The 53,563-nt window shown below is 61.9% G+C and carries 68 protein-coding genes and 2 pseudogenes (2 of these 70 running past the window's edge); 56 read left to right on the forward strand and 14 right to left on the reverse strand.

The features are described 5' to 3' along the window. Positions 1-272, reverse strand: the start of a protein-coding gene (locus NKI16_RS00315; RefSeq protein ID WP_023675707.1) for an RBBP9/YdeN family alpha/beta hydrolase. Its footprint begins 295 nt before the window's first position; the window shows 272 of its 567 coding nt (coding positions 1-272); the start codon lies at positions 270-272; the stop codon falls past the left edge of the window. A gap of 111 nt (positions 273-383) precedes the next feature. Here NKI16_RS00315 and NKI16_RS00320 point away from each other — a divergent pair, with 111 nt between their 5' ends. Continuing rightward, complete coding sequence (locus NKI16_RS00320) at positions 384-857, forward strand: Lrp/AsnC family transcriptional regulator (RefSeq protein ID WP_023675708.1); 474 nt, start codon at positions 384-386, stop codon at positions 855-857. A gap of 5 nt (positions 858-862) precedes the next feature. On the opposite strand, the gene NKI16_RS00325 is transcribed toward NKI16_RS00320, so the two are convergent. Continuing rightward, on the reverse strand, positions 863-1,339 hold the full coding sequence (locus NKI16_RS00325; protein ID WP_245274655.1) for an Lrp/AsnC family transcriptional regulator: 477 nt from the start codon (positions 1,337-1,339) through the stop codon (positions 863-865). A 154-nt stretch (positions 1,340-1,493) separates the two neighbouring features. Between NKI16_RS00325 and NKI16_RS00330 the strand changes: the two genes are divergently transcribed. From NKI16_RS00330 to NKI16_RS00345, 4 genes are all read left to right on the forward strand, one after another. Next, positions 1,494-2,246, forward strand: coding sequence for a tryptophan 2,3-dioxygenase family protein (locus tag NKI16_RS00330; protein ID WP_352621294.1), 753 nt, complete (start codon positions 1,494-1,496; stop codon positions 2,244-2,246). Positions 2,247-2,516: 270 nt separating this feature from the next. Then, the gene (locus NKI16_RS00335; RefSeq protein WP_023675711.1) at positions 2,517-2,948 is read left to right on the forward strand and encodes a DoxX family protein; all 432 of its coding nucleotides are present in this window, start codon (positions 2,517-2,519) and stop codon (positions 2,946-2,948) included. Then, complete coding sequence (locus NKI16_RS00340) at positions 2,935-3,123, forward strand: hypothetical protein (RefSeq protein WP_031211496.1); 189 nt, start codon at positions 2,935-2,937, stop codon at positions 3,121-3,123. The genes NKI16_RS00335 and NKI16_RS00340 overlap by 14 nt, the downstream gene beginning before the upstream one ends. 123 nt (positions 3,124-3,246) lie before the next feature. Further along, entirely contained in the window at positions 3,247-3,600 is a 354-nt protein-coding gene (locus tag NKI16_RS00345; RefSeq protein ID WP_023675712.1) for a hypothetical protein, read from the forward strand. Positions 3,601-3,671: 71 nt separating this feature from the next. On the opposite strand, the gene NKI16_RS00350 is transcribed toward NKI16_RS00345, so the two are convergent. After that, positions 3,672-3,977 carry a hypothetical protein gene (locus NKI16_RS00350; RefSeq protein WP_023675713.1) on the reverse strand — a complete coding sequence of 102 codons (306 nt, stop codon included), beginning with the start codon at positions 3,975-3,977 and terminating at the stop codon, positions 3,672-3,674. 712 nt (positions 3,978-4,689) lie between these two features. Beyond that, complete coding sequence (locus NKI16_RS00355) at positions 4,690-5,508, reverse strand: class I SAM-dependent methyltransferase (protein ID WP_023675715.1); 819 nt, start codon at positions 5,506-5,508, stop codon at positions 4,690-4,692. Positions 5,509-5,879: 371 nt separating this feature from the next. Here NKI16_RS00355 and NKI16_RS00360 point away from each other — a divergent pair, with 371 nt between their 5' ends. The 15 genes and pseudogenes from NKI16_RS00360 to NKI16_RS00430 all read left to right on the forward strand — a co-directional run bounded on the left by NKI16_RS00360 (position 5,880) and on the right by NKI16_RS00430 (position 19,293). Beyond that, positions 5,880-6,287, forward strand: a complete 408-nt coding sequence (locus NKI16_RS00360) for a hypothetical protein (protein WP_023675716.1) — start codon at positions 5,880-5,882, stop codon at positions 6,285-6,287. A gap of 3 nt (positions 6,288-6,290) precedes the next feature. Next, complete coding sequence (locus tag NKI16_RS00365; protein ID WP_245274656.1) at positions 6,291-6,689, forward strand: hypothetical protein; 399 nt, start codon at positions 6,291-6,293, stop codon at positions 6,687-6,689. After that, positions 6,667-7,281 (forward strand): annotated as a pseudogene (locus tag NKI16_RS00370) (terminase large subunit domain-containing protein); the annotation flags it as partial. The gene NKI16_RS00365 and the pseudogene NKI16_RS00370, both read left to right, overlap by 23 nt. Positions 7,282-7,952: 671 nt before the next feature. Then, on the forward strand, positions 7,953-8,510 hold the full coding sequence (locus NKI16_RS00375; RefSeq protein WP_352922180.1) for a hypothetical protein: 558 nt from the start codon (positions 7,953-7,955) through the stop codon (positions 8,508-8,510). A gap of 121 nt (positions 8,511-8,631) precedes the next feature. Beyond that, positions 8,632-9,381, forward strand: a pseudogene (locus tag NKI16_RS00380) (phage terminase large subunit family protein); the annotation flags it as partial. Between the two features lie 82 nt (positions 9,382-9,463). Further along, positions 9,464-10,555 carry a methyltransferase gene (locus NKI16_RS00385; RefSeq protein ID WP_245274658.1) on the forward strand — a complete coding sequence of 364 codons (1,092 nt, stop codon included), beginning with the start codon at positions 9,464-9,466 and terminating at the stop codon, positions 10,553-10,555. A 36-nt stretch (positions 10,556-10,591) separates the two neighbouring features. Further along, complete coding sequence (locus tag NKI16_RS00390) at positions 10,592-10,843, forward strand: hypothetical protein (RefSeq protein ID WP_031211505.1); 252 nt, start codon at positions 10,592-10,594, stop codon at positions 10,841-10,843. Positions 10,844-10,913: 70 nt separating this feature from the next. Continuing rightward, entirely contained in the window at positions 10,914-11,117 is a 204-nt protein-coding gene (locus tag NKI16_RS00395) for a hypothetical protein (RefSeq protein ID WP_023675723.1), read from the forward strand. A gap of 460 nt (positions 11,118-11,577) precedes the next feature. Then, positions 11,578-12,171 (forward strand): hypothetical protein, encoded by a 594-nt coding sequence (locus NKI16_RS00400; RefSeq protein ID WP_023675725.1) that lies wholly within the window; start codon positions 11,578-11,580, stop codon positions 12,169-12,171. 488 nt (positions 12,172-12,659) lie between these two features. Next, positions 12,660-13,823: an acyltransferase family protein gene (locus NKI16_RS00405; protein ID WP_023675727.1), complete on the forward strand. Its 1,164-nt coding sequence runs from the start codon at positions 12,660-12,662 to the stop codon at positions 13,821-13,823. A 182-nt stretch (positions 13,824-14,005) separates the two neighbouring features. Further along, positions 14,006-15,748 (forward strand): portal protein, encoded by a 1,743-nt coding sequence (locus NKI16_RS00410; protein WP_023675728.1) that lies wholly within the window; start codon positions 14,006-14,008, stop codon positions 15,746-15,748. Beyond that, positions 15,745-16,065, forward strand: a complete 321-nt coding sequence (locus tag NKI16_RS00415; RefSeq protein ID WP_023675729.1) for a Bbp19 family protein — start codon at positions 15,745-15,747, stop codon at positions 16,063-16,065. Before NKI16_RS00410 ends, NKI16_RS00415 begins: the two co-directional genes overlap by 4 nt. A 293-nt stretch (positions 16,066-16,358) precedes the next feature. Next, complete coding sequence (locus tag NKI16_RS00420) at positions 16,359-18,695, forward strand: HNH endonuclease (RefSeq protein ID WP_023675730.1); 2,337 nt, start codon at positions 16,359-16,361, stop codon at positions 18,693-18,695. A gap of 2 nt (positions 18,696-18,697) precedes the next feature. Beyond that, entirely contained in the window at positions 18,698-18,970 is a 273-nt protein-coding gene (locus NKI16_RS00425) for a hypothetical protein (RefSeq protein WP_023675731.1), read from the forward strand. Between the two features lie 8 nt (positions 18,971-18,978). Beyond that, positions 18,979-19,293 carry a hypothetical protein gene (locus NKI16_RS00430; protein WP_031211512.1) on the forward strand — a complete coding sequence of 105 codons (315 nt, stop codon included), beginning with the start codon at positions 18,979-18,981 and terminating at the stop codon, positions 19,291-19,293. A gap of 223 nt (positions 19,294-19,516) precedes the next feature. Here the strand turns inward: NKI16_RS00430 and NKI16_RS00435 are convergent, their stop codons facing one another. Further along, on the reverse strand, positions 19,517-19,834 hold the full coding sequence (locus NKI16_RS00435; RefSeq protein WP_023675733.1) for a YMGG-like glycine zipper-containing protein: 318 nt from the start codon (positions 19,832-19,834) through the stop codon (positions 19,517-19,519). A gap of 251 nt (positions 19,835-20,085) precedes the next feature. Between NKI16_RS00435 and NKI16_RS00440 the strand changes: the two genes are divergently transcribed. The 15 genes from NKI16_RS00440 (at position 20,086) to NKI16_RS00510 (ending at position 36,561) form a co-directional block, all read left to right on the forward strand. Next, a complete protein-coding gene (locus NKI16_RS00440) occupies positions 20,086-20,658 on the forward strand; it encodes a hypothetical protein (RefSeq protein ID WP_023675734.1) in 573 nt (190 codons plus the stop codon). 217 nt (positions 20,659-20,875) lie between these two features. Beyond that, positions 20,876-21,784: a hypothetical protein gene (locus tag NKI16_RS00445; protein ID WP_023675735.1), complete on the forward strand. Its 909-nt coding sequence runs from the start codon at positions 20,876-20,878 to the stop codon at positions 21,782-21,784. Positions 21,785-21,807: 23 nt separating this feature from the next. After that, a complete protein-coding gene (locus NKI16_RS00450; protein WP_023675736.1) occupies positions 21,808-22,797 on the forward strand; it encodes a hypothetical protein in 990 nt (329 codons plus the stop codon). Positions 22,798-23,011: 214 nt separating this feature from the next. Then, a complete protein-coding gene (locus NKI16_RS00455) occupies positions 23,012-23,257 on the forward strand; it encodes a hypothetical protein (protein WP_031211513.1) in 246 nt (81 codons plus the stop codon). A gap of 281 nt (positions 23,258-23,538) precedes the next feature. Beyond that, positions 23,539-24,141, forward strand: a complete 603-nt coding sequence (locus tag NKI16_RS00460) for a phage connector family protein (protein WP_023675738.1) — start codon at positions 23,539-23,541, stop codon at positions 24,139-24,141. Next, on the forward strand, positions 24,138-26,591 hold the full coding sequence (locus tag NKI16_RS00465) for a phage tail protein (RefSeq protein ID WP_352621278.1): 2,454 nt from the start codon (positions 24,138-24,140) through the stop codon (positions 26,589-26,591). Before NKI16_RS00460 ends, NKI16_RS00465 begins: the two co-directional genes overlap by 4 nt. Before the next feature lie 215 nt (positions 26,592-26,806). Next, positions 26,807-27,469 (forward strand): hypothetical protein, encoded by a 663-nt coding sequence (locus tag NKI16_RS00470; protein ID WP_352721356.1) that lies wholly within the window; start codon positions 26,807-26,809, stop codon positions 27,467-27,469. 2 nt (positions 27,470-27,471) lie between these two features. Continuing rightward, positions 27,472-27,963 carry a hypothetical protein gene (locus NKI16_RS00475; protein WP_023675743.1) on the forward strand — a complete coding sequence of 164 codons (492 nt, stop codon included), beginning with the start codon at positions 27,472-27,474 and terminating at the stop codon, positions 27,961-27,963. A gap of 89 nt (positions 27,964-28,052) precedes the next feature. Further along, positions 28,053-30,215 carry a hypothetical protein gene (locus NKI16_RS00480; protein WP_352922184.1) on the forward strand — a complete coding sequence of 721 codons (2,163 nt, stop codon included), beginning with the start codon at positions 28,053-28,055 and terminating at the stop codon, positions 30,213-30,215. A 276-nt stretch (positions 30,216-30,491) separates the two neighbouring features. Further along, positions 30,492-30,926: a hypothetical protein gene (locus tag NKI16_RS00485; protein WP_023675746.1), complete on the forward strand. Its 435-nt coding sequence runs from the start codon at positions 30,492-30,494 to the stop codon at positions 30,924-30,926. Between the two features lie 44 nt (positions 30,927-30,970). After that, positions 30,971-31,591: a T6SS immunity protein Tdi1 domain-containing protein gene (locus NKI16_RS00490; protein WP_031211521.1), complete on the forward strand. Its 621-nt coding sequence runs from the start codon at positions 30,971-30,973 to the stop codon at positions 31,589-31,591. Between the two features lie 261 nt (positions 31,592-31,852). Further along, positions 31,853-32,227: a hypothetical protein gene (locus NKI16_RS00495; protein ID WP_348625922.1), complete on the forward strand. Its 375-nt coding sequence runs from the start codon at positions 31,853-31,855 to the stop codon at positions 32,225-32,227. Between the two features lie 159 nt (positions 32,228-32,386). Further along, positions 32,387-35,590, forward strand: coding sequence for an SGNH/GDSL hydrolase family protein (locus tag NKI16_RS00500; RefSeq protein WP_031211525.1), 3,204 nt, complete (start codon positions 32,387-32,389; stop codon positions 35,588-35,590). A gap of 3 nt (positions 35,591-35,593) precedes the next feature. Then, positions 35,594-35,776, forward strand: a complete 183-nt coding sequence (locus tag NKI16_RS00505; protein WP_023675750.1) for a hypothetical protein — start codon at positions 35,594-35,596, stop codon at positions 35,774-35,776. Positions 35,777-35,847: 71 nt separating this feature from the next. Continuing rightward, positions 35,848-36,561 carry a class I SAM-dependent methyltransferase gene (locus tag NKI16_RS00510; protein ID WP_023675751.1) on the forward strand — a complete coding sequence of 238 codons (714 nt, stop codon included), beginning with the start codon at positions 35,848-35,850 and terminating at the stop codon, positions 36,559-36,561. Here NKI16_RS00510 and NKI16_RS00515 read toward each other — a convergent pair. The 6 genes from NKI16_RS00515 to NKI16_RS00540 all read right to left on the reverse strand — a co-directional run bounded on the left by NKI16_RS00515 (position 36,550) and on the right by NKI16_RS00540 (position 38,761). Continuing rightward, a complete protein-coding gene (locus NKI16_RS00515; protein WP_352922187.1) occupies positions 36,550-37,101 on the reverse strand; it encodes an acyltransferase in 552 nt (183 codons plus the stop codon). The two genes, NKI16_RS00510 and NKI16_RS00515, sit on opposite strands and share 12 nt — an antisense overlap. A 1-nt stretch (position 37,102) precedes the next feature. Then, complete coding sequence (locus NKI16_RS00520) at positions 37,103-37,324, reverse strand: hypothetical protein (RefSeq protein WP_352922190.1); 222 nt, start codon at positions 37,322-37,324, stop codon at positions 37,103-37,105. A gap of 255 nt (positions 37,325-37,579) precedes the next feature. After that, on the reverse strand, positions 37,580-37,753 hold the full coding sequence (locus NKI16_RS00525) for a hypothetical protein (RefSeq protein WP_023675754.1): 174 nt from the start codon (positions 37,751-37,753) through the stop codon (positions 37,580-37,582). 154 nt (positions 37,754-37,907) lie between these two features. Beyond that, complete coding sequence (locus NKI16_RS00530; RefSeq protein ID WP_023675755.1) at positions 37,908-38,075, reverse strand: hypothetical protein; 168 nt, start codon at positions 38,073-38,075, stop codon at positions 37,908-37,910. Positions 38,076-38,252: 177 nt separating this feature from the next. Further along, positions 38,253-38,435 (reverse strand): hypothetical protein, encoded by a 183-nt coding sequence (locus NKI16_RS00535; RefSeq protein WP_031211529.1) that lies wholly within the window; start codon positions 38,433-38,435, stop codon positions 38,253-38,255. A 140-nt stretch (positions 38,436-38,575) separates the two neighbouring features. After that, positions 38,576-38,761, reverse strand: coding sequence for a hypothetical protein (locus tag NKI16_RS00540; protein ID WP_031211530.1), 186 nt, complete (start codon positions 38,759-38,761; stop codon positions 38,576-38,578). A gap of 152 nt (positions 38,762-38,913) precedes the next feature. Between NKI16_RS00540 and NKI16_RS00545 the strand changes: the two genes are divergently transcribed. The 15 genes from NKI16_RS00545 (at position 38,914) to NKI16_RS00615 (ending at position 45,836) form a co-directional block, all read left to right on the forward strand. Next, positions 38,914-39,717, forward strand: coding sequence for an N-acetylmuramidase family protein (locus NKI16_RS00545; RefSeq protein ID WP_352922193.1), 804 nt, complete (start codon positions 38,914-38,916; stop codon positions 39,715-39,717). A 1-nt stretch (position 39,718) separates the two neighbouring features. Continuing rightward, positions 39,719-39,931 carry a hypothetical protein gene (locus tag NKI16_RS00550; RefSeq protein ID WP_023675759.1) on the forward strand — a complete coding sequence of 71 codons (213 nt, stop codon included), beginning with the start codon at positions 39,719-39,721 and terminating at the stop codon, positions 39,929-39,931. Further along, positions 39,931-40,200, forward strand: coding sequence for a hypothetical protein (locus tag NKI16_RS00555; RefSeq protein ID WP_023675760.1), 270 nt, complete (start codon positions 39,931-39,933; stop codon positions 40,198-40,200). Before NKI16_RS00550 ends, NKI16_RS00555 begins: the two co-directional genes overlap by 1 nt. Then, the gene (locus tag NKI16_RS00560; protein WP_023675761.1) at positions 40,185-40,388 is read left to right on the forward strand and encodes a hypothetical protein; all 204 of its coding nucleotides are present in this window, start codon (positions 40,185-40,187) and stop codon (positions 40,386-40,388) included. Before NKI16_RS00555 ends, NKI16_RS00560 begins: the two co-directional genes overlap by 16 nt. Then, a complete protein-coding gene (locus NKI16_RS00565) occupies positions 40,388-40,711 on the forward strand; it encodes a hypothetical protein (protein WP_023675762.1) in 324 nt (107 codons plus the stop codon). The genes NKI16_RS00560 and NKI16_RS00565 overlap by 1 nt, the downstream gene beginning before the upstream one ends. Positions 40,712-40,882: 171 nt before the next feature. Then, on the forward strand, positions 40,883-41,182 hold the full coding sequence (locus tag NKI16_RS00570) for a hypothetical protein (RefSeq protein ID WP_023675763.1): 300 nt from the start codon (positions 40,883-40,885) through the stop codon (positions 41,180-41,182). A 27-nt stretch (positions 41,183-41,209) separates the two neighbouring features. Next, complete coding sequence (locus tag NKI16_RS00575) at positions 41,210-41,578, forward strand: hypothetical protein (protein ID WP_352922195.1); 369 nt, start codon at positions 41,210-41,212, stop codon at positions 41,576-41,578. Between the two features lie 342 nt (positions 41,579-41,920). Further along, entirely contained in the window at positions 41,921-42,226 is a 306-nt protein-coding gene (locus NKI16_RS00580) for a DUF1236 domain-containing protein (protein WP_023675766.1), read from the forward strand. Between the two features lie 124 nt (positions 42,227-42,350). Then, positions 42,351-42,563, forward strand: coding sequence for a hypothetical protein (locus NKI16_RS00585; RefSeq protein WP_352594171.1), 213 nt, complete (start codon positions 42,351-42,353; stop codon positions 42,561-42,563). 86 nt (positions 42,564-42,649) lie between these two features. Then, a complete protein-coding gene (locus NKI16_RS00590; protein WP_352594170.1) occupies positions 42,650-42,883 on the forward strand; it encodes a DUF2934 domain-containing protein in 234 nt (77 codons plus the stop codon). A gap of 162 nt (positions 42,884-43,045) precedes the next feature. Beyond that, the gene (locus NKI16_RS00595; RefSeq protein WP_352614486.1) at positions 43,046-43,975 is read left to right on the forward strand and encodes an IS1595 family transposase; all 930 of its coding nucleotides are present in this window, start codon (positions 43,046-43,048) and stop codon (positions 43,973-43,975) included. Between the two features lie 8 nt (positions 43,976-43,983). Beyond that, complete coding sequence (locus NKI16_RS00600; protein ID WP_352614488.1) at positions 43,984-44,838, forward strand: hypothetical protein; 855 nt, start codon at positions 43,984-43,986, stop codon at positions 44,836-44,838. Then, a complete protein-coding gene (locus tag NKI16_RS00605) occupies positions 44,831-45,337 on the forward strand; it encodes a type II toxin-antitoxin system VapC family toxin (RefSeq protein ID WP_352614489.1) in 507 nt (168 codons plus the stop codon). Before NKI16_RS00600 ends, NKI16_RS00605 begins: the two co-directional genes overlap by 8 nt. Next, positions 45,334-45,513, forward strand: coding sequence for a hypothetical protein (locus NKI16_RS00610; protein ID WP_352614490.1), 180 nt, complete (start codon positions 45,334-45,336; stop codon positions 45,511-45,513). Before NKI16_RS00605 ends, NKI16_RS00610 begins: the two co-directional genes overlap by 4 nt. Further along, positions 45,510-45,836: a hypothetical protein gene (locus NKI16_RS00615; RefSeq protein ID WP_352614491.1), complete on the forward strand. Its 327-nt coding sequence runs from the start codon at positions 45,510-45,512 to the stop codon at positions 45,834-45,836. The genes NKI16_RS00610 and NKI16_RS00615 overlap by 4 nt, the downstream gene beginning before the upstream one ends. A gap of 211 nt (positions 45,837-46,047) precedes the next feature. Here the strand turns inward: NKI16_RS00615 and NKI16_RS00620 are convergent, their stop codons facing one another. Then, positions 46,048-46,380 (reverse strand): hypothetical protein, encoded by a 333-nt coding sequence (locus tag NKI16_RS00620; protein WP_023675769.1) that lies wholly within the window; start codon positions 46,378-46,380, stop codon positions 46,048-46,050. A 273-nt stretch (positions 46,381-46,653) separates the two neighbouring features. Between NKI16_RS00620 and NKI16_RS00625 the strand changes: the two genes are divergently transcribed. From NKI16_RS00625 to NKI16_RS00635, 3 genes are all read left to right on the forward strand, one after another. Next, entirely contained in the window at positions 46,654-46,905 is a 252-nt protein-coding gene (locus tag NKI16_RS00625) for a hypothetical protein (RefSeq protein WP_023675770.1), read from the forward strand. A 184-nt stretch (positions 46,906-47,089) separates the two neighbouring features. Beyond that, the gene (locus NKI16_RS00630) at positions 47,090-48,340 is read left to right on the forward strand and encodes an aconitase X (RefSeq protein ID WP_352571255.1); all 1,251 of its coding nucleotides are present in this window, start codon (positions 47,090-47,092) and stop codon (positions 48,338-48,340) included. Next, positions 48,337-48,759 (forward strand): aconitase X swivel domain-containing protein, encoded by a 423-nt coding sequence (locus NKI16_RS00635; RefSeq protein ID WP_023675772.1) that lies wholly within the window; start codon positions 48,337-48,339, stop codon positions 48,757-48,759. The genes NKI16_RS00630 and NKI16_RS00635 overlap by 4 nt, the downstream gene beginning before the upstream one ends. Here the strand turns inward: NKI16_RS00635 and NKI16_RS00640 are convergent. Together NKI16_RS00640 and NKI16_RS00645 are read right to left on the reverse strand one after the other, a co-directional pair. Beyond that, entirely contained in the window at positions 48,756-48,974 is a 219-nt protein-coding gene (locus tag NKI16_RS00640) for an SIP domain-containing protein (protein WP_352458312.1), read from the reverse strand. The genes NKI16_RS00635 and NKI16_RS00640 overlap by 4 nt on opposite strands. Positions 48,975-49,146: 172 nt before the next feature. Next, a complete protein-coding gene (locus tag NKI16_RS00645) occupies positions 49,147-50,178 on the reverse strand; it encodes a LacI family DNA-binding transcriptional regulator (protein ID WP_023675775.1) in 1,032 nt (343 codons plus the stop codon). 372 nt (positions 50,179-50,550) lie between these two features. Between NKI16_RS00645 and NKI16_RS00650 the strand changes: the two genes are divergently transcribed. From NKI16_RS00650 to NKI16_RS00660, 3 genes are all read left to right on the forward strand, one after another. Further along, entirely contained in the window at positions 50,551-52,164 is a 1,614-nt protein-coding gene (locus tag NKI16_RS00650) for an extracellular solute-binding protein (RefSeq protein ID WP_352458310.1), read from the forward strand. A gap of 78 nt (positions 52,165-52,242) precedes the next feature. After that, complete coding sequence (locus NKI16_RS00655) at positions 52,243-53,103, forward strand: carbohydrate ABC transporter permease (protein ID WP_254820511.1); 861 nt, start codon at positions 52,243-52,245, stop codon at positions 53,101-53,103. Beyond that, positions 53,100-53,563, forward strand: the beginning of a protein-coding gene (locus tag NKI16_RS00660) for a carbohydrate ABC transporter permease (RefSeq protein WP_352458309.1). It continues 496 nt past the right edge of the window; 464 of the gene's 960 nt are visible here — the first part of the coding sequence; it begins with the start codon at positions 53,100-53,102; its stop codon lies off the right edge, out of view. The genes NKI16_RS00655 and NKI16_RS00660 overlap by 4 nt, the downstream gene beginning before the upstream one ends.

A 53,563-nucleotide genomic window follows, 5' to 3' on the forward strand; every position in this document is an offset into this window, starting at 1 on the left:
ACCGCGACCAGCAACGCGCCGCCGATAGAGCGGGGGGAGATCCGCTGCCAGTGCACGACGAGCAGACAGCCGAGGCTGTGGGCGACGAGCACCGGCGGTGTCCTTGCCTGGCATACAGCGGTTTCCAGCGCAGCCACCCAGTCGTCGAGGTCCGGCGCGTCCCAACTCGCCGGGTTGAACCGCCGCATCGCCGGGTTTGCCTGCTGCCAACGTGTCTGCCAGTGGGCTTTGCCCGATCCGCCGATGCCCGGCACAATGATGACGTCGGTCATGCGAAGCCCTTCTTTCCTGATGCAGCGCGTGCAATTCTAGGTCTTCTCCCAGGTGGCGGAATGAGAGATCATCGGAAAGCAGCGACGAAATCCGATGGATTAGAGGCGATCATGCGGAACGGCGATTATCGGCCAAGGCTCGACCCCACCGATCTGGCGATCATTGAGATCATGCAGGAGGATGGCCGCATCGGCATCTCCGAGCTTGGCCGCCGCGTCGGACTGTCCCAGCCCGCCACCTCGGAACGGGTGAAGCGGCTGGAGGAGCGCGGCGTCATCACCGGTTACAAGGCGGTGATCAATTCGGCAGCGCTCGGGCTCGGCACCATGGCGGTCATCCGCCTGCGCACCACGCATGAGCATATCCAGGCCTGCCTGAAGAAGTTCGCCCAATTGCCGGAGGTGGTCGAGGTGCTGCGGGTGACCGGCGAGGATTGTTTTCTGGTCAAGGTCGTGGTCCCGTCACCGCCCGATCTTGAAAGCATCGTCGACAGCATCGGCCACCACGGCACGGTGACGACAAATGTGGTTCTGCGCGCCGAGCAACCGAAGCGGCTGGGACGCGAATTGATGACCAGGGCCTGACCGGTCTATCGCTTGGTCTGCGTATGCCCGACGGCATTGGCGAACGAGATGCCGCCCTTGATCTCGCGCATCGCCATCGAGGTGATCGTGCGCCGCACGCCGGGCAGCCGGCTGAGCTCCTCGCGCAGCATCCTGTCGAGCGCCATCATGTCGACGGTGACGATCTGCAGGAGATAGTCGGCCTCGCCAGTCGTGGCGTGGCAGCGGCGGATCAGCGGATGCTTTTTGACCGCCGCCTCGAAGGCGTCCGATAGCTCGAAATCGATCGACACCTGGATGAAGGCTTCGATGCCGAAGCCGAGCTTGGCCGGGTCGATCCGGGTCGAGTAGCCGCGGATGACGCCGGCGTCCTCAAGCGCCTTGACCCGCTTCCAGCACGGCGTCTTGCTCAAGCCGACCTCATCGGCGAGCGCGGCAAAGGAGATGCGGGCCTCGCGTTCGAGCGCCGCGACGATCTTCCGGTCGACCGCATCCAGCATCATTCGTTCTTCCAATCTGCTTCAGTGACAATTTTCGTCCTTCGTTTCCCGCCAATCGAATAACAGAAAGGGACAATGTTCGGCAAGAAAGCGATTAGACTCGGGCTGGGATCCAACAAACGCCTGCGGCCCAACGGCCGCGGCAAGGAGCATGGCCATGGACAAGCAGGACTATTATGCCCGCATCGAAACGCCTGAGATGCGCGACTATGGCGTCTACCTCAAATGCGACAGGCTGCTGGCCTGCCAGAAGCCGCTGGCCGAGATTGTGAATGCCGACGAGTTGCAGTTCCAGATCGTGCACCAGGTCGAGGAGCTGTGGATGAAGCTCATCGCCTACACGCTGATCGACGTCGTCGATTTCCTGGAAAAGCAGGACACGCATCGCGTCGTCACGCTGATGGGGCGCGTGCATCGGCTGATGCGGCTGATGACGGCGCAGCTCGACCTGCTCGAAACCATGTCGCCCAAGGAGTACCAGCAGATCCGGCTGCAGCTCGGCAATGGCAGCGGCCAGGAATCGCCGGGCTTCAAGCAGCTGCTGCGCCTGCCGCCCGATCTGTGGCGGGCCTTCAAGGCGTCATACCTCGACGACCGCGGCCTTTCGGTCGAGGATGTCTACGATACCGGCTACGATCACGGCGACAGCTATGTCGTTGCCGAAGCGCTGATCGAGTTCGACGAGCTGTTCCAGAAATTCCGTGCCAACCACCTCTATCTCATCCACCGCACGATCGGCCTCGGCGCGAAATCGCTGAAGGGCCGGCCGGTCGAATTGCTGGAAGCCGGCGCCCGCCACCGCTTCTTCCCGGAACTCTGGGACATACGCTGGGCGATGACCGACCGCTGGGGCAGCCAGTATGGAACGGTACGGGAGCCGATCAGCAAGCCGGGGGTCAAGGTGGGGTAGTACAACCTTCCTTCTCCCCTTGTGGGAGAAGGTGGATCGGCGCGCAGCGCCGAGACGGATGAGGGGTGTTGGACGGAGTGCCGCCGGCGCCAAGCTGGAGCACCCCTCATCCGTCGCCTTCGGCGACACCTTCTCCCACAAGGGGAGAAGGGAAGGCGCCACTTTGGTGTCGCCCGCTTGTATCCTGCAGGTTTTTCGGGGGATGATGTCGGGCTTGCGGTTGGTGGTGCGTCCTTGGGGCACAACCATCGTAACTCTTGGGAGGACATCATGACCTTGGAAACCGCTCAATCAACCGTTCAGTCGCCGTGGCAGACCGCGGCAATCCTTATCGCCCGCCTGATCTTTGCCGCCGTCTTCCTGATGGCCGTGATCTTCAAATTCGTCGATATCGGCGCCACCGCCGGCTATATCGCGGCGGCTGGATTTCCGTTCCCGCTGTTCCTGGCCTGGTGCGCAGCCCTGCTCGAGGTCGTCCTCGTTCTATGCTTCCTGACCGGCGCCTTCTTCTCATGGGCAGCACTCGTCGCCGGCGCCTATGTGCTGTTCCTCGGCTTCGCCTTCCACGGGCCGTCGCACTGGGCCGGCAACCAGGCCGAGTTCGGCTTCTTCGTCGATCACTTCACCTTCCTGGCCGGGCTGCTGTTCGCCGCCGTGCACGGGCCGGGCAGGGTCCTGGCGCTGAGGCTTGGCAGGGCGTGATGCCCAATCTCGCATCCGGCGTTCTCGTAAAGGCGCTCAGAAGGGTGGCTGCGACGATCCCGGCCGGGTCTATGACCGCGACCAGGGCCAGATCGGCAGCACGATCCGCACCAGCATCGTCGTGACGATCGAGAACGGCTGGATACCGTCATTCAGGCCATCGCAGTTCGATTGAAATAAAAGCGACAGCTAAAGTACGAGCGTTCGAGGTTTATGCTTTTCGTAGATGCGCCTGCATTCCCTCTGTACTTCCAACATTCGGCGGGCTAAGCAAGACGCGGGTCTTGAGGGGGAATTCATGAACATCGCCACGCGTTTTGCTGCCGCCATGATAGGCACGTCTCTGCTTGCCGGCTGCACTACCTTGACCGAAGGCGAATTCAACACGATGCATACCACGCTTGAAGGCAGCCCTGTCACCAAGCGCGTGGCGATCAACGAATGCATTGCACGCGAGAGGTCCACGCCGCTCAACGAAAGAACGACTTACGCGGCAATCATGAATGTCAGTGTCGCAAAATACGATAGCGCCTTTTGTAACCGGCTCTTTAATGCCGTTGCTAATGGCAGGCTGACTTACGCGGACTACCGCAGGCTTTCTTCGCCGGGGGCCGACAGCAGCAAGTTGATCAAGATCCTGCAGGGCCGCTAGCAGGCGCCGCCAGCAGTCTTGCCGCCCTGGCGCGGCAAGCCGTTGTCGCGGCGTCAGTTATGATCGCCGCGTCACATCTGGTCGTTGTAAGGTTCCTTGATCTGACCGACCATGCGTGCCAGTTTCGAGAAGGACGGCATGTCCGTCTCCGGCTGACATTGATTGGCCAACTCCAGCAGTCGGATCGGGAAGTTGACGGCGTCGCGGCTGGACGCCGACATGCCTTCGGACCTTTCCTCGTTGGTCTCGCTGGCTTCGGCCTTGCGCAAGGCGATGTCTATCTCCTCGACAGAGAGCACGCCCTTGCGGACCAGAACCTGATTGATCGATGCGATGGCCATAAGCAGGCCTTCGAGTTGCAGATTGGCGACGTTCATGATTTTTGCTCCCATGGCTAAGGGTCAAACGCGCGAATGCCTGTTCTGATCCGCGGCTGCGGCTGCTCGTCGGCCGGTGAGATGCCTCGGCAAATGGAGGAAGCGCCAATTGCCGACGCTGCGTTCGCGCCCACAAAGTGGCTGGCGGGCAACGCGAGGCGCCGAAGAGAAATTCGGTTTTTTGTCGCCGCGCCACATTTTGTTCTTGCTTTGTGCCGGCAGCTATGCTACTAATTTGGGTATGGTGCTAATTGGCTCCAACGACCCGCCCGCCGAGGCGGGTTTTTGTTTTCAGGCTTCTTTTCGATCGAACGTTGCTTGTGTTGCCGGCTGTGAAGTCGGCGGGACAGCGCCCGGGACAGTACCCCCCTCTGGCCTGCCGGCCATCTCCCCCTCAAGTGGGGAGATTGGCGGTTTCGGCGCTGCGCTCTTCCTGCAACGTTGGAGATTGGCGAAAGCCGGCGCGAAAGCCGATTTCCGCCCAAGTGGGGGAGATGTCCGGCAGGACAGAGAGGGGCGCGAAGGAATGCAGCCTAGCGGTCTTCTTGGAAGGTCAATCGGGAGGCGGACAAGGCGAGGCGCTGAACGGAATTCGCATTTTTCTGCCACTGCGCCACATTTTGTTCTTGCTTTGTGCCGGCAGCTATGCTACTAATCTGGGTATGGTGCCAATTGGCTCCAACGACCCGCCCGCCGAGGCGGGTTTTTGTTTTCAGGCCGATTTGGAGACGATCACGGCGAGCGAGGCGAGTTTTCCGTCACTCAGGCTTCGGATGTAGTTGCGGCGGCGCTGCAGGAATTCCGCGCCCATGACGACTTCATTTGCCTGCTGCTGCGCCGGCGAGGGCACGATGCCGGAATTGGCCCTCTTCAGCGCCAGCTCAACATGTTCGCCGGTTTCGTCGACGATTTCGTCGATGCGAAATCCGGCATCGACAAACAGGGTTTTCAATTTTTCCCGATCGGCGAGGTGGCTGGTCGCCGCAGAAACCGCCCAGGGCATGGGATAGTAGGGCTCGCCGCCGGCGAGCACGGCTTCGGTCCAGATCAGCCTGCCTCGCGGTTTCAGCACGCGCCAGGCCTCGTCGATGACCGCGGCCTTGTTCTCGATGTTCATGCCGACATAGAAGCAGATCGCCGCATCGAAGGTGCTGTCGCCAAAAGGCAGTTTCGTCGCGTCGGCCTGATGGAAGCGAACCTTGTCTGCCAGTCCGCTGAGTGCGGTCAGTCGGCTCGACGCGGCGACAAAGGCTGGTGTCAGGTCGATGCCGTCGACCTGGCAGCCATAGGTCGAGGCCAGAAACCTTGCCGGCCCGCCAATGCCGCTGCCGATATCCAGGATCCGATCTGTCGGCGAAGGAGCAAGACGGGCCGCATGCTCCCGCGTGGCGATCAGTTCGCGGCCATGGAGCTGATCGAATGGATAGAGTTGCGCGGCCGCGAGTTTTCCGGCCGGGTCGGCGTCCGGGATCGCGGCCAATATGCGATCGACGATGCCGTCGCTGCCGTAGTGACTGGTGACATTGCCCATGACGCGTTCCCCTCAAGCGCAACCACCATCCCATCAACGCAAGTCTCACGCAATGCCCGCCCTTTTCGCCCTCCTTCCAGCCGTTCACCGACGAGGGTGCGAGGTCGTCAGTGCATTTTCTTCCACCGCGCCACATTTTGTTCTTGCTTTGTGCCGGCAGCTATGCTACTAATCTGGGTATGGTGCCAATTGGCTCCAACGACCCGCCCGCCGAGGCGGGTTTTTCATTTCGGGCTCCTGTTCGACCGAATGTTGCGTGTGCTGCCGAGGTATGTCGGCGCAAATGAACGCGACCGACTATCCCGGTCCGCAACCACCTATCGTCCATAGATTTCCCAACGCGCCCGTGCGCCCACTTCAGAGAACACCCCATGTCCAACCGTTATGCCACCATCATCACCGACGATGACGGCCGCGAGGTCGTCAGCGCCATTGGCGAGTTCGCCGGCACCGCACCCTATGCACGCCATGGCCGCTTCGAGCAGGTGGCCGCCGGCGTGCGGATCGGCATGGTGCGCGGCGGTACCGTCGATGCGGTCGGCGGCTTTGGCTTCCCGTCGGGAGCACTCGACGGCAAGGCGGTGGCAATTCTCAGGGCAAGGCTGAATGCCTTGCCTGACGCCGGTGCGATGAAGCCCGGCACGACGACTGATGCGAAACCGGCAAGCCAGCCGCGGAAGCCGAAGTCGGCACGCGCCGGCAAGAAGGCCAGGCCGCGCAAGCGCATCGTGCGGCCAGGCAACAAGAAGCCGGCGGTCTCCGCTGGGACGGCGGAGTAGGGCATGGCCGAAGCTCCTTCCACCGGCGATCCGCAGCCGCACGATCAAGCACCCGGCAGCCGAACCAAGCGGGCGAAGAAGACGCTGGCCGACGGCTTTCTCGAAGCGATCCGCGCCGATTTTCGCGCCCATGGCGCCGGCGTTATCGCCGAGGTGCGCGCCGAAAAGCCCGACCAGTACCTGAAGCTCGTGCTGTCGGTGCTGCCCAAGGATATTAGTGTCAACATCAACAATCTGGATGCATTGAGCGATGACGAAATCAGGCAGCGCATCCGCGGCCTCGAAGCCGTCCTTAGGCCGTTCCTCGAGAAGCCGGGCTTCGCAAAAGGCCTCGCACAGCCGGGCGGCAAGGACGGAATATCTCAGCCTGCTGGCGGAGCTGGACCGCAGGCGCCGCACTAACCAGCTTGCCGCCTATCGGCCCTATCCCAGGCAGGCCGAGTTCCATGCAGCCGGCGCGACCAATCGCGAGCGCCTGTTCATGGCCGGCAACCAGCTCGGCAAGACCAGGGCCGGCGGCGCCGAATGGGCGATGCACCTCACCGGCCGCTATCCAGATTGGTGGCAAGGCAAGGTTTTCGATTGTCCGGTTCGGATGTGGGCGGCCGGCGTCACCGGCGAAAGCACGCGCGATAACCCGCAGCGCATCCTGATCGGCCCGCCGCAGCAGCAGGCGGCCGGCACCGGCATGATCCCGGCCGACGCCATCGTCAGCACGATGGCGGGACGGGCGCCGGGCGCGCTCGACAGCGTCGTGGTGCGCTGGGGCGGCGGCGGCGACGTCCAGGCCGGTGAATCGGTGCTGTCGTTCAAGAGCTACGAGAAGGGTCGCGAGAAATGGCAGGGCGAAACGCTGCACGGCGTCTGGTTCGACGAGGAGCCGCCGCTCGACATCTATTCCGAAGGGCTGACCCGCACCAACGCCACCGGCGGCATCACCATCGTCACCTTCACGCCGCTGCTCGGCATGTCGGACGTGGTGCTGCTGTTTTTGTCGGCTGAGCAGGTCGAGTTCATTGGTGAAGGGGAAGCAATCGGCTGAATAAGCCAGCCCGGCGCAATCATTATCCCAGCTGACTGTGGCGCACGGAATAGTGTGGAGCACTTCTCTTTGCAGCAAAATTGTAGTTATTTGGACGGAGGATGAGAGCCGCAACGGAGGGGTGGGCAGTGGGAAATCACTATCGGTCGCTAGTCGTGATCGGTGCAATAATGCTTTCAGGATGCGTAGTGACTGAGAGCCGGTTCAATACAATCAACGCTGGAATACAAAGAAGTCCAGCTTTCAAAAAGGATTTTATGACTCAGTGTGCGGTGGGATTAGGGGCAAAGCCACTAGGTTACCGCAAACAATGGGCAAGAATAATAAACACAAGTGTTGAAGCATTGCCAGAGGTGTACTGCAAACGCTGGACTGATGCGGCGGTGAGCGGGCGAATGACGTACGCGGATTACAAAAATGGATTGTCGCGACCTACCTACGAAAGTAAGTTGATCAAGATACTTCAGGGCCATTAGCCGGCCCGCCTGTGTTCGTCGCGCGCCGTCCCGGTTTTGCTCCAGCAAGGTATCGCGCATGAGCCGCCACGTCCCCTTCATGACCAGCGCGGTTGCCAAGCCATGATCCGGAACTAGACTGGCTACATTGGGCGGGAGATCACAACTATGAATAGACGAATGGTGTTGATCGGCGGCCTTTCGTCAATTGTCGTATCACCAGAAGGCAACGTCGGCATGTCAGCAACTTCTCCTCCTGTCCCGAAATGGCGGCCATCGTTTTCGCAGCCCATCGATCGCATCGAAGAGCGCATTGGCTACTACTTCAACCAGGAGCGTGACTTTGCCATCCTTGAAAACGGCACCTGTGTGCTGACGGAGGCTGGTCTTTCCGATGGCGCTGCATCCTTGGCAGCCATCCAGACGCTTGCCGAGATCTACAACTACCACCCGGACATGAAACCATCTGATATGGACGATGGCAATTTGTTGGTCAGTTACAATCATCCTGCCTTCAACGTCGTGCTGACCGATATTGCAAAGGCGCATTGGCCAGAGATCGAGGCTCGCCACCAGGACGGACTGACGACCGACGAGGTGTTGTTCACGCCGCTCGGGCAGAACGTATTCGATGATTTTGGCAAAAAGGCGCTGCTAGGCCGGTGCTACATGTTCATGGATGCACAGGCGCCGAAAGTCGTGCGCATCAAACGTCGGACGATCTGATCCCGACTTTTCGACCGGCTCCGTGGCAGGTGTTCCGAGCGATGCAAACGGAGCTGCGAGGCGGGGCGTTGGAGCGCGCGCCTGCCACCACGATTCAATGCCGCGAGGGCGCACAATGACCCGCCACGTCACCTTCATGACCATCGACGATGCCGAGCATTATACGCCGCAGCAGCGCGCCGAGGTCATTGCCGCCTATCCGGCGCATGAGCGCGAGGCGCGGGCCAAGGGCATTCCGGTGCTCGGCTCCGGCCGCATCTTTCCGGTGGCCGAGGAGCTGATCGCCTGCGAGCCGTTCCCGCCGCCGCGCTATTGGCCAAGGCTCGGCGCGCTCGATTTCGGCTGGGACCATCCGTCGGCCGCGGTCGAGCTCGCCTGGGATACGGAGGCCGATGTCGTCTATGTCACGAAGGCCTGCCGTGCCTCGCAGCAGACTCCCGCCATGCAGGCGCTGACGCTGAAACCGTGGGGCGATTGGCTGCCATGGGCATGGCCGCGCGACGGCCGCCGCGAGACGCTGGAAGGTGCCGGCACCGCACTTGCCAGGCAATATTCCGCGCACGGGCTGAACATGCTCGCCAGCCATGCGCAGTTCGCCGACGGTTCGGTATCGGTCGAGGCCGGGCTGATGGAGATGCTCGACCGCATGCAGAGCGGCCGCTTCAAGGTGTTCTCGACGCTTTTGCCGTGGTTCGAGGAGTTCCGGCTCTATCACCGCCGGGATGGCCAGGTGGTGAAGCTGCGCGACGATTTGATGGCGGCGACCCGCTACGGCGTGATGATGCTGAGGGAAGCGGTGGTCGACCCGGCTCTGTTCAAGGCCGCGCGGCGGAAGGCGGGGCAGAGCGATCCGCTGGGGGCGTTTCGGTGAGGAAAATCGGGGAGGGAGGCAATGCGCTCCGGCTCCGATTGGAAAACTGTAGTGAACGTCCGTGGACGTGGTGTAGCATCGAATGATCCCGCTCAAGGGACGCATCGGCGTGGCCTCACGGGGGCATTCGCCGATAGGGGAGGATCAGATGAAAAACGGAATTTCTCCAGACCACATACTGCAAATTGGCTTTGGGTTCTGGCCAGCCAAGACATTGTTGAGCGCCGTGGAACTGGGACTCTTCTCGCTGCTTGCGGACGGCCCCAAAACGGGCCTCGAACTGCAAGGCGCGATGAGGCTGCATCCGCGCGCAACGTATGATTTTCTCGACACCCTCGTCGCGCTCGGATTGCTGCAGAGGGACGGCGCCGGTGAAACCGGCAAATACGGCAATACGCCATCGACCGCGCTGTTCCTGGTCAAGCGGAGCCCCCAATACATCGGTGGAATCCTTGAGATGGCGAACGCACGACTGTATCGGTTCTGGGGCGATCTCACACCGGCATTGCAAACCGGAAAGCCTCAAAACGAGATCAAGGAGACAGGCAAGTCGATGTTCGGCGAGCTCTATGCGGACCCGGCGCGCCTGGAGCAGTTCATGGACGCGATGAGCGGCATCTCCATGGGCAATTTCACGGCGTTTGCCGAGAAATTCGACTTTTCCAAATATAAGACGCTGGCCGATATAGGCGGCGCAACCGGGCAGCTTTCGGCCATCGTCGCGGCGCGGCATCCGCACATGCAATGCCGGACGTGCGATCTCGCCGATGTGCAGCCGATCGCCGAACGGCGCTTGAGGGAGCGCAATCTCGGCGGCCGGGTCATCGCCGAGACGATCGACTTCTTCGCGGACGAATTCCCCAAGGCGGACATCATCACGATGGGAATGATCCTTCACGACTGGAATCTCGAGAACAAGAAAATGCTGATCGCCAAGGCCTATCGTGCATTGCCGACCGGCGGCGCGCTGGTCGCCATCGAGAACATCATCGACGATGAACGCAGGCAAAACGGCTTCGGTCTCATGATGTCGCTGAACATGCTGATCGAATTTGGCGAGGCGTTTGACTTCACCGGCGCCCAGTTCACCGAGTGGTGCAAAGTGGCAGGGTTTAGTCGCTGCGAGATTATTCCATTGGCGGGACCTGCAAGCGCAGCAGTGGCTTACAAATAGAGGCTTGGCACCCGCGCGCAGTTCGCCGGCGGCTCGGTGGCGGTCGGGCCGATGCTCGGCCGCATGCAATCAGGCCGCTTCAAGGTGGTTTCGACGCTCTTGCCCTGGTTCGAGGAGTTCCGTCTCTATCATCGCAGGGACGGCCAGGTGGTGAAGCTGCGCGACGATTTGATGGCAGCGACACGCTACGGCGTGATGATGCTGAGGGAAGCGCAGGTCGACCCCGCGGTGTTCAAGGCCGCGCGGCGGAAGGCCGGGCAGAGCGATCCGCTGGGGGCGTTTCGGTGACGATGCTTGCGTTTATGCACGCCCGGCGGCAAAACGACGACGTAGCGGCAACATCATGTTAGGGGGCAATATGGAATCGGAAAACTCGCTGCTCGGGATATTCATCTCCTGGATGCCGATGCTGATTTATCTCGCAGCAAGCCTTTGGGTAACGATCTGGCTCACCTTCAAGCTGATCCGCGTTCAACAGGCGATGGTGCAGGCGCAGGAAGGCATTCTCGCCAAGCTGACCGAGATCGACAGCCGGATGTCCGCGAAGATACGCCAGGACTGAGATTCGCGGCGGACGCATAGGACGAAGCGCCGAAAAGCTTAGCCGGGCTCCTTAGCCCATTCGCCGCCGCTGCCATGATAGGTCTCTGCGGAGAGCAAGAAAACCTGTGCGCAGGTCGTGCACCGAAAGCGGTAACGAAGCAGATCGTCCCATGGTCCATCCGGGTTGAGATCCGAAAACGGGATGACACTCGACATAGGACCACCCGGTACTTCCTGCAGAATACCGTCGCGTATGGCCTCTTTGGCCATCGTGATCGCCGCCGCGAGACGACCGGTGCTAAAGATCGTACGGGTCTCCTTGATCGGCGCACAGTTACGACAAGTCATGCGCTTGTCCCATAGGTACATCCACAAGTCACAGGCCAAGGAAATCCAGACGGCAAAGAGAGTCAATCTAGCTTGGCGGCCTCGTTTCCCTAGGGCTCTCCGCTTCGCAGCGTGCCGGAAAATGACCCAACATGACCGTCCGCATCATCCCTGCCACTTTGCGCGATCTCTCCTACATCGCCGCCAACCTCCGGCCCGAAGACCGGGCCGAGATCGATTGCCAGTTCGATGACTGGTCGCCGGCGCTGCTGGCGTTGACGGCGCTGCAGGGGTTTGCCTATGTCGCCGAGCTCGACGGCAATCCGGAGGCCGGCTTCGGCGCTGCCGAACAGCGCGGCGGCTTATGGATCGCCTGGAGCTGGGGCACGCGCCGCATGAGGCGCTGCGTGCCTGGGATTACGGAATTCTTTCATGCCGTGCTCGGGCCTGAAGTTGCCGCGCGCGGCGCGTGGCGGGTCGAGGCGCGAGCGCTGGCCGCCAATGAATTGGCGCTGCGCTGGCTTGCCCGGCTTGGCGCGACGCAACGCTGCCGCCTGCCGGGCTATGGCCGGAACGGCGAGGATTTTCTGCTCTACGACTGGACAAGAGCCTCTCACTTTGGAGAAAACCATGTGCCTTTTTCAAAAGCCACCGGCGCTGAAGCCGTTGCCGCCGACACCGACCATTGCCGACAAGGACGTGCAGGCGCGCGAAGCAGCGTTGCGGGCCCAGCTTGCGGCCAATGACGGCACCGCCGGAACCGTGAAGACCGATTTGTCGCCCGGCGATCTGACCGGCCAGCGCCGCGTGCTGCTGGGGGTTTGACATGGGCGCGATGAGACGAGTGTTCCGCAACCGGGTGCTGGCGTGGTGGTACTGGCGCCGGCACGCGCGGTTGGTGAAGAAGAGAGGCGGGATGAGGGCTCTTCCTTCTCCCCTTGTGGGAGAAGGTGGATCGGTGCGGCAGCGCCGAGCCGGATGAGGGGTGCTGGAAGGAATGAGGCGAAAAAACCTTCAGCGATTTGAAGAGCTTACCTCTGCAAAATAGCGATCGGTCCAACACCCCTCATCCGACCGAGCTTCGCTCGGCCACCTTCTCCCACAAGTGGAGAAGGTCAAGGCAGCTTCCGCCTTTTCCGTAACAGCACAGCGCAAATCGTGTTCCTTCCGCACGGTTGACATTCCTCCCTCAGCCGCCATGCTGCATTGCAACATGGCAATCGAGGAGTTCGGCATGACAGAAGCCCGGTCATCGCGCATCGAGTGCCTGGACGGGCTTCGGGCGCTTGCCGCGATCTGGGTGCTCATCGGGCACTGCTTGTTGTTGACCGGCTGGCAGATTCCTATTCTTGGCGAACCGGACCTCGGCGTCGATCTGTTCATCATGCTGTCCGGCTTCCTGATGGTGTTCCACTACCAGCTGCGCCAGGACAAGGAGCCCTGGCAAAGGCCGGAAACCTGGCTGAAATTCTGGACCCGCCGCTATTTCAGGATAGCGCCGCTGTTCTACGTCATGCTGTTCGCTGCCCTGGCGCTTGGCCCTTATCTCTACGGGTCGAGAATGATCATCGACGAGTTCCTGCTGCGGTCGCCGCAGGCGCCCGAGCGTTATCTCGACAGCGGGCTGAAGAATATCTGCGCCCATCTGCTGTTCCTGTTCGGCCTGGTGCCGAATTTCGCCTATCGCACGCCGCTGCCCGACTGGAGCCTGGGGCTGGAGATGCAGTTCTACGCACTGTTCCCGGCCATCATGCTGCTGGTTCGCAGGCTTGACTGGATATGGGCGGCCATCCTGGTCGCGGCGACCGGCAGCGCGATGGTGTTCTTGATGGGACAGTTGTCGGTGCATTTTCCGATGCCGTCGTTCCTGCCGCTGAAGATGCAGATTTTCCTGTGCGGGATGCTGCTGGCGGGCGTCGTCCATCAAAGGCAAAAGCGGCCCTTCGTGCATCTGGCATTGGCCATGCTGCTGGCGGCGCTGCCGTTCGGCGGCGGCTATGGGCTGAGCAAGCTGTTGATGCGCGAAGCGCTCGTCCTGGGGTTCTTTGCCTTGGTTCTCTACCGCATGCTGCCGGGAATGGCGGGTATCGTGGCCAGAAACATCGCCATGACGCTCGCCAACAGGTTCTTTCATTTGATGGGTGAGCTTTCCTTCAGCATCTATCTGATCCATCTGCTGGTTCTCCAGCCGGTTGCGGCTCTGGTCATCACCCAGTTCGGCCACGAGCTGTCGGCGCCGCTGCGCTTCGCGATCGTCACTGTCGTCGTCTTGCCAGTGGTGTGCCTGCTGTCCTGGATCACCTACATGCTGATCGAAGTACCCGGCCAGAAGATGGGCCGTTTCGTGGTGCAGCGCTTTGGGCGGAGCCCGGCGCTGGAGACGACGCCGGCGGAATAAGGCGCTTCCAATCTCCCCCTTGAGGGGAGATGTCGCCGAAGGCGACAGAGGGGGTCGCCGATCCACGCGAGACGACCCCCTCTGTCCTACCGGACATCTCCCCCTCGAGGGGGGAGATCGGCAGCCTCGGCGTCCCGCCATTTCTTTCTTTTCCCCATTGAGTTCATCAAGCGAGGCTGACCATGAGCGATTCCCGTGCCCGCGATATCCTGGCGCGACAGGCTGAACTGGAGAGCGAGCGCAGCCAGTATGAGCATGTCTGGGAGGCGGTGTCCGAATTCTGCGATCCCGACGCGCCCGATATGTGGAGTGGCCGCCGCCAGGCCGGCGTCGATTCGCAGGCTGAGCGGCAGGAGCGGCGCGGTGCGCGTGTCTACGCCAACACCATCAACTCGGCCGCCAACCGGCTGGCCGCGGGGCTGGAGAGCCTGATCATCCCGCAGTCGGAGAAATGGCATGGGCTGTCGACCGCGGCCATCAACGACGATGAGACCGACGAGGAGAAGGAATGGGCGGAAGCGCTGCGCGACTTCCTGTTCTCGCTGCGCTACTCCGCCAATTCGAACTTCGTGCCGGCAACGCAGGCCTGCCTGCGCAATGTCGTGCGCTATGGCCCGGCCTATCTCTATGCCGAGGAAGGTTTTGGCGACACGCTGATCCGCTATGCCTCGATCCCTGTAGTCGAGGGCTATCTCTCGCGCAACCGCTGGGGCCAGGTCGATATCTTTCACCGCCGCTACGAGCGCACGGCGCGGCAGGCGGCGCAATTGCTCGGCTACGACAGACTGCCGGCGCGGATCAAGATTCTGGTCGACGACCCCGCCAAATGCGAGACGAAAATCTCGCTGATCCAGTGCATCCAGCCGCGCGACGAGCGCAAGATGTACAGTCTGAGCGGCTCCTACCAGTATCTCGACACGGCCTTCGCCTCCTACCATGTCATCGAGGACGAGGAGGCGATCGTCAGGGAAAGCGGTTTTCGCTCGTTCCCGGTATCGTGCTTCAACTGGCGCCGCTACGAGGGCGATCCCTACGGCATCTCGCCGACCATCGAGGCACTGACGACGGTGCGCGAGGAGAACGCCGTGCGGCGCTCCGGCCTGCGCGCGCTGCAGCAGATCACCGATCCGGCGACCGCCTCCAAGGCAAGGCTCGACTATGTGCCGGTGCTCAATCCCGGCGAGAACTATCCCGGCCTCATCGACGATGCCGGCCGGCCGCTGATCGCGCCGATCGCCACCGGCCAGAACCCGACCTATGCCTTCAATTATGCCGACAGCCGGGCCGAGGAGATCCGCGACATGATGTTCGTCAATCTGTTCCAGACGCTGGTGCAGAACCCGCAGATGACGGCGACCGAAGCCTTGATCCGGCAGGAGGAGAAGGGCGCGCTGCTCGGGCCGTCCGGCTCGATCATCCAGGCCGGCTTTGCCAGCAATCTCGACCGCGAGCTGGGCATTCTCGAGGACAAGGGACTTTACGAGGAAGATAGCCGCTTCCTGCCGCCGGCGAGCCTTGCCGGCAAGGCGCTGCGGCCGACCTTCACCGGCCCGCTCGACGTGCTGCGCCGTTCGGCCGAGGCGCGCGACACCATCCAGGTTGTCACCACCGCCATGCAGATGGCGCAGTTCGATCCCGGCGTGATGGACAATATCGACGGCGACGCGGCGCTGAAGATCGTGCAGGGCGCCGGCCGCAGTCCGCAGCGCATCTTTCGCCGCCAGGACGAGGTGGCGGGCATTCGCGATGCCCGCGCCAAGGCTCAAGCTGAACAGGCCGGCATGGCGGCGGTTGCGGCCGCCGGCAAGGTCGCCAGGGATGCCGTGCCGGCGGCAGTGCAGGCGCGCGACAGCGGCCTGCTCGACGGGCTCGGCGGACTGATGCCGCAGGCTGCGCAAGATGCTTCGGGCGGGCAGGGCGCATGAGCGGCAAACGCTTCGCCCATTCCAGCCAGGCCGGCGGCCCGGCCAAGGCGCGGGATGCCCTGGCCAAGGCCTATCTCAGGGTGTTCTCGGGCCAGGACGGCGAGATGGTGCTGGCCGACCTGGCGGCCGCAACCGGCTATTACCGCCGCCCGTCCTATGGCGAGTGGCTGGCCAAGACCAAGACGCCGAACGGCTTCGAGCTGCACAGCGCGCTCAGCAATGCCCGCGCCGAGGTGGTGCAGCACATTATGGGGTTTTTGACGCTGGACGAGGCGCAGTTGGCTGCGCTGGAGAAGGCGGCGAGGCTGGAGGCGTAGGGGCTTAGGAGCGCCGGCCTTGCAGGGGTCACGGCCCGCTCCGGCCGATCATTCCGGCGACCTCGGCCAGTTCACAGCAGGATCACCATAGGTTGCCGCGGCCAAGCCCCGTTTAGCCCACGCCCGTCGGCTTTGAGCATCATTAATGCCGGCCAATTCCTCATTGGCGACCTCTCCAAAATTCATGACCCGACGAAGGCGGCAGGACCCGGCCGGATCGCCGGTGCGGCGCCCGACCGCGCGGTGATCTTCGGCAGTTCGAGTCTGCGGGCTCCTTGGGCAAGGAATATTAAATGGCGACTATACCTCTCCAGCTTGCTCAGCGCCGGCTCGATACCGGCAATGTGCTCTCCTATCCCGAAGGGTCGCCGATCGGCAGGGCGATGCAGGGTTTTGGCGACGAGCTCTCTGCCGTCGCAGAGCGCTACCAGCAGCAGAAGCAGCAGCAGGAAGCGTTCGACGCTGAACTCGCGCGGCGTCGGTTCAACGGCCAGATCGCGCAGGCGGAAGACGAGGTGGTGGCGAATGCGCCGGCCGATGGCGGAGGCCTGCATGACACGATGTACGGCCAGGTCGATCCGCGCACCGGGCTCGTCACCAAGCCTGGCCTGTTCGACACGCTGTTCGACGACGCCTTGCCGAAAATACCCGAGAGTCAGCGCACCGCTTTCGCCAGGCAGAAGGAGGCCATGCGCGAGGCCGGCTCACTACGGATGGCTGCGAGGCAGCTTCAGCGGCGCGACGAATATGAGCAGGCCGAGTGGACCAAGGTCGATAACATCTCAACCAGTGCCATCGCGCAAAGCAACCCGAAGGACACCGAGAAGTTCGACGCGATCCGGCAGAACGGCTTTGACCTGATCGCCAAACTTCGCAACCCGCTTGCCCGACAAGCGGCGGAAGTCGCCTGGCGCAGCAATACGGCCAAGGCGCTGGTTCAAGCGATGATCGCCCAGGATCCGAAGCAGGCTGCCGAGATGCTGGGTGCTGCGCAGGCTGGAAGCCGAACCAAGGACGACACCGCCGCGGCCGTGGGTGGCTCCAGCGCCTTTGGTGCGCCCAATGCGGCGGCAGCGAAGGGTGACCGCGTCGGCAAGCGGACGCCTGATGAAAGGGTGGCGCAGGCGTTCAGGGACGACCTTCCGCAACAGGAACAGGCAGCGCTGATCCGACAGGCGCAGGCGGCCAACACTGCTCAGCAGGTTGAGCTTCGCACCAACATCGGTCTCGCCGAGCAGAACGCGCCGGACGCCATCGCACGGACTGGCGCTTATTCCGGCAAGATGCCTGGCCGGGACGCCTTCAGGATCGCCTATGGGCTCGACAAGGGCGACAAACGCTTCCGGGATTTCGACTGGCGAGCCGATGTCGGTAGGCAGGTTTTCGGCATGCGCACCATGCCGAACCAAGCGATCCATGCCGCCCTTCACGATGCCGATTCCGGGCCGAACGGTTCGCAGGAAGACCAGGCGCGCCGTGAGACGACCGCCGCGGCGGTAGGGCTGGTCATGAATCACAGACGAACCGATGGCGGGGGCTACGTCAGCGAAGTGTTTCCCAATATCGCTGCCGCATGGAAAGCGGTGACCGGTGGCAGACTCGAGGACCCGAACGGCTATGACAAGGACGCCTATGACAAAGCGATAGCCATGTCTGTCGCCGCGCAGGAACAATTGGGTATTGAGGACCCTCAGCCCGTGCCGCTGTCCATTATCCGTGATCTCTCCGATAATTATGACAGCGCGAGCATGTACCAGCAGGACATAAACGCGAAAGTAAGCACGCTGCTTGCCGGAACGTCCGGCCCTGCCGCTCGAGCAGGCGTGGCCCGGCAACTGGCGGATGCCGATCTGGCCTGGATTATGCCGGTTGAGGCCGGCTACAAGCCTATGTCGACGCGCGCAGTGTTGGCATCGCAGGCCAAAGGTCTTGGCAAGGCGGCCGCCAATGCGGGGATCGGCGCAGCTGAACTTGCGGCCAAACTGGTTACTCTGGCCGCCGACGGCAATACCCAGGCAACACTCAGCCCGCCTGATTTCACGGGTGCTTACTACGAGCCGTCGAACCGCGATGAAAATCTGATGATGCATCAGGGATCTGACGCATTGGGCTGGTCGATACCATGGCCCGGGGTTGGTCGAGCTGCTGTTACCGAGAAAGGGATAACGCGCGCAATCGAAGCGGTCGGTTCGGGAGCCGCGAAGCGCGCCGAAGGCCTCGTTGCCAACAAGCGCGTGTCCGAACTTGCCGCAGAAGATGCGGGTACCGGAGCAATTCGGGCGCCGACAGGCCAGTTCTATAGTGTGATCTTTGAAATGAGGTTGAGCCCGACCTTGTATCCGGGCTTCTCGCGCGAGGTACATTACCAAGCTGCCAACGAATCCTTATTGCAAACGATGGAAGGAGAAACGGCTTTCGCTCAGGATTTGCGGAATCAGGGGGTCAATCTTCAGCGAACGCAGACAGGGCTCGCTCCCCGGACCGCGCCTCCTGACTTTAGCTGGCACCACGCCGCAGAACCCGGTGTGATGCAACTTGTCCCTAGATCCCAACATGATGGTGGGAGTACCTTCCAGGAGACATTACACCCGGATCGCCGAGGAGGATTTTCTTTGTGGGGAAAACAATAAAGTTGCTGGATATCGTTGGACGGTTGCCGGAATTTGACGAGGAGGACACGATTTATGTGTCGGAGCCTTGGACCGAAGATTCAGACGCAATGGTTGCAACTGGGCCGGAAGGGGCATTGGTGCCAGCGGAGGCAGCCAAAGAGGGCCTGACATACTTTCTCGAAATCCACATTGCGATCGAGGTTATCGAGGCCTGGGTTGCGTCGCTGAAAGAAAGGCCCAGCCTTTCCGCGATCTGTGAAAGACTCATTTATTACGCCACCTATGATGCATGAGAGGTAATATGTCGACTGACCCACGTTATGATGGACAGCCGCTGCTTAGGCTACTGGAGCTTTATGTGCTCTGGGCCATCGGAGAACTTTCTCAGGAGTCGGAGGATGGCTTGAAAAAGATGGGCCCCAAACTGCAATCTATCTATGGCGGCGATGGACAATGGCATGACGCAATAGCCCAGTCTATGCACATGCCTGAGGGGATGCCGGCAGCAATCCGGGATATGTGGGCAAGGAACCTCAAAATCGCCCGCGACAATGATGTAACTCTCACACCGCAGAAATTTGCGGAGATGTTCGTGGACGAAAATTTCGTGGGTTGAACGTTCTTCTGATTGGAATTGCGAATTGAGGTGATGATGCCCCTAATTCTGCCCTGCCGTACACCCGGCTTGGCCTGACAGATCGTCCCTTAAAGGGCGTCGCGTATCGACGCGCCTTTAGGTCTTTGTTCATCCATGTCGTTGTCCCAGAACCGCTGCAAACTTTTGGGCGACATGCACTAGCCGCTGAAGCTGGCTCCACCGCGCCAACCGCATTCTACACTCAATAATCGCCGTTGTAGTACCGGTCGTCGCAGGGGGCGGTGTAGATGCGGCCGCTGTTGCGGTCCTGATAGCGGCAAAGCTGTTCGCTGCGCGGCTGGGGCGTGGTGGCGTTGCCGACGACGGCGCCCAGCAAGGCGCCGGCTCCGGCACCGATGACCGTGCTCTTGGTGTTGCCGCCGATCGCCTGGCCGGCAAGCGCGCCGGCGCCGGCGCCGAGCAGCGCACCGGTGCTGGTTCTCTGCTGTGCTTCGGTCTGCGCGCAGCCTGCCAGCGCGGCGGTTACGAACATGGCGGCAATGGCTCTGGACATGGTCATCGTCTGATACTCCCTTGAAGTCTATGAACTAATTCGCAGGCTGATTTTGCCAAGTACGGTCGCATTTGCGGCGGAACATAGGCACCGTGCCTCACGAAATAAGACATGGTTGTTTTTGTCTGACGGCCTGAGACGACGGCTCGGCAAGACGATGCCCAAACGAGACTAATCTTTGACGGCCCCATGTCGCCCGATCTGCTTTTTCTACGCAGCGGCCAACTCTTCCTCAAATCCTCAAACGGAGATACCAAATGACCCGAGGTCTTGCCCGGACGCTTTCGCGTGCCGCCGCCAGAGAAGCCGGCCTTGCCCCGCCCAAGGCGGGGCTTACCGCCAGGACGACCGGACAGGGCGGCGCCTACCGCACCGTCTTTTCGTTCAATGCCATGCCGGTGCCGGTCACCGATGCGCAGGGCTTTGCCAGCCAGAAGCTCTTCGACTTTCTCGATGGCAAGGTGCGGATCAAAGGCGGCACGGCAAGACTGCAGTTCGCCGTGCTGACGCCACGCGCCTCGACCATCAACGACAATGCCGCGCTGACCTGGTCGCTCGGCTCGGCGGCAGCATCGAGCGCTGTACTGGCAGGCACCATGGTCAATGTGGTGGGCGCCACTGGCCGTACGCTGGATGGCGCGGGTGCCGCGCCGTCGAGCGCATCGATTGCCGATGTTGCCGCAGCCTTGACGCTCGACGGCACCGTGACGCCGGTCGACCTCTATCTCAACCTGGCGTTTGCCACCGGCACCGATATCGACGCCGATGGCACGCTGGCGGTGTCGGGCATCATCACGCTGCTCTGGGAGAACTGGGGCGATAATGCGTAGGCGCTAATCTCCCCCCTTGAGGGGGAGATGTTGCCGAAGGCGACAGAGGGGGTCGGTTCGACCGGGCGCGACGCCCGGCGACAGATGAGGTCGGCGCTCCACGCGCGGCTACCCCCTCTGGCCTGCCGGCCATCTCCCCCTCGAGGGGGGAGATACCAAGCTTCGCCGCCAGCGCTCTCATCACCGGCCTTTAATTCTCAACAAAAGGAATCTTCTCATGACAGATCTGGCAGACGCCGGGTCCGTGGTGGCGGCGCCACCGGCGGGCAACCTTGCACGGCCACCGGCCAACGGGGACAACGGGTCCGCCCCGCCTGCGGCCACAAGCTGGTTTGACGGTCTCTCCGAAGGCAACCGCAAGCTTGCTGAAACCAAGGGCTGGACCAAGCCTGACAGCCTCGATCGGGTTTTCAACTCCTATGCGGAGCTGGAGCGGCAGCAGGGCGAGAGCCTGCGCGTTCCGGCAGCCGATGCAGCCGCGGAAGACTGGGACAGGTTCCATGCCCGGCTGCCCGAGGCGATGCGTCCGCTGACCTCACCCGAGAAGGTCGAGTACCGGCGCCCCGACGGGCTCCCCGAAAACTTCGCCTATTCGGACGAACTCGCCAATGCGTCCAAGGCCTGGGCGGTCGAGGCAGGTGCTACCCCGAAGGTCGCACAGGCCTATCACGACCGCTTCGTCGGCTACATGGCCGAGCAGGCCAAGGCACAGCAGATCGCCCTTGCCCGTTCGGTCGAGACGACGCACGACGATCTCGTCAGGGATTGGGGGCCGACCGGCAGCGATGGCTTTCGCCAGAAGCTCGAGGTCGCCAACCGGGCGATGAAGAAGCTCGGACTGGTCAATGCCTACAAGGCGAAGGGCATCCTTCTGCCGGACGGTGCCTTGACCGACCCGCAGATCGCCAAGGCGTTCCACGCCATCGGCGAGGCGATGTTCCGCGAAGACACGATCGACGGCAATGCTGCCTTGAGCGGAGGCAATCCCTTCAAGCGCAATGCCGCCGGCGAGCGCAACCTGACTGGCATCTCGGCGCTCGTCAAAGGCGACCCGGCCCGTGCCCGGCGGCTGGCACGCGAGGCCGGCGAAAATCCCGACCTGTGGATGCCCAACAATCCTCTTTAACCCAAACCTGAAGGAAGACAAAAATGGCAGATGCCTATACCCGTATCGCGGACGCGATCGTTCCCTCCGTCTATGCGCAATACTCGTTCGAGGAGCACGTCCAGTCGCTGGAGATTTACCAGGCCGGGATCCTGTTTTCCGACCCGTCGATCGCCTCGAAGCTCAGCCTGGGCGGACGTTCCGTCGACATGCCCGGCTGGAAGGACCTCGGCAATGATCCGTCCGAGCCGGTCAACGACGACCCGGCCGACTCGATCGAGATGAAGAAGATCGGCGCGCGCCGCGAAGTCGCGGCCCGCAATGTGCGTGCGCAGGCCTGGGGCATCCCGGATCTGACCTCGATCCTTGCCGGCGACGATCCGCAGAAGCTTATCGTGCGCCGCCAGACCGACTACTGGCAGCGCGCCAACAAGCTGACGCTGCTGGGCATACTGAAAGGCGTGCTGGCCGACAACATCGCCAATGACGCCGGTGACCTGGTGCGCGTCACCGGCGCCTCCATCGTAGACACCGACATCATCGAGGCCGCCTATCTGATGGGCGACCGCGCCGACAAATTCAAGACGATCTGGATGCATTCCAAGCAGATGAAGGCGCTGAAGCTCGCCGACCTCATCGACTATGTGCCGTCGTCCGAGCAGGGCGGACCGCTGATCCCCTATTACATGGGGCTCAGGGCCGTCGTCGACGACGACATTCCGGTTGCCGGCGGCGTCTACACGGCGTTCATGTTCAAGGACAAGGCGATCCTGTGGAACGAGCTGCCGGTCAACACCGAAGGCGGGCCGCTCGAGTTCGACCGCAAGCCGCGGCAGGGCCATGGCGGTGGCGTCACCGAAATGGTCGGCCGCCGGCATTTCGTGCCGCATGTGCCGGGCACCCGCTTCCTCGACGCGTCCTCGGCCGGAGAATTCGCCACCGATGCCGAGCTGGCACTGGCGGCAAACTGGGACCGCACGGCGTCGAGCGTCAAGCACATGACGTTCATCGCGCTGAAGACGACGGAGGCCTGATCGGGCTGGAAGGGGGCAGGAGTGAAGAACTCCCGCCCCTTCTGGACGGTAGGTCGGCCGATGTGGCGAACCCCAAGTTCACCCGCTGCGCTGCGCCAGAGTGATGTGAATTTTGGCGTTCACCACATTATTCGTGTTGCCCTTTGGCCAATCGACGGCACCAAACAGTTACAAGAAAGGGCGATGCTGCCTTGTCTTGGTAAGGGAGGTCACCATGAACATGAAGTACAAAACAGTTCAGGAAGTGCTCCGAAAAGCGGGCATTGTCATGAGCAAGAAGGGGGAAGTTCATCGCATAAACTTCTTCAGCGGCCTGGAAGACACCGCCTACTACACGCCAAGTCTTCAGGACGCCCTGGACAGGGGCTTGGCTTTGGCGGGAGGTGCCGGAAGGGTGAAAGCAAGCGTCTTTGCCAAGTCAGCTGAAACAGGGATCTCGACCGGCGCACACGTCGGCTGACACAATTCATGCAAGACATCGCCGCGTTGCGCGGCGGTGTCGTGAACCGCAATAGCCGAAGCATTGCTTCCTTACTTCGAACGGAAAAGAGGCGGATCACGCAGCGCCTGCCACCCGTGTCCTGACGGGCGGTTGGCGTCGTGACGCTCCATGCACGAGACGTGCAACGTTCCGCCCAAGCCAAAATCACAAGAAATCCCAGCCGCCTTGAAGCGGCTTTTTGCCGTGGAGGCACCATGCCCCGTTTTCCCCGACCAACCACACAGCCGGAGGCCTGAGCCATGGCCATCACCCCGCTCGACATCGCCAACATGGCGCTCGCCGTGCTCGACGAGGCGCCGATCGAAAGCCTCGACCAGGATGCCAAGGCGGCACGCCTGCTCAATCTGCATTTCGACCTGACCCGCGAGGCCGAATTGACCAAGCACGCCTTTGTCTTCGCCATCCTGGCGGCCTCGGTCGCCGGCTTCGACACCGGCAGTGGCGCCGGCACGCTGAACTTCGCCTATGAGCTTCCCGCCGATTGCCTGCGGCCCTTGCCGCTGACCCATAGCGGCGAGCCGGACGGCGTTCCGCTCTCATGGCGGCAGGAGGCCGGGCTGATCTATTCGGATCAGGCCGGACCGCGCGTCATCCGCTATGTCGCCAATCTGACCGACCCCAACGACTGGGACGCGCTGTTCAGCGAAGTGCTGGTGGCGGCGCTCGCCATCAAGATCGCCCATCCCTTGACCCACAAGGCCAGCATGATCGACGTCGCCCGTAGCGCCTATGACAGGGCGCTGGACGCCGCCTATTCAGCCAATGCCATTCAGCGCGGCGGCAGATTTTCCACGACGTCCTGGGCTTTCCAGCGCGGCGACAGCCGGTTCGTCGGCCGATGACCACGCTCTATCCGATCCAGGACGCTTTCATCCGCGGCGAGATTTCTCCCCGCTTGCATGCTCGCGCCTCGCTCGACCTTTACCGGGCGGCGCTGTCGAAATGCACGAACTTCGTCACGCTGCCGCATGGCGGCATCAGGAAACGCGGCGGCACGTATTTTTGCGCGCAGGTGAAGGCTCCGTCAAAGGCGACACGGCTGATCCCGTTCATCTTCTCGGCCGATCAGGCCTATGCGCTCGAATTCGGCGATCTCTCCATCCGCGTCTATGCCTATGGCGCGCGCGTCGGCACGGTCGAAGTCGTTTCGCCTTATCCCGAGGCCGATCTCTTCGACCTGCAATTCGTCCAGTCGGCAGACCAGATGTGGATCACCCATAAGGATCATCCGGTCAAAGTGCTGACGCGCACCGCGCACACGACCTGGACGCTGGCCGATTTCGTCTTTCTCGACGGCCCTTACGACAAGATCAACATCACGGCCACGACGCTAACGCCGGCCGCAACCGGCAACGCCATGCCGATCATGGTCGCGAATACGCTGCCAAGCGGCACGGTCAGCAACAGCAACGGCTCATCCGACGTGTGGCAGGTGTTCGATGGCGACAAGCAGAAGGGGGAGAACATAGCGGGCTTTCCGAGCGGGTATCTGCGCTACCAGTTCGGCGGCGGGGCCAAGACAGTCGACGCCTACTGGATTACCGCGACGAATGATCACTCAGACACTGCATCGCCAAGCCAGTGGCAATTCCAGGCCTCGCACAACGGCACCGACTGGACGACGCTGGACAGCCGCGACGGAGAGACGGGCTGGTCCAAGTCGGAAACCCGTTTCTTCGACGGCTTCAACAACACGGTTGCCTACGAATATTATCAGCTGCTGTTTTCAGGTGGCGGCAGCGACGGAACCGCTATCGCCGAACTGGCCCTGCACGAATACGCGCCGTCGCAAACGCCGTTCGATCTTTTGGCCTCCTCGATCGTCGGCATCAACGACGGCATCGGCTTCCAGACCAGCGATGTCGGCCGTGCCGTTCGTCTGCTTGGCGCGGATGGCTTCTGGCGCTGGGCCAAGATCGTTGCCCGGACCAGCACCATGGTGGTCACGGTCCAGTTGTACGGGCATGCTCTGCCCGATCTCAGCCCGATCATTCGCTGGCGTCTCGGCACGTTCGTGCCCGGCAAGTATGTGCAGAGCGGTTCGCTTTACGAGGAGCGCCTGGCGTTCAGCCGAAAATTCTCGGTCTATGCCTCGCAAACCGGCGATTTCGACAACTTCGCCACCGGTGAGAAAGACACCGACGCGCTGGAATTCGTGCAGGCAGGTGGCGGTCAGGCCAACGACATTACGTGGGTGGCGGAATCGGACGGCGCGCTGATCATCGGAACGCTTGGCGGGGTGAGGGCGCTGTCGGGTTCCGGGATCGACGAGGCGCTGACGCCGTCCTCGTTCAAGAACCGCCGGTCGCGGACTTTCGGTTGTGCCCCGCTGCGTCCCGTCGATGCGGGGCAGTCGTTCCTCTATGTCACCCGCTCCCGCAAATCGATCGCCGAGCTGACGCAAAACGCCACCGGCCGCTTCACCTCCGACGATGTCGGTCAAATATCGGAGCACATTCCGAAGAAAGGCGTCGTTGAACTCGCCTTCCAGACCGACCCCGACCCGCTGCTGTGGTTCCCGCTCGGAAATGGCGAACTCGGCGGCCACACGCACCAGCCGTCGCAAGACGTTCGCGGCATGCATATCCACCAGATCGCCGGAAGCTTCGCAGGATCGAACTGGGCCGTTGTCGAAAGCGCCGTGGTGACGCCCGGCCAGGACGGCAACGACGATCTCTGGCTGATAGTCAAGCGCACGATCGGCGGCGTGACCAGGCGCTATATCGAAATAAAGACCGCGCCGTTCGAGTATGGCGGGATCGGCGATGCATTCGAAGTCGACTGCGGCCTGACCTATGGTGGCGTCGCTGTGGGCACGGTCTCAGGGCTTGATCATCTCAACGGCGAAACAGCCGACGTCCTGGCCGATGGCAAAGTCTACAAGGGCCTTGCCGTGGCCGCTGGCGCGGTCTCGCTGCCCGGTGGGGCTACGGCAGCCAAATGGCAGGTCGGGCTCGGCTACCAGTCCGAAGCCAACACGCTGGAGCTCGATGTCGGCGGCCGCGACGGATCGATCGTCGGGCGGCGCAAGAAGGTGGCCAAGCTCATTCTTTCGCTGCTGGAAACCGACACAACCGGGCTTCAGGTCCAGTCGTTCATCCGCGGCCGCTGGGAGCAGGTTCGCATCCCGTCCGTGGTTGCACCCGACGGCATGGCGAAATTGTTCACCGGCAATGTCGAGGTGCCGATCGACGATAGCTGGGAAGGGCAGGGGCGGGTGAAGATCCGCCACGTCAATCCAACGCCCTGCACGATCAGGGCGATGACACCAGTGTTCGACGCCGAGCCTTAGGAACTGCTGATCTCCCCCCTCGAGGGGGAGATGTCGCCGAAGGCGACAGAGGGGGTCGGTTCGTCCTGACGCGGCCTCCTATCGCCTCCATCGCGGGGGAAGAACGCCGGCGCTCCACGCGAGACGACCCCCTCTGGCCTACCGGCCATCTCCCCCTCGAGGGGGGAGATCACCCGCTCCGTCTTCCATCGCTTCCCCAACCAAGGAACCCACCAGTGACCCCAACCCATGCCGAAGACCTCGGCAAGGCGCGGACGGCTGCCGATTTCGCTGCCATACGCGCCTTGCTCGACACCGACCTCAACAATGCGATCGCCCGCAAGGGCGAGCTGGAAACGGAAAAGTTTCACGCGATCTTCGGCGCCGGCAATTTGACGGCGGCGCGTGCCGCATTGGACGACTGCAACGCTGAAATCGCGCTGATCGAGAAAACCATCGAGGACGCGGACGAGCGCCGCGTCGACGCCCCCCTGGACGACCCCCCCGCCGAAGCCGTCGCCGCCACGCCGGCGCCGGGCGACGAGGTCAGGACAAAGGCCGAGGCGCTCGGCGAGCGCTGGCGCACGGTCCACTGGCTGATCGAGCAGCTGCGCCAGGAGCTGTTCGCGGCCGATGCCTTGAGCCGCGCCGTCACCGCCGCCAACGGCCTGTCCGACGGCGCTGCCGGGGTCAGAGTCAACCTGACCACCATCCGGCGCATTGCCATGGCCGGCCCGCGGGCCGTCGCGCCATCGCGTCTCAGCCGCCCGGCGATCCAGGCCGACCGGCTGCTTTTGTCCTTCCTCAGCCCCGGCGGCGTGCTCGACCGGCGGCCTGCGATCGGCGCGCCGGTCGACGGCATCAAAAGCAAATTCATTCCCGCCGGCGAACGAGGCTGACCATGTGCACACTAGCTCTTATCGGTACGGCGCTTTCGGTCGGCGGCGCGCTGGCGGAAGGCCAACAGTCGAAGCAAATGGCCGAGTACCAGGCCAAGGCCTATGAACAGCAGGCGCGGGCCGACGCCCAAAGCTCGGCCTTCGAGCAGGGCCAGGAGCGCCATAAGCAGGATCTGCTGCAGGCGCAGGCGCGTGCCCAGGCCGGCGCTTCGGGCGTCGCTATTTCTGGTTCGCCGACCGAGGTGATGGCGGCCAATGCAAGGCAGGGCCAGCTCGACCTCAAGGCGATCCAGTACGGCTCGCAGCTGCGCCAGAACGGTCTCGCCACGCAGGCGGCGATCGCGCGCTTTTCCGGCAGGCAGGCGGTCGGCGCCTCGATCTTCAAGGCCGGCAGCAATCTCGTGTCCGGCATCTCCGGCCTCCACGACCCGGCCAAGGCGGTGACGTTCGGCAGAAGCGCCTTCCCGCCGGCGCCGGGTGGAGGCCTCTACTGATGGCCACCATCCCGCTCCAGCTTGCCCAGCGCCGCCTCGACACCGGCACTGTGGCCTCCTATCCCAGCGGCTCGCCGGCGGGCGCCGCCATGCAAGGCTTTGGCGACGAGCTGTCGGCGATTGCCGAGCGCTTCCGGCAGCAGAAGCAGCAGCAGGATGCATTCGACGCCGACATTATCGGCCGCGAGCTGAACGCACGCATCGCGCACGCCGAGGCCGTGGCGGTGCAGACCCCCCCGGCCGACGGCGGCGGCCTGCACGACTTCATGTATGGCCAGCTCGATCCGCGCAGCGACGGCGTCGTCAAGCCCGGCCTGTTCGACCAGATCTTCGACGACACCGTAGCGAAAGTGCCGGAGGGCGAACGCGCCAATTTCCTGGCGCAAAAGCAGGCGTTGCGGCTCGCCGGCTCGGCCCGCATGGCCGCGCAGCAGCACGCGCGGCGCCAGAACTATGAGCAGGCCGAGTGGAGCAAGGTCGAGCAAATCTACACCGGCTCGATCGCGCAAAGCGACCCGAACGACACAAAAACATTCGAGGCGATCAGGCAGAGCGGGCTCGACCTGATCGGCAAGATGGGCAACCCACTCGCCAGGCAGGCGGCCGAGGCTGCCTGGCGCGCCAACACGGCCAAGGCGCTTGTCCGGGCGATGATTGCCCAGGACCCGAAGCGTGCTGCGGAGATGCTGGGTGGGGGGTCGGGAGCGACTGACGGCAGGACCAAGGACGATACCGTCGAGGCTGTGAGTGGGCCTCCGGCGGATGGAACTGCCGCACCGGCTTCGCTCCGTGACCGCGTAGGCAAGCTTACGCCGGACCAAACGTTGGCGCAGGCTTTTGGGGACGACATTGCCCCCGAAGAGCGGCCAGGGTTGGTCCAGCAGGCCCGAGCCGCCGACGCGATGCGGCAAGTCGAAAAACGCACAAACATTATCCTGGCCGAGCAGAATGCGCCGGCCGACATCAGGGACAATGGAACCTATTCCGGCCCGATCCCAACGCCGGAACAGTTCGTCGCTCTCTATGGCGCTACCGAAGGCGCCAGGCGCTTCGAGGCGTTCAACAGGACCGTTGAGGTTAATCGTCAATTCCACGGCATGCGCGACCTGTCGAATAACGCCGTGCGGGCCATGGTCAAGGACGCCGACCCCACCGCAGATAGTTCAACGCCGGAAGTGCACAAGGCGCGCCATGACGCTATCGCCACCGCCGCGGACCTGACGTTCAAGGCCAGGCAGGCCGATCCGGGCGGCTATGTCCGCGAGGCATTCGCGAACCTTGATGCGGCCTGGAGCAACCTGTCGAAGCCGGGAGACTATCGGGCGGCGATCATTGGCTCCATCGCCGCCCAGCAACAGTTGGGTTTTGAGACCGCCCAGCCGCTACCCAACTCTGTCGCTGAGGACATTGTCGGCAGACTCAAGGCCCAGCCGCAAGACCAGACCGCAGAGCTGCGCAATGTGTTCGCCGCGCTACCGAATCAAGCCGCGCGCGAAGCGGTGCTCAGCCACCTGTTTCAGACCAGCGCGTCCCAAACAGATAACAGCATCGCGGATAGGTCGGTCCGGGCAGCTGTAGTCGACCCGATGATGCTGCTCGATTTAGCCAACACTGTCGAGCCAGGACGATCGGTATCAAACGCGGAACTCACCAACTACTTACCGACGAATCAAGAGTGGCTCGGGAGATTGATAGCCGGCGACAGTGAGCGGGGGAGCCTGTGGCGTCGTCTCGCACAAAAACTCGTGGGCTCCGATGGGCTTGGCGAAGACAGCATCTCGGTGGCCGACTTCACGCCGTTGGGGACGTCATTTGCACTGGAGAAGGCTGGAAATGCAGCGCTGGAAGGCAACTACGAAGAAACACTGCTCAATGCCGCGGGCGCAATTCCTGGCGATAGGTTGGCGGCCGTGGCCCTCGAACGCGCCGCGGCGAAGATTGCCAAGCCCTGGGTAGAGAAACTCTCAATATTTTCGAGGCGGCCGACTGACCTAGTCGAAGGCGGCGAGGCGCTTGTTCGTGGGGTCGATGCCGAAACCCTTAGGCACCAGCAAGCGCTTGCGCGCTCGGTCTCGCCACCAATGCCACGCCGGAAGACACCACCCGGCGAAATATCCGACAGTGGCGTTGAAACCGCGCTATTAGCTGCGATGCTTGCCAGGGATACGTCCAAAGTTAAACATGCCGGGGGCGAAGGTTGGCTGGGCTCCATCCAAGGACTATCGAAAAACCTTTTTCGACGCGAATCCTAGCCTCAACAAAAGCAACTATATAGTGCATCATGGCGTCGAGCAGGGGATTTTAAAAAGGTATCTCGGGCTTTTTACAGAGCAAGAGCTGCATTCAATCGAGAATCTTCGTGGAATCCGGAACGAGTTCGACATAAATTTGCACCAGAAGGTCATTCGGAACGAGTGGGAATATTTCTATAAGAATAACTCTCATGCTACCCGCCATAACGTCCTTGACTATGTTACCGAAATCGACAAGAAGTATGGACATTTGTTCTATCCGCCAATAGGTGAATGATGAGATACTTTGACATTCTGCCCGATGTGGCCGGCGGATTGGGTGACGGCACTGTTATGGATACCAGCGTCCACCCTCCTATCGTGAGCAAGCTTGTGTACCAGATGGAGGGATGGATCGGTGATGTTCTTATAACAAGCTTTCCATGTTTCCTCGTGACGGAAGAGGCCGCGCACGCGTTGTCAGAAATCGGCTTCACCGGAGCGACATTCGCCCCTGTTGAAGTCACAACGTCCGAAGATTTCCGCGAACTTCAGCCCGAGGTAGAGCTTCCATCTTTCGTGTGGCTGAAGGTAAACGGGAAAGCGGGTCACGATGACTTCGGCATCGCCAAGAACCTTAACCTCGTCTTATCGGAGCGAGTCTTCGATGTGTTTGATGAACGAGGTCTCCCTTCCGCTACCATCAAGCCGTTCGACGTTCGGCAAGAGTAGGTTAGGCACCGTCAGATTGATCGGCTGGTAGATTGGAGGTCGCAATGTTCGAGAAATTTCGCCAAAACTTCCCGGTGGATAGTAGGATGCCGGCGGACACCGGCAATTTCTCCCTGGATACGAAAGTGCCTGGATTGAGCGAGTTGCTGGCCAGTTTCGGCGGCGCTTCGTTCAAGCACGGTTTGTACAGGATAATCCGGGCGCAGGACGTGGCACGTTGGAACGCACGTGTCTGCCTGGGTTTTCCGGAATTCACCGGCCGGATCACCTGCTTTGGTTATGATTGGCTGGGGACGGCGCTTGCAGTCGATAGCCAAAGGCTGGAACAAGGGGAACCTGGTGTCGTGATGTTCGAGCCGGGCACGGGGGAGGTGCTCCAGGTGCCGGCCAACATCCGCACCTTCCACGAGGTCGATGTCATAGAGGATGAAGACGCGGCGTTGGCCGCCAACCTTTACGCGGATTGGCGCGAGGCCGGTGGCGCCGAACCGGCTTACAACCAATGCATCGGCTACAAGATACCATTGTTTCTCGATGGCAAGGACGAAATCAAAAACCAGGAGCTGTCGGACCTGGAAGTCTATTGGCACATAATGGGCCAACTTATCGCGAAGGTGAAAGACCTGCCGCCGGGAACACCTGTCAATATCCGAGACCTTCTCTAAAACAGGGTTTCCGCTGATCTGCCATTGGGGACTCCCGTTCGAAGCTTGGCTAGAGGCGGTATTCGCCTCTGGTCTGAAGGGATGCAACCCCCGCAGTCTGTGATGCGGTATCCGTTTTGTGGCCGGACGGTCCGGGTAGAGCGTGCCACCATCGGGACAGCGGTCTGATTGTGGTCACGATGCTGGCTTATGGCCTGCTAACCGCCGGGCGGTCAGTTGGCGGTCCGGATCGCCTCCTGTTTCAGATGAAGGATTGACCTGTTGCGCACAGACACTTTTCCGACCATGGCAAGGATCGCTTTTCTGCTTACCTTGGCCGGTGTTCTCCTGCTCGCGCTTTCGCCGGTGCGCTTCCTGCAGGAGTTGGACATGGGCTTCACCTTCCACCATGACAAGCTCAACCACGCCGCGGCGTTCGCTGTGCTGGCGGCGCTCGGAAGCCTCGGCTGGCCGGAACACAAGACGAGGCTGGTCGTGCTCCTCGCTCTTACCGGCGCGGCGATCGAGCTGCTTCAGGGCGCCCAGCTGATCGCGCGCGATATGGATATCCTCGACTGGGTCGCCGACTGCGCCGGCATGGCCTGCGGGCTGGCGGCCATGGGCGGGACAAGAAGGCTCATTGGCGGGCTGCTATAGCCCTGGACCGCGCTGCTCACTATCCGCAAAATCGTCCGTGAATACACCGGCTGCGCCGGATAGCGCGGTGTCCGGCCGCGTAGCTTAAGTCTCCCACCGACAGCACCGAACCCCTTCCAGCCTCGCTTATGCGGGGCTTTTTTTATGGAGCAAGCCCTCATGTCCCGACCTGCAACTGCCGCCGTTCGCCTCCTGACCGGCGAACGCGAACCCGTGCGCCTCGCAACCACGGCCGACGTCCTCCTGCACGGCCTGCAGGCCATCGATGGCGTGCCGGCCGAAATCGGCGACCGCGTGCTGGTCAAGGACCAGGCCGACCCGACGCAGAACGGCATCTACACCGCGAGCGCAGGCGAATGGTTCCGCGCCGCCGATGCCCGCACTACCCGCACCCTGCAGAAGGGCACGACCGTTCACACCCAGATCGGGTCGGACAATGCGGACCGCGTGTTCGAGTTCACGGCCGACGAGCCGGCCGTCGGCGCCGATGCCATCACCATCGCCGCATCCGTTCCGCCCGACATCGCGGACGTGGTCGAAGAGGTCGAAGCGCTGCGCGATGAAACCCAGGCGCTGAAGGATGCTGCCGCCGCCAGCGCCGGCCAGGCATCCGCGAGCGCTGCCGCTTCCGCCGCGAATGCCGGCCAAACCACTGCCGACCGGGCTGCCACCAATTTCGATGCTGTCGCGGCCGCGGCGGCCGTCATCAGCGCTCAGGCCGCACGCGACGCTTCGCTCTACGGCAAGGGCATTTTCCCGACGACTGCGGCGGCAATCGGCTTCGGCGTCGTCGGCAACGGTGCGATCACGGCGGGCTCGGGCGGCGCCAATGGCACGTTCGACCTGGCGTTTACTGGCGGGACCGGTTCGGGCGCCGCCGGCCGCTTCATAGTGGCGGGCGGGGCGCTGACGCAGATACTGATCACGGCGCCGGGCTCCTACACGGTGGCGCCGACGTTCAGTTTTGCAGCCTCGGCAGGGCTCGCCGGCGCCGCCGCCGCGGCGGTGCTGGGCAGGAATGTCGATGTCGGCGAGTATTTCTGGACCGAAGCTTCGACTGGTTCGTTGGGGTTGTACAATGTCGGGGCAGGCCCGATCGCCGTCGATACAGGTGTCCGGGCGTCACCGGCGGAGATTGCGCTGATCAGCTCAAGGGTCGTCGGGCCAGTTCCGATCACTGGTTCCGTCGGCGGCACGGTGATTACGAACGACAGCATCTATTTCTGGCCCGGATCGCTGTCGACGGTCGACGAATATCTGGCAACCTTGGAGCTCGGATTTGGCGCCGTGCCGGGGACAGCCCACATCGTCATTGCCCACGTCGAGGGCGACGGGACGCTTAGCCTGGTTTCAGAGCAGACGATATCCTTTCCAGCCGGCCCGTCGTCTGTTGTTTCAGGGCTTTCGATCCTGAAGCCTGCCGGCAGCGTCATGGGCGTCCAGCGCACTGGCGCTGGTAGCTGGTACTACACTGCCGGGCCAATTCCGAACGGCGAACTCGAGTGGTTCACGGCCGCGGTTCCGGCCTCGCACGCGGCCAAGACTATAGGCGCGGTAAATGGCCCGCAGTGGAAGGCGACCTTCACCGGCGAAGTCGCCGTCAAGGCGCGTGCTGCCTATACCACGGCAAACGGTCTCGTTTCCGCTGTCGGCATTAGCCAGGAAATCGGCTGGCCGACGCTGGTCAACACCGGGTCGGACGTTCCGGGCAGCTACAGCGTCATCATGCGGACGCCAGCGCCGGCCGACGGCTATATTACAGCGGTCGACGTTGGCGCTGGCGCTGGCGCCGGCGCTGCGCTCATTCATGTAGTGGACTATCTCGGCGGGTTGGTGGTCAACGTCCTAAGCACATATGCGGTGACGCTGATCAACGGGGTCGCCCATATTCCGCTGGGTATCCCAATCCCAGCCGGCAAATATCCGGCGATCAGCGGTGGCGCCTACAAGTTTCAAAACAGCGTCAACCCGCAAGGCATCCCTGCATGGATCAAGTCAGGCGCGCTGTCGAATGGCGCGACCATAGCATCATCCGCCCAGCATCGGTATGAGGTCCGCTTTACGATCAAAACCGGTCTGCTCGCCGATGCCGATCGGGCCTTGGCCGGGGGCGGCGGAAATGACGGCATGAACCTGCTGGGTGGCGCCGATCCGAACGGCGTCGTCGATGCGACCGCGCTGTTTGCGTCGGCGGCGAGCACTCATCCGAATCCCTATGTGCCGCCTGGAAATTTCGCTTTGACGGCCATTCCTGCATCAGGCGACGGCCTCTGGGGGCCGGGCAAGCCGATGGTCGGCGGCAAGCGCTTCTTCATTCCGCGCCAGCCTTCTTTGCAAAACCTCTTTGACGGGTTTCGCGCGAAGATGGCCGAACACATCGCCAACAACGATGTGCTCTGTCTGATCGCCGATAGCATCGGCCATTGGGCGCTTGCCAGCGACGGGCCGAAACACTGGTTCAACCTGGTTACCCGTTTTGCCAATATCGGCATTGCGGACGATGAACCGGGCATGACCGCGTTGCGGCCAAGCTCTACCTACCTTCCGACGTTTTATGGCGTCACCGTCGCCGGGAGCGTGTCGACAGGGTCGCGCGGGCCGATCGGCGAGAGCATCATCCTCGCCGCAGGCGCATCCTTGGCGTTCACCGGCGCCTGTGAACAGGTCGACGTCCACTACACCCAGGACGCCGCCCAGGGCTCGCTTGCCTTCGCCTTCAACGGCGCCGCGGCGTACAAAACCGTCAACTGTGCCGGTGCCCTGGCGCTTGATCAGTATTCGGGGCCGTCGCTCACCGGGCAAGCGGCAAGCGGCAATTACACGCTTACGGCTGTCGGCGGGCCTGTGGAGATCACCGGGCTCATCCGGCTTGGCGTTAAGGCGGCCGGCTCGCGTCCGCGCCTGCGCACCTTGCGCGCGGCACACGGCAGCTATACCTTCTCGTCATTCAACACCGAGCGTCTTACATCGGCCGCCGCTCAATGCGGCTACGCCGGCGGCAAGATCGTGCCCATCCTGGCGCTCGGCATCAATGACAGTTTTGGCACGCCGCCGGCCACGATATCGGCAAACATCGCAACAATCATCAACACGCTGGAAGCGGCCGCTGCACCGCGTATCCTTGTCATGCCGCCGACGCGGCCTTCGGCGGCATGGGATGCAAGCTACACCGGCGGCCGCACCTATGATGCCGCTCTCGGCGCGATCCGACAGATCTACAGGTCCCGGAACGTGCTGACCATCCCGGTCGATGGCTTCGATTACATCAACTCTGGGAACTACCAAGAGGGGCTGCATTTCAACGATGCCGGCCATGACGGCAACGCGCTGCGCTTCATCGAACAAGTCGCGGAACGGGGATAGCCAATGCCGTTCCCTATTCAGCACAAGGGCGAACTCGTCACCGAGCTCGAGGAGGGCGAGGAATGGCTGGTGGTCGGCGCGATGATCATGGTCGCAAAGCCGAAGGATCCGGCACACAGCCGCAAAATCCCGGTTCCTGAAGGCGACATTGAGGGTCTCGTTGAGGTCTGGGTAGGCGTCGCGTAGTCGAAGCTGGACGCCATTCGCAGGCAATGGCAGGATGAGGTTGGCGGGGGGCTATCCTTGGAGGATTGTCCATGGCGCATGCCGGCAGCATCATCGACATCTATGACGACTATTACGCCGATGGAAAAGTAGCCGCAAAACGGGATATAGCTTCAAACCAGTCGGTCGGGCACATCGAAGCGATCATTCAAAGCCAGTGCTTCGACAGGATTCTTGACATCGGGGCGGGCGAAGGTGCGGTGCTGGATAAGCTGAACAGGAAGGGGCTCGGTAAGAAACTTGGCGCCGTCGAGATTTCGAAGAGCGGCGTCGAGGCCATCAAGGCAAGAAAAATCGCCAAACTGGCCAACGTCGACGTATTCGACGGCTATCACATCCCCCATCCCGACAAGTCGTTCGATCTCGGGCTTGCCATTCACGTCGTCGAACACGTCGAGCACGAACGGATGTTTCTGAGGGAGGCGGCTCGGGTCTGCAAGAAGCTCTATATCGAAGTGCCTTTGGAGCATACGCGAGATATCAGTAAGGCCATTCGGATGTCAGGGCCGTATGGGCATATCAACTTCTACACGACCCAAACGTTTGAAAACCTTCTCAAAACGTCCGGGCTAAAGGTCGAGCGGCTAAAGGTTTTTGCGCACGACCTCGCCTATGAACAGCACCTGGCTGGCGAAAAAAAAGGATGGGTAAAACACAGACTGCGAACCGAATTTCTCAGGTTTGCACCCAAGATGGCGATGCGCAGCATGGCCTACATGGCTGGAGCTCTGTGCTCAAGTCGCTGATCTAGCAGCAGCGCCGCCGATTTGCTTTGCAGGATTACCGCCGACCATACTAAAGGGCGGCACGTCTTTTGTGACCACAGACCCCGCACCGACGACCGATCCCTTGCCGATCGTTACGCCCTTGAGAATGATGACGTTGAAGCCGATAAAAACACTGTCTTCAATCTTCACTGGCGCAACGGTGATCTTTGACCAGTCCTTTTTCCCCTGATGCCAGTCGGCGATATCTTCCTGGCGGTCTTGCCTACCCGTCGCGTGAGAATTGTGATCGACGACTGTGGTACCCCAACTAATGATCACGTCATCCCCGATTTCGATCCTCTCAGCCGCTACGAGGTGGCTCTTGCCGATATAGGATCTTTTTCCAACGATGATCTTTGCATCGGCGCGATCGAAGGAAAAGACGCCATTGATGATGCATTCTTCGCCGATCGCATGCTTGCCTCGCCGCAAACTGCGGACGCTCCGCAAACTTAGCTTCGTCGCGGGACCGGAGTTGATGCCGGCTAGGCGGTAGAGGAATGATGGAACGAATGGCATATCAGTTACGGTTGAAGTGCGGCTTTGACAACCTCTCAGCGAAAGGCTTTGATTGCTCAAAGAATCTGAAATGCTTCCAATGTTGGTGTGCCCCTTCGAAGAATGCCGGCGCTGCGTCTTCGAGGTCTGTATCAATGATTGTGCGTGCGATTAGTTGCCCTTCGGCTAACTGAACCGACAGCCGAAATTGGTTGTTCGCAATAAGCAGGTCAGGCTCTATCATCCATGCGACTCCTCACGGCCTAGGTATTGCGACAAGCGGCGGCGGTTTGCAAGCTTGCAAACGCGCGTGTCCGCCAGTCTGGAGGCCATTTGAAAATCGCCGAAAAGTTCGTCAGAAGAATTGCTCTGCGAGGGCCGCTCGGGATGCTGTGCGCACCAACAATGGCACAGCAGGCCGACCAGAAATCCTACAGCTGGGCGGTATTTCGGAATTGTCAGGGTTCATCGCCGACGCAGACCCACCGCGGCGGAGCCGCTACCGTCTGCTGTCCTGCGGCTTCTGGTGAGGTTCCTGGCTTTTCGACCACCAGACAAAATACAGCGAGCCCATCTTCATCACAGGCACGCGGCGGTCGCGTTCCCTGGCCCGCAACTCACGATAGGTCTTCATCTTCAGAGTGCCGCCAGGCAACCTGATACGCACTGCCATCGGTCCAACTCCCGTTGTGCAACGCAGCAATTTTCGTGCAATGCGGTAAGTAGAGACCTTCCGTTGCGGAAGAGTCAACAGCAGGATCATCAACTTATTTTGCGAGCTGCGGAGGCTTCGCGGTGCCGGGCGGGCAGGGCCGGCCGAAAGAGCTTTATCCTGGCGACTGATCATCAATCAGGCGCTGGCGGTTCGACCACCAGGTGAAATAGATCCGGCCGATCTTGACGACGGGTATGCGGCGGGCGCGTTCGCGGTCGCGCAATTCGCGGTACACCTTCACCTTCAGTGTGCCGCCAGGCATCCTGATACGCACCGCCATCGATTCCGCCACCCCATTGTGCAATGCAGCATCAGAGACCTTCCGCTGCGGAAGAGTCAATGCCTGCCCGCTGACTATTTCTGGGACTAGTCGAGCGGTCTTGAGGTTCGGGCGCGCGCGGCGGTTCCCGATCCCGCACGGGGCGCCAGTGCCAGTTGGGATCGTCGGGTGCGGGGGCTATTTCCTGGGCGAGGATTTATTGGGCGAGGATGGGCGACCGGACATGCCGCTCGGCCACCAGATGACGAAGTAATTGCCGAACTGCCAAACCGGCACCTCGCGTTTCTGCTCGCGGCGCCGCAGCTCGTCCCTTTTCTTGATCTTCAAGGTGCCGCCTGGAAGCCTGATTCTTATCGTCACGTGTCCTCCCGTACCCGCTACAGGTACGAACGATAGACGGGAACAGTTTCATCCCGGCTAAGCAATTTCATCCAGGTCGAGCAATTTCGGGCGCGGTAGACGCAGGAACCGGGACCTGAGCGAGATCGCCGGAACTGGCTTCATTTGAAGAAATCCGCAATGCCGTTGATGGCCAGCACCGCATAGACGATCGGTCCGGCGATAAACGCACAATAGAGGCAGAGGATCGCCGACAGCACCAGCAGCAGCGGCTTGTCGCGACCGACGGTGCGGAGCTCGGACTTCACCGTCCAGCGCGCCGCAGCGGTTTGTTCATCATCAGACATGTGCACCATCCCGCGGCCATTTCACACGGCAGGTCGAAAACATCAACCTTCCTTGCAACATCGGCACGGGCTGCCGCCCAATTCTGCTTTGCCGCCACGCATCTGCTTTTTCAACCTCAAAACCTTGCCCGCGAGGGCGGAAAGGACTGCCCATGGACATGACGTTCAGGGGCGCCGCCAGGCGCCTCGATGATATAGACTTGCCGAAACTCGGTGCCCGGATCGGCGTCGGCGAGGACGAGATGCACGCGTTCCTCGATGTTGAAACCAGCGGGCGCGGCTTCGACGCCGTTGGCCGGCCGGTCATCCTGTTCGAACCGCACGTCTTCTACCGCAACCTGTCGGGTGCCAAGCGGGCAAAGGCGGTAGCCGCCGGCCTCGCCTATCCGAAGTGGGGCGCAAAGCCCTATCCCAGGGACAGCTACCCACGGCTCAGGGCAGCTTGTGCGATCGACGAAACCGCGGCGCTCAAATCCGCTTCGTGGGGGCTGGGTCAGGTCCTCGGCGAGAATTTCAAGGCCGCGGGCTTCCTTACCGTGCAGGCGATGGCCGAGGCAATGATGGCGGACGAGGCGCTGCAGCTCGGTGCGGCGATCGATTTCATCGTCGCGAACCGGCTCGACGGCAATCTGCGCAATCATGACTGGGCTGCTTTTGCCAAGGGCTACAACGGCGCCGGCTACCGCAAGAACGCCTACGATACCAGGCTTGCCGAGGCCTATCGCAACTGGTCGCGCATCAAGGACACGCCCTGGCCGTCTGCCGGTCCGGTGTCATCGGCGGTCGTCCCCGCAGTCCCGCCAGAGCCCGCTAAGCCAATTGCCGTTCCGCAAGCGACCGCTGCGCCCGCGTCCTCTGCACCTCCCGTGCCTGCCGCCAGGCCCGGCCTCTGGGCAGCGCTGATCGCAGCCATCCTGAAACTATCAGCCATCCTGAAACTGTTTGGAAGGAAATGACATGTGGACCCGGATCAAGAGCTTCTTCCGCGGCAGCGAAACAATATTCTGGGCGCGGCTTCAGGCGGCCATCGGCGTTATCGCGACCGTCGTTACCTATGTCGACCCGCAGGTTCTTTCGCCGATTATCCCAGGGGAATGGTTCCCCTGGTTTCTTGTGATCAACGGCGTTTTGACCGAGTTCCTGCGCCGCCGCCGCGCGGAGGATTTGTGATGGCCGCACTCCTCGCCATTCTCAGCGCCATCCTCGGCAACAAGGTCGTCATGACGGTATTGGCCGCTGCGGCCGGCGGCATCGGCCTTTATGTTGCCGGCGGCATCAACCGGGCGAAGAAGGAGGCGGTCAAACAGGCCGAGGCAAAAGTCGCGGCCGCCGAAGACCGCCTGGAAATGAGCCGCGAGGCCGCCGCCGAAGAGCGCAAGGCCGCCGGCATGACCGATGCGGCAGCCAGAGCGGAGGCTGGGAAATGGGCAAGGCGCTGATCCTCTGCCTGGTGCTCGCCGGCTGCACGACAACCGCGCCGGCCGGTAATCCGCGCCAGGTCTGGTGCGACCATAACCAGCCGCGCCGGCCATCGGCGGCCGTGGTCGCCGCCATGACCCGGCCCGAGCTCGACGAGATGAATGCCTTCAACGGGCAGGGCGCCAGATGGTGCGGGTGGACGCCATGATGCACGAGTTGCTCGACGTCCTGGGCATCAAGGCGCCGGTGTTGGTCGCCGGCCTGTCCGGCGGCATTTTGCGGGCCTTGTCGCGCCATCGCTACAAGGTCCGCGAAATGGTGGCCTCGCCGATCTGCGGCGCGCTGGCGGCGGCCTATCTGACGCTGCCGGTCGTGCATTATTTCCGCGCCGCCGGCCTGCCCATTCCTTCTCCGGACGACGACACCACGACGCTGGCCGCGGCGTTCCTAATCGGCGTCTCGGCCATGTGGATTTCGGACATCGTCTTCGAAATGATCGTGCGCCGGTTCGGGCCGGTGAAGGAGGAGTAAGCCGCCCAAGCCCGACGAAATAGTGACGTTCAGTTGGAGCCCGCCCCACCAAAAGGGGCGGCGGGCTTTTTGCATTTTCCCTCGCATTCTGTACGATCTTTCTTTCGCGACAGGGCGGCTCGATCCGGCGCTGCCCGACCAAGATGCGCGTTAGGCATGGGAGATGGTGTCATGCTTGCCAAGGTCCTGACACAAGCGGCAGTCCTGACAGCCGGGGCGCTTCTGTTTGCCGCGACGGCCCACGCCCGGCCGGACAGCCGCGCGATGACGTGCGAACAGACACAGCTTCTGATCCAGAGGCATCGCTCGGTGGTGCTGACCACCGGCCAGAACACCTACGATCGATACGTCCGCCAATTCGGCAATGAATGCGACTGGCCGCAGGTGCCGCGCGCCGCTTATATCAAGACGCGTGACGGTCAATGTCCGGTCTATCGCTGCCAGGATCCGGTCTTCGACCTCCCGGACTGAAAGCAAGGGTTTTTCATCCGACCGCCGATGCAGAATGCGGAAGGCGGTGGCTCATTCCTCGTCGAAAGGACCACCTTCCCGTTGGAGATCGCGCGAAATGACGCGTTCATCGGTGTCGTCCGGCAAGGCCTCGGTGCGCTGCTGCTGGCGGTGCCGGCGGCCGCGCAGCCGGGCGAACAGGCGCAATCCGACCGCTGCAAAGTCGAGCTGCCCGACAAGAACAGCGAGCAGCAGAAGCCGGCCGGCAACAATTTGTCCGATACGCTCGAGCCATGCGGTGGGGTGCTGAAGCCCCCGCCAACGGGCGATCAGGGCATGGCGGCGCCACCGCCGGATGAGGGCAAGACCCCGGTGATCAAGCCCGGCGAGGTGCCGCCACAGCCGCCAAAGCAGTAGCAGCGACGAGCGGCAACTTCGCGCCGCTTGCGCCGGCAGGTTTGTTGCACTCGCTTAGGAACATTAGCTTGTCCTAAATGTTATTTCAGACGCAGTAGATATCACCCCCCTCCGGTATCGCTGCTGATCGGGAAACCGATCGGCCCGCGTCTTGCGACGCGGGCCACCGCAGTTCATTCGCAGTCCATTCGCCGCATCGCGCGGGCACTTCACCGGTGTTCGATTAGCCGCCACTTACGGAACAACAAGGTGGCGTGGGCGTTTGCCTAGAGGGTTCGCCGCTTCGACCGGAATGCCGCGTCGCAATTGTAAGGGCGAGGCCCGTAACAACAGGAGTAGACGATGAAAATCCACCTTGTTCCTGCTGCGGCGGGATTGGCGTTGCTTGCCGGCGTCGGCGTGGCCACCGCGGACCAGGTGATTGTCACGCCCGAACAGCAGACGGTCATCCGCGAATACGTCCACAAGCACCCGCTTGCGTCGATCAGTCTTCTGGGGGTGGAGCTCAATATCGGTTCCACGTTGCCCGATACGGTCGAGCTGCAACCGATCGATGTTCCAGACGTGCGGTACAGATACGTCGTCGTCGGCAATCGCACCGTGCTCGTCGACCCAGGCACCCGCAAGATAGTGCAGGTCATCGAGTGATCGGCGTTGCCAAACCGCGAACCGGGTTTGGAAAGGTCACGGTCTAATAACCAAATCAGAGCTCCATCCCGCGCGATCGGGATGGAGCCGCTGTCGTCTCGAAACAAGGAAAGGAGCCATTCCCATGCTGCCGCATGTCGAGCCGGTCAACGTGGCCGCCGCCGTCGACAAACTGCTTGCTGAACGAGGCGATGGCCTGCTGTCGATGAAGGCGGCGATAGCACTGTTGCGCGAACGCACCGGAACCGAGCGCTCGGACGCCGACCTTGAAGGGCTGATCATCAAGAAGGCGGCGCTCCTTGGCGTCGCTGTCCTGTGTGACAGAGAGGCTCAATGACGGTGTTGCCTGCGCCTCAAGACGCGGGTCGAAATTTCAGCTAGAACAGCGTTGCTTACGCATGAACCGAGCCGACGGAGGTATCAGTGACGGACAGGCAGGAACGGATTCGCCAGCGGGCACACGCGATCTGGGAACAGGCAGGCAGGCCCGATGGGGCGCATCAGCAGCATTGGGATCAGGCTACCACAGAAATCGACACGGAAATCGCCGCGAAAGAGAAGACCGCCAGCCGGCCGAAGCCGAAAGCACGCCAGCCTAAGCCGGCGCCCGTCACCAAGGACGGAAGCAAACCCAAGGCGCGACCACGCAAAGCGTGAACGAGCGGATTTAGGCAGACTTGGATTGAACGCGTCCAAACGGCAGAATTCAGATCCATTATAGGCTACGTTCATGGTATAGGCCCGGCCGCCTTGGGCGATTATGTACTTTACAAACACGGCGATGCCTGATACCTTGAATCCACAGTAGGAATCCGGGTTATGAGCGTCCTTTCCGAGCCACATTTCCACAACGAAGAAGCTGCTTTTGAGCGGCTGGAAGCGATTGTTTGGCCCGAAGGTCCGATTTGCCCGAAGTGCGGCAACTGCGAACAGGCGCGCATTACCCGAGTCTCTGGCCCAACCGCTCGCACCGGCCTTCGCCGCTGCTTGGAGTGCAAGAAGCAATTCACCGTGAAGGTCGGAACGGTGTTCGAATCAAGCCATGTGCCGCTGCACAAGTGGTGGCAAGCGGCGCACCTTCTTGCGTCCAGCAAGAAGGGTATCAGCGCTCACCAACTGCATCGGACTTTGCAGGTCCAGTACAAGACCGCGTGGTTCATGTTCCATCGCTTGCGTGAGGCTATGCGTGACGGGGTGCTGTCCCCAATGGGCGGCGATGGCAAACAGGTCGAAGTTGACGAAACCTACATCGGCCGCCTGAAAGGCGCTCCGGTGAAGCGTGGCGGCGGCGCTCACAAGAATTCTGTCGTTACGCTGGTCGAACGTGGCGGTCGCGCTCGTTCCTTCCATGTCGATACCGCTCGCATGGGCAATGTCATGCCGATCGTTCGCGCCAACATCGCGCGGGAAAGCGCGCTCATGACTGACGAGTCCGGCATCTATCGCCGCGCCGGTCAGGATTTCGCCTCTCACGATTTTGTCACGCACTCCAAAGACGAGTATGTTCGCGGTGACGTGCATACGAATACCGTGGAAGGCTACTATTCGATCTTCAAGCGTGGCATGAAGGGCATCTATCAGCATTGCGGTGAGCAGCACTTGCACCGCTATCTTGCTGAATTCGACTTTCGCTACAGCAACCGCATCGCGCTTGGCGTCGATGACAACAACCGGACGGTAAGGGCTATGGCTGGCATCGTTGGAAAACGACTGAAGTACCGGGACTCATCGGGCGTCGGGGCGGAATAGGCGAGAAAATGGACCGTGTCGTCATAACGGTGCACCCCACCGTCTCCGACGAAAAGTTGCTGAGCGTCACCGACGCCATGCAGCAGGTTCTCGACCACATGAAGCTATTTGAGGCCGCTCAGCAGTCGATGGGCGACCCGCACTCGCGTTTTGAGTGGAGGCTGGAGAAAGCCAGCACCAATAGCCCGTTTACTGTCGTTGCCGTTGCGCAAGCGTCCAATCCTTCGGTCAATGTGTCGGCCATGGCTAAGCGCGTCAAAGCCGAAGTCTCGCAAGGTCTTCGGAGCCTCATGACGCGCGGCACTCCTCCGGAATGGATGACGCACGATACCTTCGCTGTTGCCAAAGGCATCTTCGCCAGAAATCTAAACGGCATCGGTGAGACTTATATTGATTTTGAAGACGGTGACGTGATCTCGATCACGCCCGATCAGGCGAAAGCCGGTATCAACACGCTTGATGCTTTCAACGTGATGGATTTCGAGCAAGATCTAGTGCCGCGACAGTCGTTCGGCGAGATTGAAGGCGTGATGCTTGCGGCTGGTCGCTATCGCAATAGAGAGGCTATCCAGATCAAAAACGAAATGTATGGCTTCATCTGGTGCACTCTTTCCAGAGACCTAATCGAAAGGTTCGGTGACGAGCATTCCATGAGCGATATTTGGAAGGGAAAAACCCTTGGGGTACATGGGCGGCTCAACTACATCGCCGGCGGAAAATTGCAGACCATAGACGCGGTCGAAGTGCGGGAAATTGAGTTTGCCCCTCTTGTGAATTTGGAAGCGATACTTGATCCTGATTTTACGGCGGGGATGGACCCTCACGAATATTTAGAGCAATTGCACGAAGGGCGGCTTGGCTAAAAGAGTGTATTGGGATTCCTGTACGTTTCTCGGCCTCATAAACCAGGAGCCGGGCAAGCTGAATAATTGTGCCGCAGTGTGGAAGGAAGCCGAAGCCGGCGACGTACTGATCTACACGTCATTCTTCACCTTTGCGGAGGTCTTCAAGGCGAAGTGCGAGGACGCCGGCAAGCCGCTTTCTGAGGATGGCGATAAGCAAATCGAATTGTTGCTGCGGCAAAGATGGATTCGCGCGGTCGTCGTTGACGAAAAGATTGGTGTCGCCTGTCGAAGGCTTATGAGACATCACACCGAATGCAAGAAGCCCTCCGATGGCATCCATTTGGCAACGGCGCTGGCCTTGAACGTCGATGAGATGCACACGTTCGATGGCGCCGATTTGCTCAAGCTGGACGGTAAGGTGAACCGCGCTGATGGCAAGCCGCTGAAAATCTGCCCTCCAAAACCAACGCCTAAGCCACCTAAGCCGCAGCACGATATATTTGAGGGCGCCCAATGACCGCGAAGCACAAGTCCGCAAAGCGGGATGACGCAACACAGTCGCGCGCGTTCATAGAGAAGGCGCGCGAGATTGAAGCGGACGAAGGGAAATCCGATGCCGATGCCCTAATGGGCAAGCTGGCGCGTACCCCGGCTGACCACAAGCAAAAGCCGAAGGGCAAGAAGGCACGATGAGCGTCGTCAGCGGTGTGGTGCTTTGTACATCTATTGCTGAAGATTGTTCGAGCCCGAACGGTCAGCCCGTTCTTTTCGAGCGCATACAGGAGTGGCTAGCGGAGCGCGCCGGCCCCTTCCAACAACTTAACAGCGTCGAGGCTAGCTTTGGCGGCAGCAAGCATCCGCAAATGTTTGTAGCTGGCGGCGGCTTCAACCATTTCTCCGAAGACGACTTTGCGGCCTACGTGATGTCGCTGCCTTGGCAAAACCCAGAAAACGTTGTGTTGGTGATCGACCCCGAAGAGGGGGCTACCCGCGTCTTCAGACCTCCCTGTTTGTAAAGTACATAATCGCCCCGCCTTGTCCGGATCGGTCCGGTCACGGCGGAACTGCCCTGCCCAGGCAATGGCAACAGCCATTCCTCGTGCCTGCCAGTGCAGAGCTCATATTCAGGCGCGAGATTCGTCGGCGCCAAGCCCGCCATCCCAATGGCGGGCTACTTACCGCCTTGCACGTGGCGGCAGCAGGGCGGGGCTCACACGAGCACGCGCCTCAGTGTGTTTGACGGCCAGGATCCGGCGAAGCGGACGCTCCGTCTTCCAAGGCGTCCCAGCCCACGGCGGGGCTTCTTTGCATCAGCTGAGGGCACGCAAACTCCGCCAGATCGGTTTCCGCGAAGCCGTCGAACTCGATAGCCGCCCCGTAGAGCTGGGCTGCTTGCATGACGAGCCATTCGATGTCTTCGCGCGCAACATTCTCGGCGAGGTTCTGCAGTCGCGCGGCTTCGGCGACAGCAGTCAGATTGATGGCAATCCCGGACCGCAATGTAGCCCGAACTCGGGAACTGACGTCTTCGTGCAGGCGAACCGAAAATCCGTAGCGCATGGAAAACCTTCCCTTCAGGAGCGGTTTATCCCTCGCTTTCACCATGCGCCCAGAGTCGGCGATTGACAAGCGAAAATCTTGAAAAATCATTTAGTATCAAATAGTTAGTGTATTTTGTCGATTGTGCGGTTGATGCTTGATCCGCTTCATTGGATTTCTGCACGGATCACGCATCTGGAGATCTTGACGTACTCTGCCAACATACCTAACTCTACGAAGAATTAGGAACATGCTAACTCAGCTAGTTTTAGCCTGGTATGACTGGAGGCCGAGATGTCCGAACTGGAACGCCCGGAACGATTGCAGATCATGCTGACCGCCGATGAACTGGCGGCGTTGGAGAACTGGCGCTTCGACAAGCGCATGCCGAGCCGGTCGGCCGCGGTACGGGAACTTTTGAGGCGAGGCCTCACAGCCGATGGTTTCCTGACGGCGGCGCATGGGACCAAGTCGCGCGACTTCGGCATCCTGCCGCATTCTGCAGATGGCGACGGGGCAGTCGACGGGGTGCCCCAGAAGGAATAGCGTCGTTTCCGCGGCGATCGCCCGCTCTGCGACCGTGCTTCGCGACTCTCTTGCTTCGCGATGAGCTGTGAACGTCTGGTCCGCTGATCGCCGCGAAGTAGAAGAGATCCAAAGCTCTGTCTTGCCAGACGCTCCGCAATCAGGGAGTGCTCGATCGGCATAGTGTGGGCTCGGGAATTTGCCGATGACGCTGGAATTGACGGCCGGCGACCAGTCGATGCTGCATGGCGAGCAAGGCTCGGCAGCGGCTGCCGCCATGAAGATCCTGGTCGCTTTCGCGAAGGCGGTCGGCGCGCGCAAATTGCTGGACATTGCCGGTGCCCATATCGACGGCTGCCTTTATCACGGCCAGGCCAGCCTCGATTTCGTCGAAATGCTGATCGAGGGCGGCGGCCGCGTTCGGGTGCCGACGACGCTGAACGTCGGTTCGTTCGACCTCATCCATCCCGGATTGGTGAAGATGCCGGTGTCGCAAGAAACGCCGGCGCGACGCCTGATGAAGGCGCATCTGGAACTCGGCTGCCAGGCGACCTTCACCTGCGCACCCTATCAGACCCGGTTCCGGCCAAGGTTCGGCGAGCAGATCGCCTGGGGTGAGTCCAACGCCATCGTCTTTGCCAATTCGGTGATCGGGGCGCGGACCAACCGCTATGGCGATTTTATCGATTTGTGCTGCGCAATGACCGGGCGCGCGCCGGCATGGGGGCTGCATCTGAGTGAAAATCGACGAGGCCAGGTCCTGTTCGAGCTGACTGACGCTGCTTTCGAGCCAAGCGACGCTCTGTTTGTCGGCGTCGGGCTGATCATCGGGCAAAGGGCTCGCGACCGCATCCCTGTCATATCGGGCCTGCCGCAGCCGCGCGACGAGGACCAATTGAAGGCGCTGGGGGCGGCGGCGGCAACGACGGGTGCCGTGGCGCTGTTTCATGCCGTCGGCATCACGCCGGAGGCGAAGACGCCGGATGAGGCGTTGCACGGCCTGGCGCCGGAGGAAAAAATCCGGATCTCTCGCGCTGACATCCACCATGCGCTGGCCAGGCTGTCGAGCGTCCCCGACGGCGTGCAGCTTGCAGCCGTGTCGTTAGGCACGCCGCATTTCTCCCATGAAGAGTGGATGCGCCTGTTGCCGCTGCTGCGCGAAGTCGGTCCAGGCAAGGGTGTCCCAATCTATGTCAACACAGGGCGCGCGACGCTGACGCGGCTGCAGGACGAAGGCGCACTGGCCGGCATGGAAGCCTTCGGCCTCGTTCCGGTCACCGACACCTGCACCTATGTCACGTCGATCCTCGAGCGTCTCGATGGCGTGGTGATGACCAATTCGGGCAAATGGGCGCATTACGCACCTGGCAATATCGGTGTCTCGGTGGCCTTCGGTGACATGGAAGACTGCGTCCGCTCGGCTGCGGCCGGCCGCGTCGTGCGAGGCGCGCCATGAAGACGCCGGCCAGAACCGGTACATTCCACCTTTCCGGCTCGGCACAAGGCCCAGCGCTGGTGCTTTCGCAGGCGCTCAGCTTCTGGGGCGGGATCGACGTCGAAACGGGCGACATCATCGACCATTCGCATCCGGACCTGGGCGGCAATATCGCCGGCAAGATCCTGGTGATGCCGAGCGGGCGAGGGTCGTCGTCCTCGTCTTCGGTTCTGGCCGAAGCGATCCGCAGAGGCACGGCGCCGGCCGGCATTATCCTGGAGCGGCCGGACCCGATCCTTGCCGTCGGCGCCATCGTTGCCGAATTCCTCTACGAAATCAGCATGCCGCTGGTTGTCTGCGACATGTCAGGCATTGTCTCCGGCGACCGGATCGCAATCGGTCTGGGCGAAGATGCGCAAGCGATGGTGAGCAAGCTCTAGCCGGCCATCAGTCCCGCCGCGCCCCGCCGCCAGTAGGCTGCCGCCAGTGTTTCGTTGCGGCCGAGCGCCAGCGTGCCGCGCCAGTGTTCGCGCACCGTCGTGGCGGCTGCCGCTTCGGCCGCGAACCAGCCGAATGCCGAACCGGTCGGCCATGCGAGCAACCTTACCCACAGGAGCGAAATGGCATGGTCGGCAGTGATAGCGGGCGCGGGCACATGCGCTGGTTTCGATCGGGCAGCATGACGGTTATGCTGCCGATGGCGTGTCTGTCCTTGCGCCGTCTTGCGGGTTCAAGGCACTGGCCGCCGAGACGGTCGTCGCCGGCGGCGGAGACGAAGGCGCTGTTCGTATTGGGCGGCGCATCTATGATCGGCTTCGGTCCTTCTTTCAGATCTCCGGGATGCTTTCCCTGAAAATCACCTGCAGTCTTGGCTGGTGCAATTCGTAAGGCAAGCCCCTGACCGCATGGCTCAAGGTGTTGAGCGCCTCGCGGGCTTCGACACGCGGGTTCTGGTCGATGACCGCGTCGAGCGTGCCGTCGAGCAGAAGCTCCTTGGTGCCTTCCGTCACCTCATGGCCGAGAAAGACCGTCGACAGCGCGCGCCCGCGCTCCTTGAGTGCGCGGGCGATGCCGGTGTTGCCGGCGCCGACATTGTAGATGGCGGCCAGGTCCGGGTGCCGGTCGAGCAGGGCGGAGGCCTCCGAATAGGCCTTCTCCCGGTCGTCGAGCATCTCGCGCATCTCGACGATCTGCAGATTGGGCGATTCTTCCGCCAGTATGTGGCGGAAGCCCATCTCGCGCTCCTCGTGGCCGCGGTAGGAGAGCGAACCGGCGAACAGCGCGACCTTGCCCGGACGCCCGGCACCCATGAAGCGGTTGAGAAGGTAGCCGGCGAGCCGGCCGGCGGCGCGGTTGTCGATGCCGATATAGGCAACCCGCGGCACATGCAGGATGTCGGAAGCGATGGTGACGACCCTGACGCCGCTGGCCGAAAGCGAGCGGATCGCCTCGCGGACCGTCGGATGGTCGAGCGCGATCACACCGACGCCTTGCGTCTGCCCGTGCAGTTCCTGCAGCAGACGCGCAAGCCGGTCCGGATTGAAGCCTTCGATGGTAGCGACGCGGACGTCGAGGTCCGGCCGCGCCTGCGCCTGCGCCTCGATCTGGCGGTGCAGCATCTTGATGAAGGAATTGGTGCCGGCGGGCAGGGCGAAATCCAGCCGTATGACCTCGCCAGTAACCGCGTTGCGCTGGTTCGGATTGTTCGAATTTTCAGCGATATAGCCAAGCCGCTGTGCCGTTTCGAGCACGACCTCGCGGGTGCGCGCCCGAACCCCGGCGCGGTTGTTGAGCACACGGTCGACCGTGGCGGCCGAAACGCCGGCCTCCCGGGCTATGTCTGTCAGGGTGGACCGCACTGTCGATCACCTCATTCCAAAACGCGCCAGGGGCGCATCGAGATCACGCATTTCATGGGTCCACCGTCGGAGAGCGGCTTCATCGCCGTCCGCGATTCTGATGGGAAATGATGTAACCGGCCTTGGCCGATGCGCAAGCCGCCGCGCTACACCAAAATGCCCAAGCAGACCAAAGCGGGGAGGTGGGCAGCCGGGCTCCCTCAAATTCAAGCACCGGCTTCAGTATGAGAGCCTTTACAAACGCCATTCTTCCCCTCCCATGAGATGTTATGAGGTGTATTGATTATTTATGATGTTGACAGCCTTCGTATAGTGCCGTCAATATCCATCATAAGGGCCGTGGAGGAACAAGGCCCTGAGGGAGGAGTTCCAATGTCGAATTTGATCCGCGTGTCGCGGCGCCGTTTGCTGGCGTCCGGTGGAAAGGCGGCAGTCCTTGTTGCCGCCGCAGGTATTGCACCGAAATTCATTCGCCCAAGCCGTGCCTATGCGGCCGATGCCCTGGCGCCCGGCATGATCGGTGGCCCGACGGGCTTCGACGGCTCGGAGCGCTACCAGTATGGCGCCGACACGCCCGAGGGCCGCGCCATCGAGGCGGCCAAGGCGATGAAGGGCGCCGGCAAGGCGCCGGCCAAGATCGTACTTGGCCTGTCCGACGGCTCGATCGGCCAGTTGACCCAGCCGTTTCCGGCCGGCGCGCCGTCGATCAAGGATCTCTGGGAGAAGGAAACCGGCATTCCGTTGGAAATCGTCGGTGTGCCAAACGGCCAGGAATTCACCAAGACGATGCAGGACATCTCCACCAAGGGTGGGGCATATGACATCTACGCGGTCGAATGGAACCGCCTTGGCGACCTCGCCGAAACCGGCGGCATCCTCAAGCTCGACGACTTCGTCGCGCAATACAAGCCGGAATGGGACGATCCCGAGCGCGGCTATGTCGACGGCGCCAAGGGCGTCTCGCTGCTCAACCAGTATCGCGGCTCGACCTACGGCGTGTCGCTGGATGGCGACTTCCAGACATGGGTCTACCGTACCGATCTGTTCGGCGACGCAAACGAGAAGAAGGCCTTCTCCGACAAATACGGCTATGAACTGGCGGCGCCGAAGACCTGGAAGCAGCATGACGAGATCGCGGCCTTCTTCCAGCGCCCGGACAAGGGCCTGTTCGGCTCGACCGATCTGCGCAACCAGGGCTGGGGCTACACCAACTGGTATCAGCGTTATGTCTCAATGGCTTCGCCCAATCAGTTCTTGTTCGACGATACCGGCAAGCCGCTGATCAATTCTGAGCAAGGTATCGCGGCGACCAGCGAGTACATCGCTTCGCTTTCGCACCATTCGCCGGACGCGATCTCCTGGGGCTGGCCGGAGCAGTACGGCAATTTCGCCAAGGGCGGTGCGGCCATGACCTGCGCCTTCTCCAATCTGCCGAAATTCCTCGACAATGCCGGCAACAAGGATTCAGCTGTCACCGGCAAGATCGGCTCGATGCTGCCGCCCGGCCGCGAAATCGACGGCAAGCTGGTCAGCCGGTCGGTGCTGTGGCTCAATCTGTCGGCGTCGGTGTCCTCGCAAGCCAAGAATCCGGAGGCCTGCTACCTGTTCCTGCAGTGGCTGGGCTCAAGCCGCATCTACGCCTGGATGACTGCCAATCCGGGCGGCTACTTCGATCCGTTCCGGCTATCGGATTTCTCGGATCCGCTGGTTCGCCAGACCTATCACGCCTACCACATGGACGTGGTGCGAGAGACGGTCGCCCGCACCGTGCCCACCATCAACTATCCCGGCGCCACCGCCTTCCACAACGCGCTGGACGAGAACCTCGTCGCCGCGCTGACCAAGGCCAAGACAGCCGAGCAGGCGATGGCCGACACCGAGGCCGAGTGGAAGAAGATTGCCCGCCGCACCGGCGAGGAGAAGCTTCTCGAAGCCATCAAGACCAACAAGGAGGCCTGGCCGACCGTCCTCGATCCGATCGCCTGATCGTCGCAGGATCTTACCAAGAAGGGGAGGAGCGGTCGCTCTTCCCCTCGGCAACGAAGGACCCAGCAAAGCCGCAAGATGAAGCGTTCAGTTCCTTTCGAGATATTCCGCTATGCCGCGATCCTTGCGGCGATGGCGGTGACGCTGGTGCCGATCCTGTGGATGGTGTCGATGGCGTTCAAGCCGATCGCCGAATGGTCGGCGACCGGCGCCGACCTGACCTGGTGGCCGAAGAACCCGACACTCAGCAATTTCCGCTTCGTCTTCGGTGAATCGACCAACAATCTGATCGTCGCGCTCGACCGCACAGCTTTGAAGCCGATCCTGTCATCGCTGCTGTCGGCCACATTCGGCACGGCAATCGCCATGTCGGCGGGCACCGCGGCGGCCTACGGTCTGTCGCGCTTCGGCTCGGGCCAGAACCTGCCGCTGGCGCTGATTCAGCTTCGCCTGTTTCCGCCAATGGCGGTCATGACCCCGGTGATGATCATGTGGGCCTTCCTCAATTTCACCGACAGCTGGTGGGGGCTGTCGTTGATCTACGGCATCGTCACGCTGCCTTTCGCCTTCTGGCTGATGAAGACCTTCTTCGACGACATGCCGCGCGAGATCGAGGAAGCGGCGCTGGTCGAGGGCTGCTCGCGGTGGCGCGTCTTCACCCGCATCACGCTGCCGATGATGCGCGCGCCGCTGGCCAGTGCTGCGCTGTTCGTCTTCATCCTCAACTGGTCGGACTATCTGATTGCATTGCTTCTGACGACGCGCGAATGGGTGACGGTCCCCGTCTACATGGCCTCGCTGTCCTCATCGATGACCGGACAGCTCTACGGCGCCAAGGCAGCCCTCGGCCTGATAGCGGCAGTGCCGCCTGTCATCATGGGCATCGCCATCCAGCGCCATCTGGTGCGCGGACTGACCTTCGGGGCGCTCAAGCAATGAGCGCGGTGACTGCGACGATTTCGGAGGGCGACATGCAAGCCTCCAAAGCGGCGTCGGTGCTGCCGGACGAGGGCGCAAAGCTCGGCTTCCGGCTGACGCTGCCGGCGCAGATCCTGGTGCTGTTCATCGCCGTCTTCCCGCTCCTGATGCAGCTCTACATCAGCCTGACCGACTGGTCGCCGCTGTCGGGCACCGGCTGGTGGAACGCCTGGTCGATGTGGAACAGTTTCGCCAACTACACCGACCTTGCCGCCGATGCGCGCTTCTGGAGTGCGCTGAAGCGCACGGCCATCGTCATGATCGTCTGCGTGCCGGCGGAGTTCCTGCTCGGCTTGGCGCTCGCGACACTGTTTGCCGACGAGTTCCCCGGCAAGCGGATCTTCTACTCGATCCTCTTGATGCCGATGATGGTGGTGCCGGCGGTAGCCGGCTACATGTTCTTCATGCTGTTTCAGTCAGG

It is taken from the genome of Mesorhizobium sp. M0698 (assembly GCF_040320455.1).
Taxonomy (GTDB): Bacteria; Pseudomonadota; Alphaproteobacteria; order Rhizobiales; family Rhizobiaceae; genus Mesorhizobium.

What these genes read in the sequence shown, in the direction of transcription:
- NKI16_RS00440 (WP_023675734.1), top strand. Translation starts at nt 20,086, where the DNA reads ATGACCCGAGGTCTTGCCCGGACGCTTTCGCGTGCCGCCGCCAGAGAA.
- NKI16_RS00415 (WP_023675729.1), top strand. Translation starts at nt 15,745, where the DNA reads ATGAGCGGCAAACGCTTCGCCCATTCCAGCCAGGCCGGCGGCCCGGCC.
- NKI16_RS00430 (WP_031211512.1), top strand. Translation starts at nt 18,979, where the DNA reads ATGTCGACTGACCCACGTTATGATGGACAGCCGCTGCTTAGGCTACTG.
- NKI16_RS00395 (WP_023675723.1), top strand. Translation starts at nt 10,914, where the DNA reads ATGGAATCGGAAAACTCGCTGCTCGGGATATTCATCTCCTGGATGCCG.
- NKI16_RS00450 (WP_023675736.1), top strand. Translation starts at nt 21,808, where the DNA reads ATGGCAGATGCCTATACCCGTATCGCGGACGCGATCGTTCCCTCCGTC.
- NKI16_RS00530 (WP_023675755.1), bottom strand. Translation starts at nt 38,075, where the DNA reads ATGGCGGTGCGTATCAGGATGCCTGGCGGCACACTGAAGGTGAAGGTG.
- NKI16_RS00520 (WP_352922190.1), bottom strand. Translation starts at nt 37,324, where the DNA reads ATGATAGAGCCTGACCTGCTTATTGCGAACAACCAATTTCGGCTGTCG.
- NKI16_RS00490 (WP_031211521.1), top strand. Translation starts at nt 30,971, where the DNA reads ATGTTCGAGAAATTTCGCCAAAACTTCCCGGTGGATAGTAGGATGCCG.
- NKI16_RS00410 (WP_023675728.1), top strand. Translation starts at nt 14,006, where the DNA reads ATGAGCGATTCCCGTGCCCGCGATATCCTGGCGCGACAGGCTGAACTG.
- NKI16_RS00500 (WP_031211525.1), top strand. Translation starts at nt 32,387, where the DNA reads ATGTCCCGACCTGCAACTGCCGCCGTTCGCCTCCTGACCGGCGAACGC.
- NKI16_RS00515 (WP_352922187.1), bottom strand. Translation starts at nt 37,101, where the DNA reads ATGCCATTCGTTCCATCATTCCTCTACCGCCTAGCCGGCATCAACTCC.
- NKI16_RS00575 (WP_352922195.1), top strand. Translation starts at nt 41,210, where the DNA reads ATGCAGAATGCGGAAGGCGGTGGCTCATTCCTCGTCGAAAGGACCACC.
- NKI16_RS00335 (WP_023675711.1), top strand. Translation starts at nt 2,517, where the DNA reads ATGACCTTGGAAACCGCTCAATCAACCGTTCAGTCGCCGTGGCAGACC.
- NKI16_RS00555 (WP_023675760.1), top strand. Translation starts at nt 39,931, where the DNA reads ATGGCCGCACTCCTCGCCATTCTCAGCGCCATCCTCGGCAACAAGGTC.
- NKI16_RS00320 (WP_023675708.1), top strand. Translation starts at nt 384, where the DNA reads ATGCGGAACGGCGATTATCGGCCAAGGCTCGACCCCACCGATCTGGCG.
- NKI16_RS00350 (WP_023675713.1), bottom strand. Translation starts at nt 3,977, where the DNA reads ATGAACGTCGCCAATCTGCAACTCGAAGGCCTGCTTATGGCCATCGCA.
- NKI16_RS00485 (WP_023675746.1), top strand. Translation starts at nt 30,492, where the DNA reads ATGAGATACTTTGACATTCTGCCCGATGTGGCCGGCGGATTGGGTGAC.
- NKI16_RS00460 (WP_023675738.1), top strand. Translation starts at nt 23,539, where the DNA reads ATGGCCATCACCCCGCTCGACATCGCCAACATGGCGCTCGCCGTGCTC.
- NKI16_RS00650 (WP_352458310.1), top strand. Translation starts at nt 50,551, where the DNA reads ATGTCGAATTTGATCCGCGTGTCGCGGCGCCGTTTGCTGGCGTCCGGT.
- NKI16_RS00480 (WP_352922184.1), top strand. Translation starts at nt 28,053, where the DNA reads ATGCAAGGCTTTGGCGACGAGCTGTCGGCGATTGCCGAGCGCTTCCGG.
- NKI16_RS00635 (WP_023675772.1), top strand. Translation starts at nt 48,337, where the DNA reads ATGAAGACGCCGGCCAGAACCGGTACATTCCACCTTTCCGGCTCGGCA.
- NKI16_RS00355 (WP_023675715.1), bottom strand. Translation starts at nt 5,508, where the DNA reads ATGGGCAATGTCACCAGTCACTACGGCAGCGACGGCATCGTCGATCGC.
- NKI16_RS00510 (WP_023675751.1), top strand. Translation starts at nt 35,848, where the DNA reads ATGGCGCATGCCGGCAGCATCATCGACATCTATGACGACTATTACGCC.
- NKI16_RS00550 (WP_023675759.1), top strand. Translation starts at nt 39,719, where the DNA reads ATGTGGACCCGGATCAAGAGCTTCTTCCGCGGCAGCGAAACAATATTC.
- NKI16_RS00455 (WP_031211513.1), top strand. Translation starts at nt 23,012, where the DNA reads ATGAACATGAAGTACAAAACAGTTCAGGAAGTGCTCCGAAAAGCGGGC.
- NKI16_RS00445 (WP_023675735.1), top strand. Translation starts at nt 20,876, where the DNA reads ATGACAGATCTGGCAGACGCCGGGTCCGTGGTGGCGGCGCCACCGGCG.
- NKI16_RS00435 (WP_023675733.1), bottom strand. Translation starts at nt 19,834, where the DNA reads ATGACCATGTCCAGAGCCATTGCCGCCATGTTCGTAACCGCCGCGCTG.
- NKI16_RS00600 (WP_352614488.1), top strand. Translation starts at nt 43,984, where the DNA reads ATGGACCGTGTCGTCATAACGGTGCACCCCACCGTCTCCGACGAAAAG.
- NKI16_RS00400 (WP_023675725.1), top strand. Translation starts at nt 11,578, where the DNA reads ATGACCGTCCGCATCATCCCTGCCACTTTGCGCGATCTCTCCTACATC.
- NKI16_RS00560 (WP_023675761.1), top strand. Translation starts at nt 40,185, where the DNA reads ATGGGCAAGGCGCTGATCCTCTGCCTGGTGCTCGCCGGCTGCACGACA.
- NKI16_RS00505 (WP_023675750.1), top strand. Translation starts at nt 35,594, where the DNA reads ATGCCGTTCCCTATTCAGCACAAGGGCGAACTCGTCACCGAGCTCGAG.
- NKI16_RS00620 (WP_023675769.1), bottom strand. Translation starts at nt 46,380, where the DNA reads ATGCGCTACGGATTTTCGGTTCGCCTGCACGAAGACGTCAGTTCCCGA.
- NKI16_RS00625 (WP_023675770.1), top strand. Translation starts at nt 46,654, where the DNA reads ATGTCCGAACTGGAACGCCCGGAACGATTGCAGATCATGCTGACCGCC.
- NKI16_RS00565 (WP_023675762.1), top strand. Translation starts at nt 40,388, where the DNA reads ATGCACGAGTTGCTCGACGTCCTGGGCATCAAGGCGCCGGTGTTGGTC.
- NKI16_RS00545 (WP_352922193.1), top strand. Translation starts at nt 38,914, where the DNA reads ATGGACATGACGTTCAGGGGCGCCGCCAGGCGCCTCGATGATATAGAC.
- NKI16_RS00405 (WP_023675727.1), top strand. Translation starts at nt 12,660, where the DNA reads ATGACAGAAGCCCGGTCATCGCGCATCGAGTGCCTGGACGGGCTTCGG.
- NKI16_RS00580 (WP_023675766.1), top strand. Translation starts at nt 41,921, where the DNA reads ATGAAAATCCACCTTGTTCCTGCTGCGGCGGGATTGGCGTTGCTTGCC.
- NKI16_RS00615 (WP_352614491.1), top strand. Translation starts at nt 45,510, where the DNA reads ATGAGCGTCGTCAGCGGTGTGGTGCTTTGTACATCTATTGCTGAAGAT.
- NKI16_RS00595 (WP_352614486.1), top strand. Translation starts at nt 43,046, where the DNA reads ATGAGCGTCCTTTCCGAGCCACATTTCCACAACGAAGAAGCTGCTTTT.
- NKI16_RS00465 (WP_352621278.1), top strand. Translation starts at nt 24,138, where the DNA reads ATGACCACGCTCTATCCGATCCAGGACGCTTTCATCCGCGGCGAGATT.
- NKI16_RS00385 (WP_245274658.1), top strand. Translation starts at nt 9,464, where the DNA reads ATGATCCCGCTCAAGGGACGCATCGGCGTGGCCTCACGGGGGCATTCG.
- NKI16_RS00585 (WP_352594171.1), top strand. Translation starts at nt 42,351, where the DNA reads ATGCTGCCGCATGTCGAGCCGGTCAACGTGGCCGCCGCCGTCGACAAA.
- NKI16_RS00360 (WP_023675716.1), top strand. Translation starts at nt 5,880, where the DNA reads ATGTCCAACCGTTATGCCACCATCATCACCGACGATGACGGCCGCGAG.
- NKI16_RS00610 (WP_352614490.1), top strand. Translation starts at nt 45,334, where the DNA reads ATGACCGCGAAGCACAAGTCCGCAAAGCGGGATGACGCAACACAGTCG.
- NKI16_RS00570 (WP_023675763.1), top strand. Translation starts at nt 40,883, where the DNA reads ATGCTTGCCAAGGTCCTGACACAAGCGGCAGTCCTGACAGCCGGGGCG.
- NKI16_RS00630 (WP_352571255.1), top strand. Translation starts at nt 47,090, where the DNA reads ATGACGCTGGAATTGACGGCCGGCGACCAGTCGATGCTGCATGGCGAG.
- NKI16_RS00345 (WP_023675712.1), top strand. Translation starts at nt 3,247, where the DNA reads ATGAACATCGCCACGCGTTTTGCTGCCGCCATGATAGGCACGTCTCTG.
- NKI16_RS00655 (WP_254820511.1), top strand. Translation starts at nt 52,243, where the DNA reads ATGAAGCGTTCAGTTCCTTTCGAGATATTCCGCTATGCCGCGATCCTT.
- NKI16_RS00325 (WP_245274655.1), bottom strand. Translation starts at nt 1,339, where the DNA reads ATGATGCTGGATGCGGTCGACCGGAAGATCGTCGCGGCGCTCGAACGC.
- NKI16_RS00330 (WP_352621294.1), top strand. Translation starts at nt 1,494, where the DNA reads ATGGACAAGCAGGACTATTATGCCCGCATCGAAACGCCTGAGATGCGC.
- NKI16_RS00540 (WP_031211530.1), bottom strand. Translation starts at nt 38,761, where the DNA reads ATGTCTGATGATGAACAAACCGCTGCGGCGCGCTGGACGGTGAAGTCC.
- NKI16_RS00525 (WP_023675754.1), bottom strand. Translation starts at nt 37,753, where the DNA reads ATGGCAGTGCGTATCAGGTTGCCTGGCGGCACTCTGAAGATGAAGACC.
- NKI16_RS00375 (WP_352922180.1), top strand. Translation starts at nt 7,953, where the DNA reads ATGAATAGACGAATGGTGTTGATCGGCGGCCTTTCGTCAATTGTCGTA.
- NKI16_RS00365 (WP_245274656.1), top strand. Translation starts at nt 6,291, where the DNA reads ATGGCCGAAGCTCCTTCCACCGGCGATCCGCAGCCGCACGATCAAGCA.
- NKI16_RS00420 (WP_023675730.1), top strand. Translation starts at nt 16,359, where the DNA reads ATGGCGACTATACCTCTCCAGCTTGCTCAGCGCCGGCTCGATACCGGC.
- NKI16_RS00475 (WP_023675743.1), top strand. Translation starts at nt 27,472, where the DNA reads ATGTGCACACTAGCTCTTATCGGTACGGCGCTTTCGGTCGGCGGCGCG.